Source organism: Falsiroseomonas sp., assembly GCF_051860665.1.
Taxonomy (GTDB): domain Bacteria; phylum Pseudomonadota; class Alphaproteobacteria; order Acetobacterales; family Acetobacteraceae; genus Falsiroseomonas.
In genome coordinates, this window is record NZ_JBHYDM010000027.1 from 1 (window position 1) to 55,991 (window position 55,991).

Genomic DNA, 55,991 nt, shown 5'->3' on the forward strand with positions numbered 1-55,991 from the left:
AGTGCCGAGGTCGAGGCGCACTTCCACCGCCTGATCGAGGTCGGAGAAGTCGGCCGTGTCATAGCCGCTGCCGCCGATCAGCAGGTCGCTGCCCGCCCCGCCCACCAGCGTGTCGTCGCCGCGGCCGCCATCCAGAATGTCGTCGCCAGACAGGCCGACGAAGTCGTTGTCGATCGCGTCATCACTGCCGGTGACGTCCCCGGCGATCCAGTCATCGCCCGTGCTGCCGATGATCTCCTCGATCGAGATCAGCACCTGGTCGGAACTGGCCGGATCGAACGAGACCACGACCCCGTCGCTGAATTCCTCGCTGCTATAGTCGATGCGGTCCACCCCCTCGCCACCATCCAGCGTATCGGCGCCTTGGGTCACGTAGAACTGGTCATTGCCATCGCCGCCGAGCAGCAGGTTGTCTTCGACGTCGCCTTCCAGCTGGTCGTCATAGATCGTGCCGATCACGGCCTCGATCCCGTAGAGCGCGTCCGTCTGCTCGCCGTCATGCTCTGCGAGGCCGAGCCGCAGGCTGACCTGAACGGCGGTCGCGGAGCTGCTGTAGTCGACGATGTCGAAGCCATCGACACCCATCAGGATGTTTTCGCCCTCGCCGCCGAGCAGGGTATCGTCGCCCACGCCGCCGACCAGGATGTCGTCGCCGTCGGCCCCGAACAGAACGTCGTTGCCCGCGCCACCATCCAGCGCGTCGTCGAAGCTGCCGGAGATGATGGTGTTGTTCTGCGCATTGCCCGTGAGGGTCTGGCCTGCAACGGTCGAATTGCCGAGCAGCTTCTCGAAATTCGCGCTCAGTGTGTAGCTGGCCAGTTCGGTGAAGACGCTGTCGACGCCTTCGTTCTCATCCTCCACCACCACGGCGGCCGCATTGTTCACGGTGTAGCTGTCTTCGCCCTCGCCGCCGATCAGCGTATCGGCGCCGTCCCCCGTCTGCAGCACGTCGTTGCCGTCGTCGCCGATCAGCAGAGCGGCGTCCGCGCCAGCCAGCAGCGTATCGTCATGGATGGATCCGATCACAGCCTCGATGGAGGAGAACTGATCCGACCCGATGGACAAGCCGCTTGCGGTACCGATCGCCAGGGCGACGGTGACCGCCGAGCTGGCGTCCGAATAGTCCAGCGTATCGAGGCCGCTGCCGCCGTCGATGACGTCATTGCCCAGGCCGCCGACGATGGTATCCGCACCGTCCCCGCCCTTCAGGTTGTCGTTGTTGCCGCCGCCGGACAGCAGGTCGTTGCCCAGCCCGCCGTCGAGGATGTTGTAGAAATCGTCGCCGGTCAGCGTGTCGTCGTGATCGGAGCCGGTGACCCATTCGATGCTGGTCAGCGTATCGCCTTGCGCATCGCCGCCGGAGGCGGCGCCGGTGGCCAGGTTGACGCTGACCCCGGCCGTGGAGCCGGCATAGGAGGCCGTGTCCTGGCCCGACTCGCCGTCGATCCGGTCGGCCCCGGCGCCGCCGATCAGGATATCATTGCCATTGCCGCCGGACAGCATGTCGTTGCCCGCGGCGCCTTCCAGGGTTTCCCGCCCGGTGCCGCCCTCCAGCGTGTCGTCGTGCTCGCTGCCGACAAGGACCTCGATCGAGGTCAGGCTATCGCCTTCGGCATCGCCACCGCTGCCGGTGCCGCTCAGCAGCGAAACGCTCACGCTGGCAGAGGAGCCCGCATAGCTGGCCGTGTCGTTGCCGTCACCGCCCTGCAGCGTATCCGCGCCTTCGAGACCGATGAGGATATCGGCCCCCTCGCCGCCGGACAGGATATTGTCCCCATCCGTGCCGCCCAGCGTGTCGCCCTGGGCGGAGCCAATCAGGTTCTCGACATTCCGCCAGGTATCGCCCTCCGCATCGCCGCCGATGCCGGCGCTGTTCGAGAGCTGGGCATTCACCGCCGCGACGGATCCCGAATAGTCGGCGGTGTCGATGCCGGCCGCGCCACCCAGCGTGTCCGCGCCCGCGCCACCGACCAGCACGTCGTCGAGATGGCCGGCGTAGAGGGCATCATCGCCCTCGCCACCGATCAGCAGGTCCTGGCCCCCATTGCCGTTCAGCGTGTCGGCGCCGTCGCCGCCCCTCAGCGTATCCGCGCCCTCGCCGCCGGCGATGTTGTTGTCGAGCGCATTGCCGGTCAGCGCCTGACCGCCCAGCGTGGAGGTGCCGGTCAGGTTCTCGAGGTTGTCGCCCAGCGTATAGCTGGACAGCGAGGTGCGCACCTCGTCCGTGCCGTTATCGGCTGTCTCGGTGATCGTCACATTCTCATGGTCGACCACATAGATTTCGTTGCCGTTGTCGCCGATCAACTCGTCGATGCCGCCGGAGGAGATCAGCGTGTCGCTGCCCGAGGCGCCGATCATCGTGTCGTTGCCGGCACCGCCCTGCAGCGTATCCCCCCATTCGCTGCCGTTGAGGATCTCGATGGAGTCGAAGCTGTCGCCCTCCGCATCCCCGCCGCTGGCCGTGCCGGCCAGCAGGGAGATGGAGACCGCGGTGCTCAGCTGGTAATCTGCGGTGTCGTCGCCATCGCCGCCGACCAGGCTATCCGCCCCGGCGTGGCCGACCAGGCTGTCATTGCCTGCGCCGCCGATCAGCGTGTCATTGCCGTCGCCGCCTTCCAGCGTGTCGTTGCCGGCCGAGCCGATCACGGCCTCGATGCTGACGAGGGTATCGCCCGCGGCATCGCCGAAGACGCCGCTGCCGGTGCTCAGATAGACAGCCACGGCCGCGCTGCTGCCGCTGTAGTCGGCGGTGTCGAGGCCCTCGCCGCCTTGGAGGCTGTCGCGACCCGCGCCGCCTTCCAGCGTATCCGCGCCATCCAGGCCATTGAGGGTGTCATTCCCGCCGCCGCCCAGCAGGCGGTTCGCGGAGGCCGCGCCGGTGATGCTATCGCCCTCGCTGCTGCCGCGGACATGCTCGAAGCCCTGCAGCGTATCGCCGAGGAAGGCTCCCGCACTGGCCGTGCCGCTGGTCAGGGAGGCGGTGACGCTGCGATCGACCGCGCTGTAGTCCACCCAGTCGTCATTGCCGTCGCCACCATCCAGGCGGTTCTGGCCAAGGCCGCCAGCGATGGTATCGGCCCCCTCGCCGCCGATCAGGGTATCGGCCGCCCCGGTGCCGGTCAGCTGGTCATCGTGGTCCGAACCCAGCACCGCCTCGATGAAGAGGAAGCTGTCCCCCTCGGCATCGCCGCCGGTGCCGGTTCCGGTCCTCAGGTTCACCGTGACGCCTTCGCCGGAGGCGCTGTAGTCGACCAGGTCAGCGAAGGTCTGGGTGCCGCCGATCAGGCTGTCGGAGCCGGCGCCGCCGACCAGGGTGTCGTCGCCCGCGCCGCCGATGAGGGTATCGGCCCCGTCTCCGCCGACCAGCAGGTTGGATTCGGTATCGCCGCTGATCATGTCGGCGCCGCCGGAACCGATCACCGTCTCGATCCCGGACAGGGAATCGCCCTCGGCGTCGCCGCCCGTATTCGTGTTGGTGCCGAGATCGACGGAGATCGCATCGGCGGAGTCGCTGTAGTCGGCTGTGTCGCTCCCATCGCCACCGATGAGGGTATCGTTACCGGCCCCGCCGATGAGGGTATCGGCACCAATGCCGCCGGACAGGGAATCCGCCTCCTCACCGCCTTTGAGCAGGTCGTTGCCGTCTGCGCCGGAGAGCACATCGGCCAGATTTCCGCCGATCAAGGAGTTGTCGCTGGCGTTGCCAAGCAGGGTGTTGGTGTTGTCAAGGGCGCCCAGCACATGCTCGATGCCGCTGACGGTGGAGTATTCGGTGATGCCGAGGGACTGATTGACCAGATCAAGAGAAACGGTGCCGCCCGCATCCCTGATATCCAGCCAGTCGTCATTGCCGTCGCCGCCATCCAGCGTATCGCGACCGATGGAGCCCACCAGCGTATCCGCACCGGCGCCGCCCCTCAGCTGATCGTTCCCCGACGCGCCGGTCAGCAGGTCGTTCTCGCCCGAGCCGATGACGATCCCGATGCCGTCGAGGGTATCGCCCTCTGCGTCGCCGCCCGTACCTTGCCCGGTCGCCAGGTTCACCGTGACGCCGACGGCAGAACCGCTGTAATCCGCAGTGTCGATGCCACCCTGGCCATAAAGCAGATCCGCACCCGCCCCGCCGATCAGGGTGTCGTTGCCAAGCGAAGCGTAGATCTCATCGTCGCCGTCCCCGCCTGTCAGTCGTTCGGCGGCAACACTGCCGAAGATGCTGTCACCATAGGCGGAACCGATCACGGCCTCGATCCCGGAGATCGAATCGCCCTCCGCGTCGCCGTACAGGGCGTCGCCGGTGGAGAGATCGACGGCGATGGACGTGCCGGAGGCGCTATAGTCGGCCGTGTCGGTCCCATCGCCGCCCACGAGCGTATCGGCGCCCGTCCCGCCGATCAGAATGTCGTTGCCATCGCCACCGACGAGGCTATCCGCGCCATCCCCGCCATCCAGCGTATCGGCCCCTGCCTCGCCACGGAGGACGTCGTTGCCCTCGACACCTTCGAGTGAGTCGTTGTCGGCACCGGCGTCAATTCGATCGTCGCCCGCGCCGCCGTCCAGCACGTCATTGCCGGAGCTGGCGCTCAGGGTGTCGGCACCTTCCCCGCCAGTCAGCGTATCGGCCCCGCCCATGGCGAAAAGCATGTCATTGCCCGCGCCGCCCTCCAGCGAGTTGTCGCCAAAGAAGCCCGAGAGCGTGTCGTCGCCATCATTGCCGGACAGAACGTCATCGCCAAAGCCGCCGTCGAGGGAGTCCACGTCATCCCCGCCAATCAGCGTATCGTTGCCATCCTCGCCATAGAGATCGTCATTACCCGCCCCGCCTGTCAGCAGGTCATTGCCGATCCCGCCGTACAGGGTATCGCGGCCGGCCTCGCCATAGACCGTGTCATTGCCATCGCCGCCGGACAGGATGTCGTTGTCCGCCCCGCCCTCGATCGTATCGTGACCCGCCTCGGCCAAAATCGAATCGGCGCCGTCGAGACCCTGCAGCCAGTCATTGCCGCCCCCGCCGACCACGGTGTCGGCGCCTCCGCCACCCATCAGCGTATCGGCCAGCGAGTCGCTGCCGGTCAGGGTATCGGCATAGGCGCCACCGAGCACCGCCTCGATCCCGCTCAGCGTATCCGCGCCCTGCCCGGTGGCCGTTCCGGTTTGCAGGCTGACCGTCAGCGCCCCGGTCGCAAGGCTGAAGTCGGCGGTATCGAGACCGCCGCCCCCCACCAGGGTGTCATTGCCGTCACCGCCGATCAGCACGTCATCGCCCTCGAGGCCGATCAGCCTGTCATTGCCCGTCCCGCCGTCCAGGGTATCCGCCAGCGCGCCGCCGGTGAGCGTATCGTGGCCGCCCAGGCCGGAGATCAGGTTCGCCGCATACTCGTTGCCGGTCAGGATCTCCGGATCCTCGGTGCCGGTGACAGTGTTGATGCCGCTCATGATCGTCTTCTCCGGGTGACCGCCGATGGGCTTGGCGTCTGGCTGTTGTCGTGGGCGCCCCCTGCGGGGCCGGCTTCGTCTGGATCGGGTGGGGTCTTGGCCGGCGCGTCAGCGGCCGGTCAGGCTGCGGCGGGTCGCGGTCCTGCCGCGCGCCCAGCGCGGCGTCGGGGGCCCGGTGACTCGGCGCAAAGGACCAGCGGGAACCGGCAGCGGCAAAGGCGAATTCCTGGACGCAAGGGTCCCTTCCCTTTAGCCGAGCCCCCTGCGCGCCGAGGCCGAAGGAAATGTAGACTTCTGTAAGATTGGGTCGGACGCCTTGCTGGCCTGGGCGGGGCCAGGCTGCGCCAGCAGGACCCCTTGCCCCGCCCCTCCGCCCCTCCTATCCCCTATGCCGTTCCGGCAATGTCCGGACCTGGAGGAGACGAACCGTGCTTCAACGCCGCGCACTGGGCGCAGCAGCCCTTGGCCTGCTTGCCGCCCCGAAACTCGCCCAAGCCCAGTCCTTCCCCGATCGGCCGGTCACCCTGGTGGTGCCCTGGGCCGCAGGCGGCTCCACCGATGCGGTGGCGCGCATCGTCGCCGCCCGGCTGCAGCAGGATACCGGGCGCGGCTTCGTGGTGGACAACCGCACCGGCGCCAATGGCACCATCGGCTTCGGCTCCGTCGCCCGTGCCCGGCCGGATGGCTATACGGTGCTGGTCGGCACCGTCAGCACCTATGCCATGGCGCCGCATCTCTACCAGCTGCCCTATGACAATGACCGCGCCTTCACCGGCGTCGGCCTCATCGCCTCCCAGCCGATGATCCTCTGCGTGCCGCGCAATTCGCCCTATCGGACGCTGGCCGAATTCGTCACGGCGGCGCGCGCGCCGAATGCGCGGCTGGTCTATGCCAATTCCGGCACCGGCTCCTCCACCCATCTGGCGACCGAGCTGTTCCTGAACGCCGCCGGCATCACCATGCAGGATGTCGGCTATCGCGGCGGCGCGCCGGCGGTGCAGGGCACCCTGACCGGAGAGGCGCAGATGATCGTGCAGGCCGCCTCCGGCGTGCTGCCGCTGATCCAGTCCGGCGACCTGCGGGCGCTGGCCATTTCCTCCGCCCAGCGGTCCCCGGTGGCGCCCGACGTGCCCACCTTCAAGGAGCAGGGTTTTGACGTGGAGGTGGCGGAGCATATCGCCGTGCTGGTCCCGGCCGAGACGCCGGCGCCCATCGTGCAGCGCCTGAACGAGCTGTTCCGCGCCGCCGTCACCGCGCCCGAGACGCGCGAGAGGCTGGCCGCGCTGGCCACGGTGCCGGAGACGATGCGGCCGGAGGAATGGGCCGCCTATAACGCCGCCGAGAATGCCAAGTGGCGCGAGGTGATCCGCGCCCGCAATATCCGGGTGCAGTAGTGGCGTGGGGGAGCGGTTGACTTCACGGGCGCTCCCCCTTCACTTCACGCCCATGCCCAAGCTCCAGGCCGCCCAGATCCCCGTCACCCCCTTCCAGCAGAACTGCGCCCTGATCTGGGATGCGGAGACGCAGCGCGGCACGGTCATCGACCCCGGCGGCGACGTGCCGCGCATCCTGGCGGCCATCGCCAAGGCGGGGGTCACGGTGGACAATATCCTGCTCACCCATGGCCATCTGGACCATGCCGGCGGCGCCGATGCGCTGCGCGCCGCGCTGGCCGCGCAGCAGGGCGCGCCGGTGCCGGTCGAGGGGCCGCATGAGGCGGATGCCTTCCTGCTGGCGGGCATCGCAGCGCAGGGCCGGCAATACGGCATCGAGGGGCTGGAGAATGCGACGCCCGACCGCTTCCTGGCGGAAGGCGAGAGCGTCACCATCGCCGGCCAGTCCTTCGGCGTGCTGCATTGCCCAGGCCATGCGCCGGGGCATGTGGTCTTCGTCAACCAGGCGCTGGGCTTCGCGGTGGTGGGGGATGTGCTGTTCCGCGGCTCCATCGGCCGCACGGACTTCCCCTATGGCGACCATGACGCGCTGATCTCCGCCATCGTCACCAAGCTGCTGCCGCTGGGCGATGAGATGCGCTTCCTCTGCGGCCATGGCCCGGGCTCCACCTTCGGCGAGGAACGGCGGACCAATCCCTTCCTGCCGCGCTGAGCTGTCATCGAATTGAGGGGGTTTCCGCGACCGTTCCGCGCTTCAATGGCGGCATGACCAAGCCCCTCCGCCTCGCGCTCGCCGCCCTCACCCTCGCCGCCGCGCCGGTCGCGGCGCAGGAGATCCCGGACCGTTTGCGGGCGCTGACCCGTGGCGCGGAATGGCGCCAGGTGGCGGTGATCCCGCTGGCCTTCCCGACGCATCACCCGCAGGGCATGGCCCGCATCGGCGACCGCTTCTACATCTCCTCCGTCGAGATCATCGAACGCACCCAGCGCTACGACGCGCCGCGCGAAGGCCTGGACCGCAGCCCCGGACGCGGCCGCGGCCTGCTCTTCGAGGTGGATGCGGAGGGCAAGCTGCTGCGCAGCCTGACGCTCGGCGAGGGCGATATCTACCACCCCGGCGGCATCGATTTCGACGGCACCCACCTCTGGGTGCCGGTCGCGGAGTATCGGCCGAACAGCCGCTCCATCATCTACCGCGTCGATCCCGCGACCATGGAGGCGGAGGCGGTCTTCCGCTTCGACGACCATGTCGGCGGGCTGGTGCGCGATGCGGCCTCCAATACCCTGCACGGCGTCTCCTGGGGGTCCCGGCGCTTCTATGCCTGGCCGCTGGATGCGGCGGGGCGACCGACCAATGCGGCGCAGCGCGCGGCCGATCTGCGGCGGCCGAATCCGGCGCTCTATATCGACTACCAGGACTGCCATTCGGTGGGGCCCGGCCTCGCCCTCTGCTCCGGGCTGAACGCCTATCGGCCGCAGGGGCCAGGCGGGCCGGTCTTCGCCCTGGGCGGACTGGAACTGGTGGACCTGGCGCAGGGAAGGCCGGTCTTCCAGCTGCCGGTGGAACGCTGGACCGAATCCGGCCTGCCGATGACCCAGAACCCCTTCGCCGTGGCGGCGCAGGGCGCGAATGGCCTGCGCCTGTGGTTCGCGCCGGAGGATGACACCACGCGGATCTTCGTCTTCGACGTGGCGCCCAGGTAACTCGGCTACTTCCGCGCCGCCGCCCGCTCGCTCATCACGCAGGCGAAGACCACCACGGCGGCGCCGGCCAGCATGGCGAGCGCCGGGATGCGGCCCCAGAAGGCGAAGTCCCAGGTCAGGCTCCAGACCAGCCCCGAATAGCCGAAGGGCGCCAGGCGGCTGGCCGAGGCATGCCGGAAGGCCTCCGCCAGGCAGACAGTGGCCAGCCCGACCAGCAGGCCATTGCCCATCATCTGCGCCAGGGCCAGGGGACTCGGCGACGACCAGTGGCTGAGCCCCAGCGGCAGCATCACCACGAAGCCGAGCAGGGAGGGCCAGACCAGCACGCGGCCGATTCCCGGCTCCGCGCGCAGCTGCCGGTTCAGGGTGAAGACGGCCGAATAGCAGAAGGTGCCGCCGAGGGCGTAGAGATAGCCCAGCACCGGCGCGCCGGACGCCATGCCGACCAGCCCCGGCGCCAGGCCGATGGCCACGCCGGCGAAACCCACGCCGCACCAGGCCCAGGCCACCGCAGGCGGCCTTTCCTTCAGCGTCCAGGCGGCCAGCGCCAGCACGATGAAGGGGGAGGTGAAGAACACCAGGTAGCCCTCCGCCAGAGGCAACAGCCGAAAAGCCTGGAAGAAGCAGATGGCGCTGCCCAGCATCACCACCGCGCGGGCGGCATGCAGGCGCGGAAAGCGCGTGGCCAGCGGCCCGCCCCAGCCCGGCACCAGGGCGCGGGCGACACCCACCACCAGCAGCAGGGTGGCGAAGCGCACCAGCAGCACCTGCCAGACCTCATGCCCCGCCGAGAGCAGCTTGCTATTGGCGTCGAGCAGGCCGAAGAGGCCGATGCCCGCCAGCATCAGCGCGGGTCCGCGCACCGCAATCTCCCCCCTGGATGAGGCGCCGGATATGCCCGGATGGCGCGGTGCAAGTCCATCGGCCCCGGCGCGCATGGCAGGGCTGCGCCCCCCGGCCCCTGCATCCCACCTTCCCTCCGCCGCCGAGACAGGGCACAAGCCGCCGCGCCATGACCCCCCAACTCGCCTCCGTCCTGACGCCGCTGATGCGCGGCATGGATCCCGAACGCGCGCATGACCTGGCCCTTCGCGGGCTGCGATTCGGCCTCGCCGGGGCGGATCGCAGCGCGGATGACCCGGTTCTGGCGACCCATGCCCTGGGCCTCGATTTCCGCAACCCGATCGGCCTGGCCGCCGGCTTCGACAAATCCGCGGTGGCCATCGCGCCGCTGATGCGCCTGGGCTTCGGCTTCGTGGAGGCGGGATCGGTCACGCCGAAGCCGCAGATCGGAAATCCGAAGCCGCGGCTGTTCCGCCTGGTGGAGGACCGGGCGGTGATCAATCGCATGGGCATGAACAATGGCGGCCTGCCCGCCTTCCTGGCCCGCCTCGCGCATCTTCCAGCCAACCGGCCGGCCGTGCTCGGCGTGAATATCGCCATCAACAAGGACGGCGCCGCGCCGCTGCGGGACTATCCGGCGCTCTATGCCGCCGTCGCGCCGCATGCGGGCTATGTCGCCATCAATGTCTCCTCCCCCAATACGCCGGGCCTGCGTGACCTGCAGGGCGAGGCCATGCTGCGCGACATCCTGGCTGCCGTGGTCGCCACGCGGGACACGCTGGCGGGTCCGCGCCCGCCGATATTGGTAAAAATCGCCCCGGACCTCTCCCCCGCCGCGGTGGAGCCGATCGTCGAGACGGCGGTGGCGCAGGGCATTGCCGGCCTCATCGTCTCCAACACCACCATCGCCCGCCCGGCGCCGCTGCGCTCGGCCCAGAAATCCCAGGCGGGCGGCCTCTCCGGCCCGCCGCTGCGCGCCGCCGCCACGGAACTGCTGCGCCGCGTCGCGCGTCTGGCCGCCGGGCGCGACCTGACGCTGATCGGCTGCGGTGGCGTCTCCTCCGGCGCCGATGCGCTGGAGAAGATCCGGGCCGGGGCCGCGCTGGTGCAGCTCTACGCCGCCTTCGCCTATGACGGGCCGGCGCTGATCCCGCGCATCAAGCGGGAACTCGCCGCGGCCTTGCGGCGGGACGGATTCAAGAACGTGGCCGAGGCCATCGGGGTGGATGCGCGATGATCATGCTGGACGGGGTTGCGACCCTGGCGGACCGCTATGACGGCTTCATCCTGGACCTCTGGGGCGTGGTGCATGACGGCCGCAAGCCCTATCCGGGGGTGGCGGAGGCGCTGGGCAAGCTGAAGGCGCGCGGCAAGCGCATCGCCTTCCTCTCCAATGCGCCGCGCCGGGCCTTCGTCGTGGATGACCTTCTGACCGGCATGGGCCTGGACCGTGCGCTCTGGGACGGGACCATGACCTCCGGCGAGCTGGCCTGGCGCCACCTGAAGCACCGGGACCGGCCGGATTTCGCCGCCCTCGGCACCAGGGCGCTGCATATCGGGCCGGAGCGGGACCTCTCGGTGCCGGCCGAGACCGATGTGGTGCTGGTGGGCTCGGCGGCGGAAGCCGAATTCGTGCTGAACACCGGGCCGGAACCCGCCCGCGGCAATCACGACATCGAGCCCTATCGCGAAGCGCTGGCCGCCTGCGCCGCGCGCCGCCTGCCGATGGTCTGTGTCAATCCGGACCGGCATGTGATGGTGGGCGATGAGCGGGTGATCTGCGCCGGCGCGCTGGCCGACCTCTATGTCGAACTCGGCGGTCCGGCCGCGATCGAAATTGGAAAACCCGACCCGGCCTGCTACCCGCCGGTGCTGGAGCTGCTGGGCCTGACCGACCGCGCGCGCGTGGTGGCAATCGGCGACAGCCCGCATACCGACCTGGCCGGTGCCCAATCCGCCGGCATCGACGCGGTCTGGGCCCTGACCGGGCTGGCCGCCCATGCCCATGGCGCGACGCCGGACCCCGAGGTTCTGGCCCAGGTGGCGGCGAGCGAGGGCGTGCGCCCCGTCGCCGCCCTGATGGGGCTGCGCTGGTAGCTCAGCGCGCCCCCCAGTCCACCTTGCGGGAGACCGCCATCACCAGGGACAGCGCGGCAAACAGCGCCAGCGCGCCGGCCAGCAGGGCGAAGGCCTCCAGGCTGAGCACGATATAGAGAAAACCGAAGAGCGCGGCGCAGACCAGGGCCAGGATGCCGCCCAGCTTCCAGCGCGCCGTCGCGGCCGCGGTGAAGAGCGAGGCCTGCCCTGCCACCAGCGCCGCCGCCAGCCCATAGGCGGGCGCAAAGCCCAGCGGCTCCCCCAGCGCCAGCAGCAGCAGCGGGAAGAGCACGACGGAGGCGCCGAGCAGCCCGTATTGCAGCGGATGGATCCGCACCCGCGCCGTGATCTCGAAGATGCCGTAGGTGATGAAGGCCAGCGCCAGGAAGAACATCATGTATTTCGACGCGCGATTGACCATGCGGTAGGTCGGCACCGCCTCCAGCAGCGCCACCCCGATCCCCTCCGAGGCCATCAGCTCCGGCGCCCCGGCACAGAGGCTGCGGCGCGGCAGCGGCTGGCGGGTGGTGGTGGTCCAGCGGGCCGCAAAACCCTGCTCGGTCACGCTGCTGCTGAGGGGCAGTTCGCGGCCGGTGAAGCTCGGCGTGGCCCAGCTGCTGCGGATATCGAGCTGCAGGCGGCGCGCCAGGGGCAGCATGTGGAAGCTGCCGGTGCCGCGCAGCTCCAGCCGCAGCGCGAAGGGCGTGGCGGCGCCTGGCGCCGCCTGCAATCCGAGCGACCAGCGCAGCGAGTCACCCGCCAGGCAGGGGCCCTGGTCCTGCAGCGGGTCGATCTCGCCTTCGGCCAGCGGCAGCACCCGGTCGCCCCAGCGCAGCGGCACCTCGCCCCCGGCGAGCCGCAGGTCGTTGCTGCCGAGAATCAGCTGCGCCTCCCCCCAGAGGAATTCCGCCGCCGCCGGGTTGGAGATGCCGGGGCCAACCTCACCCGATGCGGGCGGGGTCAGGCCGGCCAGGTTGAAGCTGCCGGAAAGGTCGATAGTGGCGGTATAGACCGCGGCCTCGAACAAGCCGCGGCGGCGCGTCTCGGGGTCCAGCGCGACTTCCGCCCGCAGCTCCGCCGGCGGCACCAATACCGTGCCGCGCCGCCAGACCGGCGCCTCGCCGGGTTTTTCCGTCACCGGCACGCGATAGGGCAGCCGCAGCATGGGGCCGCTGAAGGCCTGGGGCTGGCCCCAGCCCTGGGCGATCTCCTGCACCACGCCGTTGCGGCGCTGCTCCCGCTCCTCGATCAGCCCGCCGATCATCACATGCGGCACCAGCAGCAGCAGCAGCATGGCGCCGACGCCGATCAGCTTGCGGGCATCGGGCCCGATCCGGGGGGGTCTTGGCGGGAAGGCGGGGAAAGCGTCGGACATGGCGGAGGCTCCGATGAGGGAAGCCCCAGCCTGGAGGGGCCGTGTGCAGCGGCTGCGGAGGCGGGATGCAGGCGGCATCGAATTTTCGTGCAGAGCCTGTGCAGCGGCGGCGCCGCGGCCGAAACTGCGCCGCCATGGCCAAGATCCTCGTCGTCGACGACGACCCGCATATCCGCAGCGTGCTCTGCTTCGCCCTGGCGCGGGACGGTTTTGTCACGGCCGAGGCCGCGGATGGCGCCGCGGCGCTGGCCGCCGTGGCGCGGGAGGCGCCGGACCTGATCCTGCTCGACGTGCTGATGCCGGAGCTGGATGGGACCGAGGTGTGTCGCCGCCTGCGCCGCACCTCCGACGTGCCGGTGATCTTCCTCTCCTCCCGCGACGAGGAGGTGGACCGCATCCTCGGCCTGGAGCTCGGCGGCGACGACTACGTCACCAAACCGTTCAGCCCGCGGGAGGTGGTGGCGCGGGTGCGTGCCGTGCTGCGCCGCAGGCAGGCGCCGCCCGAGGCCCCCACCACCGCCACCCTGCGCCAGGGCGCGCTGGAGCTGCGGCCGGACCGGCTGGAGGCGCTGTGGCAGGGCAGGCCCGTGGTGCTGACCGTCACCGAATTCGCCCTGCTGCATGCCATGGCCGCCAGCCCCGGCCGCGTCTTCACGCGGGACCGGCTGATGGACCTGGCCTATCCCGACCGCCGCGTGGTCAGCGACCGCACGCTGGACAGCCATATCCGCCACATCCGCGCAAAGTTCGCGGCGCTCGGGGCGGAGCCGATCGGCACGGTGCATGGCATGGGCTACCGCTTCCTGGCCGGCGGCTGAGCATGCGCCGCAAGCCGCGCATCCTGACGGTGCTGCTGCTGTCCAACCTGGTGCTGCTGGGCCTGCCGCTGGGCGGGCTCTGGCTGCTGCGGCTGTATGAAAGCGCCCTGGTGCGGCAGACGGAGACGGAGCTGGTGGCCCAGGCCGCCGTGCTGGCCGCCGCCTATCGGCTGGAATGGCAGGGGCCGGAGGCCGCACCCACGCCGCGCGCGCCCCTGGCACCGCGCCCGGCGGGCCTCGACCTGGCACGGGACCCGGTGCGCCCCCTCGCCCCCACCGCCCTGCCCGGCCCGGCCCCCGAACCCCGCGCCGCCGCCGCGGGCGCCCGGCTCGGCCCGGTGCTGGTGGAGACGCAGCGCATCACCCTCGCCGGCATCCGCCTGCTGGACCGCCAGGGCGTGGTGGTGGCGACGAGCCGGGAGGAGCTGGGCCTCAGCCTGGCGGCGATGGAGGAGGTGCAGGCGGCGCTGGCCGGCCAGGCCATCTCCAGCCTGCGGGCGCGGCGGGTGGATGCCGACCAGCCGCGCGGCGCCGCCAGCCTCAGCCGCGGCGCGGCGCTGCGGGTGGTGGTGACCCAGCCGGTGGAACAGGCCGGGCAGGTGATCGGCGCCGTCCTGCTCTCCCGCACCCCGCCGGGCATCGACCAGACGATCTACAACAACCGCCACGCCTTCGGCGGGCTGGCGCTGGCGCTGCTGCTGGCGGCCGGACTGCTGGCGGCCTTCACCGCCTATGCCGTCAGCCGCCCGATCCAGGCGGTGACCGCCCGCGCCCGCGCGGTGGCCGCCGGCCAGCGCCCGCCGCCCGGCCGGGTGCGCCGCTCCGCGGTGCGGGAGGCGGATGAGCTTGCGGCCGCCATCCAGGCCATGGCCGCCACGCTGGAACAGCGCGCCGACTATATCCGCGGCTTCGCCACCGAGGTCAGCCACGAGTTCAAGACGCCACTCGCCGGCCTGCGCGGCGCGCTGGAGCTGTTGCAGGACCACGCCGCCAGCATGGCCCCCGCCGAGCGCGACCGCTTCCTGGCCCAGGCCGCCGGCGATGTGGACCGGTTGGACCGGCTGGTGCGGCGCCTGCTGGAACTCGCCCGCGCCGAGGCCCCCCTGCCCCAGACCCCGGCGCGCTGCGCGCTGGAGCCGGTCGTGCAGGCCGCCGCCGACGCCTTCCCCGGCCTGCGCTGGCAATCGGAGAATCCCGAGCCGGCCCCGCCACTCGCCGTGCCGGCGGAGGCGCTGCGCGCCGCACTCGCCTGCCTTTTCGAGAATACGCTGCAGCATGCCGGCCCTGGCGCCTCCTGCCGCCTGTCCTGGCAGGCGGAAGAGGGCTGGCTGCTGCTGGAGGTGGCGGATGACGGGCGCGGCATCTCGCCGGGCAATGCGTCGCGCATCTTCGACCGCTTCTTCACCACGGCGCGGGAGACGGGCGGCACGGGTCTCGGCCTGACCATCGCGCGCAGCCGGCTGGAGGCGGCGGGCGGGTCGCTGCAGCTGGTCCCCGGCGGCCCCGGCGCGCGCTTTCGGCTGCGCCTGCCCCTGGCGTGATGGGGGCGGGTGTGGGCGGGGCGGCGGGTGGGGCCTACACTCCCGCATCGTGAGACCTTCCCCGACTGCCCTCTCCGCCCGCCCGCCGATCTGGCTGCTGGTCGCCATCATCGGCATCGGCCCCTTCACCATGCAGGTGCTGGTGCCGTCGCTGCCCGCCATGGGCCGCGACCTCGGCGCCAGCACCTCCACCGTGCAGCTGACCGTCACGCTGTATCTGCTGGGGGTGGGCGCCGGGCAGCTGATCTATGGGCCGCTGTCGGACCGGTTCGGGCGGCGGCCGCTGCTGATGGGCGGGCTCGCGCTCTATGCCGTGGCGAGCCTGGCGGCGGCGCTGGCGCCAGGGATCGGCGCGCTGGTGGTGGCGCGTGTGGCCCAGGCGGTGGGCGCCTGCGCCGGGGTGGTGCTGGTGCGGGCGGTGATCCGCGACGTCTGGGCGCGGGACGAGGCGGCGAGCGTGCTCGGCTATGTCACCATGGGCATGACCATCGCGCCGATGGTGGCGCCCATCCTGGGCAGCCTGCTGGAGGCCAGCCTCGGCTGGCGGGCGAGCATGGTGGCCTGCCTCGGTTTTGGGCTGCCGCTGGCGCTGGTGGCCTGGCTGCGCCTGCCCGAGACCCTGCCGGCGCCGCAACCCCTGCCCGGTCTGGGGGCGATCCTGCGGGCCTATCGCAGCCTTTGGGCGATTGCGGCCTTCCGGGCCTATGCGGCGCTGACGGCCTGCGCCACCGGCATCTTCTTCGCCTTCCTGGGCGGCGCGCCCTACGTCGTGGTGCAGGGCATGGGCTATACGCCCGTGCAATTCGCCCTCGCCTTCGCCGCCATCTCCGTGTTTTTCGCCAGCGGCAATTGGCTGGCGGGGCGGCTTTCGAAGAGGCTCGGCATCTTGCGGATGCTCGGCGTGGGGACCGTGATCAGCACGCTGGGCGCGATCGGCGCGGCCATCGCCATGGTGGTGTTTCCGCCGCACATCCTGGTGTTCTTCGTGCCGATGGCGGCCGTCGCGGTGGGCAACGGGATGACCCAGCCGAACGCGATCGCCGGCGCGCTGAGCGCCCGGCCGCAACTCGCCGGAACGGCCAGCGCGCTGGTGGGGGCGCTGCAGATGGGGTTCGGGGCGCTGATGACCTTTGTCGTCGGGCTGGTGGAATTCGGTACGGGGATCGGCACCTCGGTCACCATGGCGGCGACGGGGGTGGCCTGCCTGATGGCGCTGCGCGGGGCGCGGCGGGCGAGCGGGGGGTAGGATGCTTGCGGGGAGACCCTCGCGCGCCCATCTTACCTGCGTCTTACAGGCATCCCGCCATGGCCGAAGCTCCGACTACCACGCTGTCCACCAAGGGCCAGGTCATCCTGCCCAAGACCATCCGCGACCAGCTGGACTGGCACCCCGGCACACGGCTGCTGGTGGAGACGACGGCGGAGGGGGTGCTGCTGAAGCCGGCCACGGAGCTGTTTCCACCAACCGACCCGGCTGCCGTCTTCGCCAGCCTCGCCACCGGCACCCCGCCGCGCTCGCTGGAGGAGATGGAGGCCGGCCTGTTGGCGGAGGCCCGGCGGCGCCATGCGCGCGGTTGATACGAACATCCTCGTCCGCTTCCTGACAGGGGACGACCCGATGCAGGCGGAGGCAGCACGGCGCATCATCGGCCAGTCGCCGGTCTTCGTGCCGCGCACCGTGCTGCTGGAGGTGGAATGGGTGCTGCGCGGCGTCTATGGCCTGCCTGCGGTGCGTGTGCTGCGGGCGCTGCGGGATATTGCCGGCATTCCCGGCGTGACGTTGGAGGATGCCGCGCTGGTCGCGCGGGCGATCGGTTGGGCCGAGGCGGGCATGGATCTTGCCGATGCGCTGCACCTGGCTGCGGCCGGAAGCTGCACCGAATTCGTGACCTTTGACCGGCGTTTCGTGAAGACGGGCGCGAAGGTCGGTGGCGTGAAGGTGGTTGAGGCGTAGCGCCACAGATGAATAAGGGAGAGCCGGCGATGGGCGACAGCTACATGCAGGAACAGGCCGAGGCGCTGGCGCAGCACCTGCGGCTGAATGACGGAAAATCCGGCTATGTCGAGGCGACGGCGGACGGATTTCGGGTGTTCGTGCGGAAGAAGTGGCCGGGGAAGCCGGTGCTGACGTGGGACGGGTTGCCGGTGGAGTGGAATGAGAATGTGGGGACGCATAAGGCGAGTGGGCGGTAGGTGATACTTCGACATCCAGGGTTGGCCTGGAAAAATTAGGCGCTAATGGTGCTGCTTTAAAACCAGCGAGCGCTATTTGGTTTTGGCCAAGTCGCCCACGCCCCTTAACAAAATTTCCAAGGGGAGTGCTGGACCTTGGTCATCGACAAGAGCAGTTGCTGCTGGCCTATACAAGGCGGTCATAATACTTGTTAGGTCGCCAGAGTCGAGACCTCCCCCCTTGAGAGCGGAGTAAGTTTCGATCATTGTCACTCGCTCTGCCGCATCTTCGGAAAGATGCTCATGTAGTCGCGCGTCGCGGAGTTGCTGACGCAGCCACCAGACAGCAAATGCACCAACCGTCCCAAGCAGCGCAAGGCGAATAAACGCAGCTACGATCCCAACATATTCTGACTGAGGCAATCTCAGGAAGGGATCCGCATATTCGGAAAATAATAAAAGAAGCAGCACAACGAATCCGACAGGAACAAATACAGTTCCCTTTTGCCATAGCCGCTTTGATTTAGCGGCCTTTTCAGCATGATCCTGATGCCGCTTATCCCAGTAGATCCTTGGCGCTTGCAATGCAGCTCTGGCTTCATAACCATCCAGGCGCTTGCTCCAATCATCCTGCGCGCGAGTCACGAACTCCCCGAAATTGTCCAGCGCGCTTCTGCCTTCAAGTCGCACCTGAGCTAAATCCTGTCGCTCGCTCTCAAGAGCCTCCCACGCCTGAAGAGGATCCCCAACAAATTCTAACAAGCATCTGATGGCCTGCGCGGCAGCATATTTCGGATGACTTACGTTGAAATTCAATCCCTGCTGAACATAAAATAGCGTAAAAGCCAGACCCGCAAGCTCGTGATCTTTTTCCTTGATTCTTTTGAGAATTCCCCCAGGGCCGCGCGAAACAGGAAAGAACCGACTTACAAAGTCCGCCTGCGCATTCACATCATCCAATACTGCGACATTTCGAAAGACAGGCCTTAATGCCTCCTGATTTTGTCTGGCCCCGTATTTTACCAGGTGATCGCCGCCGCCCTCGGCAAGCGAATGCCAAAATTTATTCTCCTCCACAAGAAAAAATGTTAATTCTTCAAGGGTCTGAAATTCAAAAGAGGTTTCTGCCTTTGCGAATCTCCACTTCAAGGGAAAGGTCAGTTGCGGCCCGGATTTGTCCTCGAAATTTTCAGAATTAGACATCACGCCCCCTCAAACCGCGCCAACCGCACCGCCGTATGCCCCCGCATCACCCGCGGGCTCGGCATCACCAGCAAACAGTCATCATGCGGCGTCCGCACCTCCACCTCGCCGTCCAGCGCGATCAGCGTGTTCCGCCGCGCGATCACCTCCCCCCCACGAAAATCCCGCAAAAACGCAAACCCGCTCGTCCCCGCCGTCACCGTCCGCGTCACCCGCGCCAGCCGCCCCTCCGGCAGCGGCACCTCGCCCGGCAAGGCGGCCCCCTCCTCCGCCATCCCCAGCCTGCGCAGCAGCCGCGCCGCGGCGTCTTCCATCAGGGCCAGCGTTTCGGGCTGCCAATGCGGGCCGGCTTCCAGCAGCAGGGCGCTGGCGCCGTCCTTAAACCGCGCATGATCGATCAGGCGCATGCCCGCCGCGTGGCCGTCATCCGCCACCACCAGCGGCGGCGTGCCCATGGCGCAGCCGAGCGCGCGGGCCGCGGCGCCGGGGCCGGAGAGGTAGAGCGGGTCGCTCGGCCAGAGCATCGAGTGCAGGTCCAGCAGCACATCCGCCTGCGCCATCACCGGCAGCAGCGCCCTTGCCCGGTCCAGCTCCACGGACCGCCGCGCGCCGCCCAGCAGCGCCGGGGCCCAGATGCGGTTCATATCCTCCTCGACGAAGCGGCTCGCCGTGGGGTCGGCGGGGTCGAAGCGGTCGAGCGCCGGCAGATTGGCAAAAACCAGGGTCAGCGTGCCGCGCCGCGGCCGCACCCCCTCGCGCAGCCAGCGCGCCAGCAGCAGCGCGCCGGCAATCTCGTTGCCATGCACCACGGCGGAGACCACCAGGTGCGGCCCGGTCTCGGCGGCCGCGAAGCGCCAGACGCCGGGAATCCCGGTATTGCCCGCCCGCCATGGCCCGAGCTCCGGCACCGGCAGCCGCACCTCCAGCGGCGGCAGGCCGAGATCGGCGAGCGACCTCGCCTTCACGCCGCCATCCTGTCGCCGAGCCGGTCGAGGAAGGCCAGGCAGGCCGCCATCTGATCCTCCGCGATCCATTCCTCCGGCTGATGCGCCTGGGCCACGTCGCCGGGGCCGCAGACCAGGGTGGCGATGCCGGCGCGCTGGAAGACGCCGCCTTCCGTCGCGAAGGGCACCTGGGCTGGCGCGCCCACCGCGCCGCAATCCTGGGCCAGCGCCAGCAGCGGGTGGGTGGCGGGCAGGTCCAGCGGCGGGGCGTAGCAGCGCGGGCGGATGCGGAACTGCGCATCCGGCGCGCGCGCGCGCAAATCCGGCAGCAGCGTGGCCTCGGCAAAGGCCTGCAGCGAATCCCGCACCGCCTCCGCCGAATCACCGGGGACCGACCGCACCTCGAAGACGAATTCGGCAAGATCGGGGACGATGTTCAGGATGCTGCCGGCGTGAAACGTCCCGGTATGGACGGTGGTCCAGGGCGGTTCGAAGCCCGCCGCGCGGCGCCCCTCGGCGGCGAAGCGGCGCGCGGCCTGCTTGAGAAAAACCACCGCCTCCGCCGCCGCCTCCAGCGCATTGGAGGTGCGATGGGTCTGCGAGGAATGGCCCGTCCGCCCCGTCACCTCGACCTCCCAGGAGGCATAGCCCTTATGGGCGATCACCGGCGCCATGCGGCTGGGTTCGCCGACAATGCACAGCGCCGGAGGCGGCGCGTGCAGGGCCAGGCTGTCCACCAGCAGGGGGGCGCCGGCAAAGGTGGTTTCCTCGTCGAAGGACAGGCAGAGGTGGATCGGCCGCGCCAGCTTTTTCGCCAGAAGCCCCGGCACCGCCGCCATGACGCAGGCCCAGAACCCCTTCATGTCCACGCTGCCGCGGCCGGTCAGCCGGCCATGTTCGCGGCGGAGAGCGAAGGGGTCGGCGGCCCAGGCCTGCCCTTCCACCGGCACGCAATCGGCATGGGCGGACAGCGCTATCCCGCCGGGCACGGCCGGGCCCAGCACCGCATGCAGCGCCGCCTTGTCGCCCTCCGCATTGGGCACGCGCCGGCTTTCCACGCCATGGCGGGCGAGTTCTTCCTGCACGAACTGCACCAGGTCCAGGTTGCTACGCGCGCTGGTGGTGTCGAAGCCCACCAGCCTTGCAAGCAACGCGACCGCGTCGTTTTCCGCCGCCATCCGCAAGTCTCCCCTGTCGCAGTCTATACGCTGGCCGAACGGGGGCAACTCGCGCCGGGCGAGCCGCCTATTGTGCCAGGCCGAGCTCCTTCAACACGGTGCGGTTCATCTCGCTTTCGGCAGCGAAACGGTCCCGGAAGGCGGCGCCCGGCAGGTAGCGCGGCACGGCGTTCAGCCGCTCCGCCGCCTGGCGGAAGCCGGGGCTGGCGACCGCGGTGGCGCAGGCGCGCTCGATGGCGGCGGCGGCGGCATCCGGCATCCCCGCGGGTCCCACCAGCCCGCCGGCGGAGCTGCCCTCGATCGGGTGGCCGAGTTCCGCAACGGTCGGCACCTGCGGCAGCGCCTCCATCCGCTCCCGCCCGAAGACCGCCAGCATGGGCAGGCCGGTATTGGTGGGGATGGAGGGGCTTTCGACGAAGACCTGGATCTGCCCGCCGAGCGCGGCGGTGGCCATCGGCCCGGCGCCGGTGAATGGCACGTGCAGCCCATCGACGCCCGCCGCCTTCAGCAGCGCCGCCATCAGGATATGCTGCGTGCTGCCCTGGCCGGGGGAGCCATAGACCAGCGCCTCCCGCCCCGTGCGGGCATGCGCGATCATGCCGGCCAGATCCCGGAATGGCGCGCCGCGCCCGGCGACCAGCACCTGCGGATTGTCATAGACCAGGCAGAGGAAGCGGAAGCTGTCCATCGAATAGGACAGGTTCTGCAGATGCGGCTGGGCGGTCAGCGGGTTGTTGGGGGACATGCCGATGGTGCTGCCATCCGGCGTGGCGCGGGCGATGGCCGCATCGCCGATGGTCCCCGCCGCGCCGCCGCGATTCACCACCACCACGGTCTGGCCCAGCGCCTGGGTCAGCTCCGCCTGCAGCGCCCGGGCCATCAGGTCCGTGTTCCCGCCGGGGGGATAGGGCACGATCATCTGGATCGGGCGAGTATCCTGTGCCCAGGCTCCGGTGGCGGCCAGCATCAGGCCCAGGGCCAGGGCGATCGGTGTCTTCATTGGTGCATCCCCCGCAATCTTATCGGGGGACGCTTGCCCGGGGTGCCGGGTGGGTCAAGGCCGGCGGCGGGTGGCGGGGTTTCGCCGCGTTTCAGCGCGCCGCGCGGGCCTCTGCCACCAGCCGCTCCAGCGTCGGCAGGTCCACCGCGCCGGGCACCAGGGTGCGGCCGATCACCAAGGCGGGCGTGCCCTCGATGCCCAGCGCCTGGGCCAGGCCGAGATTGGCTTCGATCCGCGCGGTCACCTCCGGGTGGTCCATCTCCCGCCGCAGCCGCGCCCAGTCGAGGCCGGCGCGTTCCGCCTGCTGGCGCAGCACGGCCTCCGTCGGCTCCACGCGCAGCCCCATCAGCGCGTCATAGAGCCGGCCATAGCCGCCCTGCCGCTGCGCGGCGAGCAGGGCGCGGGAGGCGAGGACACTATTGGGCCCAAGGATGGGCAGGTCCTTCATCACCACGCGCAGGTTCGGGTCGCGGCGGATCAGCGCCTCCATGGTCGGGTGCAGCTGCTTGCAATAGCCGCAGCGGGCATCGAAGAATTCCACCAGGGTCACGTCGCCCTGGGGGTTGCCCTTCACCGGGTCGGCGGCGGTGCGGAACAGCGCGGCCTCCTGCGCCACCAGGGCGGCGCGCTGGGCGCTGGCGCGGGCCTCCTGCTCGGCCGCCTCCAGCCCCGTGAGGGCCTCGCGCAGGATGCCGGGGTCCTCGCGCAGCGCCTGGCGCAGGATTTCGACGATCTCGGCCCGCTGGGCGGGGGTGAAGCCCTGGGTCCAGCCGGTGATCGGCAGGGCCAGCGCCAGCAGCAGGGTGGCGGCGCGGATGAATCGGCGCATGGGAATCCTCACCTGCCGCGGAGCGGCGTTGGGTTATCTGCCGCGGAGCGGCCTTGGGTTATCCGCCGCGGAGCGGCCTTGGGTCATCTGCCGCCACGCGGCTGGTTCTCGGGCTCGGCGGCATTGCGCAGATCCTGCGCCCGCAGCCGCTGCGGGCCGGCCGGCAGCGCGGCCTCGGCCCGGGTGGCGAGCGTCCGCGCGCTGCGCGGATCGCCCAATAGCAGCGCCTCCTCCGCCAAGGCGAGGTCGGCCTGCGGCATATTGCCCAGCCGCCCCTGCGCCACCGCCACCTGCCGCCAGACGAAGGGGCTGTCCCGCTCGGTCCGCAGGGTGGCATCCAGCTCCGCCAGCGCCTGGCGCAGCTGCGCCGGCTGGCCCAGCTCGATCAGCACCCGGGCGTGGCTGAGGCGGATCATCGGCTCGTCCGGGGCCAGCCGGCTGGCCAGCGCATAGGGGGCCAGGGCCTCCGCCGGGCGATGGCCCTCGAACAGGATCTGGCCCTTCAATTCGTGCAGCCAGGGGGAATTCGGCGCCTCCGCGATCAGCGCATCGACCAGCGCCACCGCCTCCGCGATGCGGCCGGAGCGGAATTGCGCGATGGTGCGGGCATAGCGCGCGGGGGCCGAGAGGTCGCTGGGCGGGTAGCGGCGCCAGGTCATGGCGGGGGCATCGATGAAGCCGTCCAGCTTCGCCCGCACCATGGCGAAGCTCTCCTCGAATCCGGGCGGCGTCGGCGCATCCGCGAAGCGGGACCGCGAAATATGCTCGCGGGCGAATTCCAGCCGGTCGCGGGACAGGGGATGGGTGCGGAAATAGGGGTCCTGCCGGCCGACGGCCAGCAGCTCCTGCTCCAGAAGCTTCTCCAGCAGCGATTCCATGCCGCGGGAGGACCAGCCGAGACGGTCCAGATAGGTGACCGCCGCCTGGTCGGCCGATTGTTCCTGGGTGCGGGTGAAGGCGTAGAATTCGCCCATGGCGCTGGCCTGCCCGCCCAGCATGCCCGCCGCCAGCGCGCCGGATTGGCCGGAGGCCGCGGCGGCGGCCCCGCCCAGCAGCATGGCCCCCACCGCCCGCAGCATGGCCGCGCGCATCTCATCCGGCATCCGCGCCAGGTGGCCGCCGGCGATATGGCCGGTCTCATGCGCCAGCACGCCGATCAGCTCCCGCACCGATCCCGCCTGCTGGATCAGGCCGGTGTGGATGAACAGCCGGTTGCCGGTGCTGACGAAGGCGTTTATGGCCCGGTTCTGGATCAGCGTGATCCGAACCAGTCCGGGATCCACCCCCGCCGTGCGGAACAGCGGGTGCGCCAGGCGACGGACCAGGTTTTCGGTCTCTGCATCCCGGATGGTGACGATGCGCGGCGCGGCCGATTGCGCCGTGGCCGGTCCGGCGGCGACCAGCGCGGCGAGAAGGGCGAGGACGACCAGGATGACGACCAGCTTGGTGCCGGCGATCGAAGTGGCCAGGGGGCGCGACATGCCCGCCAGCCTAGCGCGATCGGCGCCCTCCTCCCACCCTTCTGCGCGGCGGCGGGCCGCGGCCCTGGCCCTGCTGCCCCTGCTGGCGGCCTGTGGCGGCATGGACGCCATGACCGGAGGCGCCACGCCCCAGGCCGGCGAGGAAGGTTTTGTGCGCGGCTTCCTGGGCGGCGTGGCGGCGGAGGAGCCCCGCGCGGCGCTGATCGCGCGCAATGTCCTCTCGGCCGGCGGGTCCGCCGCCGATGCGGCGGTGGCGGCGGGCTTCGCGCTCTCGGTCACCCTGCCCTCCCGCGCCGGCCTCGGCGGCGGCGGCGCCTGCCTGCTCTATGTGCCCAGCCGGAACGAGGTGGAGGCCATCGTCTTCCCGGCCGGCCGGCGCGCCGCGGTGCCCGCCGGCGCCGACCGCCCCGCTGCCGTGCCGCTGATGGCGCGCGGCCTGTTCGCCCTGCATGCCCGCGCCGGGCGCCGGCCTTTCGAGGAATTGATCGTCCCGGCCGAGCAGGCCGCGCGCTTCGGCACCGAGGTCAGCCGCGCCTTCGCCGCCGATCTCGCCGCCGTCTCCGGCCCGCTCTTCGCCGATCCCGGCGCCGCGGCGGCCTTCGCCGGTCCGGGCGGCCAGCCGCTGGCCAGCGGCGCGCGGATGACGCAGGTGGATCTGGGCGGCACCCTGGCCAGCCTGCGCACCGCAGGTGTCGGTGACCTGCACCAGGGCGCCCTGGCGCGGCGGCTGGAGGAAACCTCCCGCGCCGCCGGCGGCATGCTGACGGTGGCCGAACTGCGGGAGGCGGTGCCGGAGGTGCTGCCACCGCTGCAGCTGCGCGCCGGCAATGAGCTGGTCTCCTTCCTGCCGCCGCCGGCCGATGGCGGCCTGGCCGCCGCGGCCGCCTTCGCGGCGCTGCAGGCCGGCGCCGCGCCGGATGCGGCAGCGGCGCGCGGGGATGCCGTGGCCGCGGCCTGGCGCAGCCGTGGCGGGGCGCCGATGACCCTGCTGGCGGCCACCGACCTGCCGGCGGCCAGCCCCGGCCTGCTGCCGGCCTCCACCGGGCTGACCGTGGTGGACCGGGACGGCATGGCGGTGACCTGCGCCTTCAGCATGAACAACCTGTTCGGCACCGGCCGCATGGCGCCCGGCACCGGCATCATCCTGGCCGCGGCGCCGGGGCTGGGCCAGGTGCGGCCGGCGCTGCTCTCGGCCGGGCTGGTGCATGCGCCGAACCTGCGCGGCTTCCGGGCGGCGGCGGCCGGCAGCGGCCAGCAGGCCGCGCCGATGGCGGTGGCGCTGCCGCTGGCCCGCCTGCTGGGCGGAAGCCCGGCCGCCGGCGCGGTGGGTTCGGCAGCGGAGCCGGGCCGCACCCAGCTGATGTCCTGCCCGCGCTACCTGCCGGGCGGCGAGGCCAGCTGCGTGGCGCTGACCGATCCGCGCGGCGCGGGCCTGGCCGTGGGGGCCGTGGACCGCTGACGCCATGCCCCTGAAGACCGGCCGGGGGGCGGAAGCGCCGCCCTTCCTGGTGATGGACGTGATCGCGGCCGCCAATGCGCGCGCCGCCAGCCTGCCCGCCGGCGCCCCCGGCGTGCTGCGGATGGAGGTGGGCCAGCCCGGCAATGGCGCGCCGCGCGGGGCGGAGGAAGCGGCCATCCGTGCCCTGCAGGCGCGCCGCCCGATGGGCTATACGGAGGCCTTCGGCCTGGCCTCGCTGCGCGCCCGCATCGCGCGGCACTACCAGGACCACTACGGCGTGGCGGTGTCTCCGGCGCGGATCGCGGTGACGGTGGGCGCCTCGGGCGCCTTTCCGCTGGCCTTCCTGGCGGCCTTCGATGCCGGCGACCGCATCGCCATGGCCGCGCCCTTCTACCCGCCCTATGCCAATATCCTGGCCGCCCTGGGCATGGTTCCGCAGATGCTGCCCTGCGACGCCTCGACCCGCTTCCAGCCGACCCTGGAGATGCTGGAACGGCTGGACCCGCTGCCCGCCGGGCTGATCGTCGCCAGCCCCTGCAACCCGGCCGGCACCATGCTCGCCCCGGAGGAACTGGCGGCCATTGCCCGCTGGTGCCACGCCAAGGGCGTGCGGCTGGTCTCGGACGAGATCTATCACGGCCTGTCCTGGGGCACCGTCGCGGAAAGCACCGCGGCCGCCTTTTCCGACAGCGCCATCGTGGTGAACAGCTTCTCCAAGTATTTCTGCATGACGGGGTGGCGGATCGGCTGGCTGCTGCTGCCGGAGGATCTGTGCCGGCCGGTGGAATGCCTGGCCCAGAACCTGTTCATCAGCGCGCCGCATGTGGCGCAGATCGCCGCCGAGGCCGCCTTCGACTGCACCGAGGAGCTGGAGGCCAACAAGGACGGCTATCGCCGCGCCCGCGCCGCCTTGCTGGAAGGACTGCCCGCTGCCGGCTTCGACCGCATCGCGGCGGCGGATGGCGCCTTCTACCTGTGGTGCGACATCGGCCATCTCAGCAATGACAGCCTGGATTTCTGCGCCCGGATGCTGGAGGGGGCCGATATCGCCGCCTCCGCCGGCGTGGATTTCGACCGCGAGCGGGGGCACCGCTTCCTGCGGTTCAGCTATTGCGGGGCAGAGGCGGAGGTGGTGCAGGCGCCGGCGCGGCTGAAGGCCTGGCTGCGGCGCTGAAGGGGGGGCCAGTGTCCCTCACCCCAACACTGCCCCACCCCATCGCCACCACCCCCCCGGCAGCCCCGCAGCCGCGGCCCCGGCCTGCGCCGGCGTGCCAAAGATCCCGAAGCAGGTCGCACCCGATCCGCTCATGCGGGCCAGCAGGCAGCCCGGCTGCGCTTCGATCGCCGCCAGCACCTCTGCCACCGGCGGACACAGGCCGATCGCCGCCGCCTGCAGGTCATTTCCCAGCGGCCGCAACCAATCGGCCAGCGCCGCCGCATCCGCCCAGGACCCGGGCAGCACGGCCTCCGGCGAAAAGCCGCCCTGCCGGGCCCGGAAGACGGCGGGCGTCGCCAGGGGCAGCCGGGGATTGGCCAGAAGCAGGCCGCAAGGCGGCAGGGCCGGCACGGCGGACAGCACCTCCCCCACCCCCTGCATCCGCGCCGGCCGCCCGGTGACGCAGACCGGGACATCCGCGCCCAGCCCCGCCGCCAGCCCCGGCAGATCGGCGGAGACGCCCCAGAGCCCCGCCAGCACCCGCAGCGCCGCCGCCGCATCGGCCGAGCCGCCACCGATGCCCGAGGCCACCGGCAGATGCTTTTCGAGATGCAGCGCCGCACCCCGGCCCGGCCCGAGGGCGCGCGCCGCGCGCAGCACCAGGTTGTCCGGCTCCGCCGTCAGCGCCGCCGCCTCCGGCCCGCCCAGCGTCAGGCGCAGCGCCTCCGCCGGCACGGCCGAGACCCGGTCCCCCACGCCAGCGAAGACGGCCAGGCTGTCCAATAGATGAAAACCGTCCGCGCGCCGGCCTGTGACGCGCAGGAACAGGTTCACCTTGGCCGGGGCGAAGCCCGGATCGAGACGGCTCAATCCCGGCGCTGCGCCGTTGCGGCGGGCGGCTCGGGCAGGCCGTCGCGCAGCTTGGTGGTGATCTTCGCCAGCTCCTCCGGCTCCGGCTCCAGCCCCAGGGCGCGGCGCCACTGGAAGCGCGCCTCCTGCTGCCGGCCGGCGGCCCAGTAGACGTCGCCCAGGTGGTCGTTGATGACGGAATTGCGCGGCTCCAGCTCCACCGCGCGTTCCAGCGCCGCAAGGGCGCCGGGGATATCGCCCATGCGGAACAGCGCCCAGCCGAGGCTGTCGACGATATTGCCGTCATTCGGGCGCAGCTCCACCGCGCGTTCCAGCATGCGCCGCGCCTCGGGCAGCCGCTCGCCCCGCTCCACCCAGGTATAGGCCAGGTAGTTCAGGACATAGGGCTGCTCCGGCGCCAACTCCAGCGCGCGCTGGAAATCCGCCTCCGCCCGCGGCCAGTTGCCGGCCCGCTCATGGGAGATGCCGCGGGCATAGAAGAGCGGCCAATCGCCGCCGCCGGGCGTCGCGATGCGGGCCAGGGCGCCGTCATAGGCGGTGACCGCATCGGGAAAGCGGGTTCTGGCGCGCAGCATGTCGCCGAGGCGCAGCAAGGGCTGCGGCGCATTCGGCAGGTCCGCCGCCAGGCGCTGCAGCGCGGCCTCCGCCAGCTCCACCTGGTCCATGCGGTCGTAGAGCGCGGCACGGCGCAGCGCGGCGACCGGGGCCAAGGGGTCGCCGCCCGGCACGCCCTCCAGCGCCTGCAGCGCGGTCTCCGGGTGGCGATCCTCGGCATAGCTTTCCGCGATCAGCAGCAGGGTGGGCGCGAAGTTCGGGCGCAGCCGCAGCGACAGCCGGGCCAGGATCAGCGTCGCCTCGCCCCCGCCCTGCTGGCGCAGCGCCGCGGCCAGCGCCAGGTGGGATTCGGCGATCCCCTCCACCGCCGAGGAAACCGGCCGGGTCTCCAGCAGCGCGCGGCGGCCGGCCGGCGTGCCGGCGGCCAGGGCATAGTCGCCGAGCCCCCGCGCCAGCCCATCGACCAGCGCCATCGCCTCCGCCTCCCGCCCCGCCCGGGCCAGGATGGCGGCGGCCACCTGCAGCAGGCGCAGGGAGGGGTCGGGCGTTTCCGCCATGGCGATGCGGATGGCGCGCTCGGCCTCCCGCGGCCGCCCGGCGAGGTCGGCGATCAGCGCCATGTGCAGCGCATGGATGCCGCGCAGCCGGCCACCCTCGGCCAGCGGGCGCAGGGTGGCGAGCGCCGCATCGGTCTGCCCCCGCCCCTGCTGCACCCAGGCCAGCAGCAGCGGCTGCAGCACCTGCGAGGGGCCCTGGCGCGGCAGGGCGCGGACCCGCTGCTCCGCCCGCTCCCAGCGCCCGGCGAGGGATTCGGAGCCCACCAGCAGCAGCGCCGCCGCCTGGTTCTGCGGCAGGCGGCGGGCCAGGCGCAGCGCCTCCGGCCGCCCGTCCAGCAGGGCGGCGGCGAAGGCCCGGCTCAGCACCTCCGGCTGGTCCGGGTCGCGCCGCAGCGCATCCAGCAGGCGGTCCGCGGCGGCGCGCGTATCGGTCTCGGATTGCGCGAAGCGGCCGGAGAGGTAGCTGCCGAAGACGCCCTCCGGCTCCGCCGCCTCGGCCGCGACCGGCGCGGTGGCGGGGCTGGGCGTGCCGGCGGCGGCACAGCCCGAGAGCAGCGCGGCGGCGAGCAGAAGGGCACGACGGGGCGGAACGGACCAGATCATGGTGGCGAGCCTAGCAGGGCTTTCGGGCGCTTCGCCAGGATGGCGTCGATGCAATGCAGCATGGGCCGGGCAGCAGGGGCCGGGCAGCAGGGGCCGGGCAGCATGGGCCGGCGTCGTCGCGCGCTGGTGAAACGCCGCGACACAAAGTGAAGGCGCTTTCACCTGGCCGCAAGCCGCGCGCTGTTACATTCCGGCGCGTCTTCCATGCCGAGGAGTTCCGCCCGATGCGTCGCCACGTCCTTGCCTGTCTCGCCCTGCTCGCCGGCCTCCTCGCCGCCGGCACGGCCCAGGCGCAGAACCGGTTCTGGCTGATCAACGACACCGGCCGGACCATCGAAAGGGCCTTCGTTTCCGCCTCCCGCATCTCCGACTGGGGGCCGGATATCCTGGGCGCCTCGGTGCTGCCGGCGGGCGAGCGGGTCTGGGTGACGCCCTCCTTCGGCGATTGCATCCTGGATGTGCGCGTGACCTTCCAGGGCGGCGGCGAATCCACGCGGATGCAGGTGAATGCCTGCAATATCAGCCAGATCGTCTTCGGCGGCGGCGGCCGTGGCGGCGCGGGGGCGGGGGCGCAGATCTCGCCCGCCCGCCCGGCCTCGATGAATCCCTCCTTCAACTTCGTCAATGGCACCGGCATCACGATCCGGGAGCTCTATGTCTCGCTCTCCACGGATGGTGGCTGGGGGCCGGACCGACTGGGCACGCAGGTGATGGCGCCCGGGCAGCGCGTTGCCATCTCGCTGCCCGCCGGCGTGACCTGCGCGGTGGATATGCGCGTGGTCTACGCGGATGGCCGCGCCTTCGAGCGGCGGCGGCAGGAGACCTGCAGCCTGAACAGCTACGTCTGGCGCTGAGGTTCAGCCGAGGCCGAGCAGCAGCAGCAGCCCGGCCCCGGCCGCCCAGGCCAGCATGGCCTGGGGCAGGGCAAGGCCCAGCCGCTCCAGCAGCGCGGCGGGCAGCGCCGAGAGCAGCAGCGTGCCGGTGGAGACCATCAGGCTGGCGCCGTAGAAGACGATCTCATTGGTCGGCGGCAGCATCTCCGGCAGCCAGACCGGATGCAGCGCCATCATCACCGGCAGGGCCGGGCTGACCAGGCCATTCATCAGGCAGAGGCCGACCACGGCCACGAAGAGGTTTTGCGGGGTCATCGCGCTCAGGGTCTGCGAAAAGTTGGGACCGGGATGCGGTCGGCGAGGGATTTTTCGCGACGGGCAGCAAGGCCGCGGCGCCGATGGCGTCCCATCGGCGGGCATGGCTGGCGCAGCCGGCGCGGAAAGGCACCGAAGGCGCCCGCAGCCCAGATGTCCACCGCCCTAGCCCGCCCCGGGCGGCGTGATGCGCGGGCCGAGCCCGGCCGAGAGCATCAGCACGCCGGTCACCAGGCGGATGCCGAAGAGCCAGCAGGCCGCGACCAGCGGCAGGAAGCGCGGATGGACATAGGAGGGCACGGCGCGGCGGGCGAGCCAGACGGCCCAGCCGGTCAGCAGGCGGAAGCCGCGCCAGATGTAGTTCGGACTGTCTTCCGGCACGATCGCCTGCATCATGAACCGGCCGAGGCAGGCCCAGGCGGTCAGCGCCAGAATATAGAGCGGGATCCAGAAGCCGAGGTGGTCGGCGATGAAGGGCTGCATCGGCGGCGGAAGGTCCTGACGGGACGTGCATCAGACATGGAAAGGGCGGCCACGTCACCGCGGCCGCCCCTCAGGCACGCAGGCCGGCGGGCCTGCTACTCGACGGCCTCGCGCCGGTCCACCAGGCGGACGCCGCCCTTCGGGATGCGGATGTCGTCGATGAAGTCCTGCATCGCCTGGCTGGGCGCCGTGGTGAACTTGGACACCAGCCAGATGGTGAGGAAGGAGAGCGGCACGCCGACGATGCCGCCCGAGATATTGTTCAGCGTCCAGAGCCGCGCCACCGTCCGGCCGCGCAGCACCACGCTGTCCGTCGTCAGGATCAGCTGGCCGAACCAGGACATGGCGCCATCCGTGATCTGCCCGGCATTGGCGACCAGCGCCGCGGCATAGGCCTTCAGCTCCGCATCCGCCGCGGGCAGCGCCGCGGTCTGCCGCGCCGCGGCCAGGATCGCCTCCTTCGTGCCGAAGAGCTCGACGAAGGACAGGCCGTAGAACTCCGTCCAGATCAGGTAGCCGAAGGTGAAGACGTAGCCCACCGCCATGCCCCAGCAGGCGGCGGCATTCGTCGTGCCCTTGTACCAGACGCCCATCACCAGCGCGGCGAAGAGCCCCGCCGCGGCGATGGAGAAGGCCCAGGCGACCAGGAAGAGGATGTCCGCCCCCGCATTGCCCGCGGTCCAGGCCGCCAGGATCGCCACCACGATGAGCAGGGCGCGGGAGATGATGAGCCGCTTCGCGGTCGGCGCGTTGCGGTCGATCATCTTGTAGTAGACGTCATGCGAGAGCGCATTGGCGAGCGCCAGCAGCAGCCCATCCGCGGTGGAGAGCGCGGCCGCCAGGCCGCCCGCGGCGACGAGGCCCGCGATCACATAGGGCAGGCCCGCGATCTCCGGCGTCGCCAGCACGACCACGTCCGGATGGATGCGGAATTCGCCCCATTGCACGATGCCGTCGCGGTTCACGTCGACGATGTTCACCCACGGCACGCCATAGGGCGAGACGATCTGCCAGTTCTTGATCCATTCCGGCAGGGCCGCGATCGGCTGGCCGATGACGGTCTGGTAGATCTCCAGCTTGCCGAAGGCCGCATAGGCCGGGGCGGTGAAATACAGCAGGAAGATGAAGAACAGCGACCAGGCCACGCTCTGCCGCGCCTCACGCACCGAAGGCGTGGTGAAGTAGCGCATCAGGATATGCGGCAGGGCGGCGGTGCCGACCATCAGGCAGAAGACGAGGGCAAAGAAGTTGAAGGCGGCGGACCAGGAGAAGGCGCCGTTCGCCCCGATGAAGGGCGCCGTGTGCCAGCCGGTCACCCCGGGCGGCGGCGTCATCCCCGCGGCACGGAAGCCCTGCTCCAGCCCCTCGATCCGCTCCAGCGCGAAGCCGTACATGATCTGCGGCACCGGCACGCCGGTGACCTTCACGGACATCAGGATGGCCGGCAACAGATAGGCGATGATCAGGATGATGTACTGCGCCACCTGGGTCCAGGTGACCGCGCGCATGCCGCCCAGCATGGAGCAGACCAGGATGCCGGCCAGGCCCAGGAAGACGGCGGTGAGGAAGGAGACTTCCAGGAAGCGCTGGGTGATGATGCCCACGCCCACGATCTGCGCCACGACATAGACGAAGGAGGCCGTGATCAGCACCACGACGCCGAGCGACCGGGCGATATTGCCGCCGAAGCGCGCGCCCAGGAAGTCAGGCACCGTGTACTGGCCGAACTTGCGCAGATAGGGCGCCAGCAGGATGGCCACCAGCATATAGCCGCCGGTCCAGCCCAGGATGAAGGCGAGCCCGCCATAGCCCAGCGCATAGAGGCTGCCGGCCATGCCGATGAAGCTGGCGGCGGACATCCAGTCCGAGCCCGTGGCCATGCCGTTGTAGATGGCGGGCACCCGCCGCCCCGCCACATAGTATTCGGCGACCGCCGCGGTGCGGCTGATGATGCCGATATAGGCATAGACGCCGATGGTGAGAACGACGAAGAGATAGCCGATGATCTTGTCCGGCACCCCCATCTGCTCGAGGATCGCGAGCAGGATGACGAAGACGGCGAAGCCGCCGGTATAGCCGGCGTAGATCTTGCCGAGGCTGGCAATGAAGGGGTCCTTCCCCCCCGTGCTGGTGGACATGGATCAGTCCTCCTGCACGCCGAATTCCTCGTCGATCTCGTTCTGGCGCTTGGCGAACCAGAAGAGTCCGACGACGAAGACGATCAGGCTGCCCTGGGCGGCAAAGTAGAAGCCCATGGGAAAGCCCAGGATGTGGATGGGATTCAGGGCGGTCGCGAAGAAATGGATGCCGAAACCGGCAATGAACCAGATGCCCAGGACCGTCCACATCAGCCCCGAGGTCTTCTTCCAATAGGCCTCGCCATTCAGTCGGTCGGTGGCAGCCACCCGGGCGCCTGTCCGAACCTCGACATCCTCCACCAAAGGCATCCGCTCTCTCCCCGCCAGGCCGCCGGGCCATCCCGGCAGCGACCTCGCTTCATCGCCGGCGCAGGGCGCACGACGTGAATTATTCGTTGTCCAAGCGGCTATCACGTATACGCCGTGTCATGCAACATCGTTGCGGGGAGGCAAGAGGAAATGGTGCTGGCTTGGCTTCGGCAGCGTCTCGCGACCGCGCCGTCAGATGATCCGCAGGCCCTGGCGGTGTTCCTGGAACGCCAGGCCGCCTTCGTCGCGCAGAAGACGGTGATCGACTATTGCCGCGTCAAGACGGGGCGCTCGGAACGGCAGACCTTCGCCGATCCCGACTTCCGGGCGGCCTTGAACCATTGCCGCTGGCAGACCTTCACCGCGGCGGTGGAGGATGTGGCCGCGCTGGCGGAGGCCTGGCTGCGCCCCCATGCCGGCGGCGCGGAACCGCGGCTGGCCGAGGCCCTGGCGCGGATCGCGGCCGATATCCTGGCGCAGGCGGAGGCGCCGGAGGCGGAGCGCGCGGCGATCGCGGCGGAGGCCGCCATGCTGCCCCGCCGCCTGGCCGCGCGGCAGGACCGGCCGCCCGCCACCGCCGACCGGCTGCCCCTGACGGCGGAGGCGCCGCTGCTGGCCACCCTGCCGATCCACCCCGACCAGCGGGTGGGCGAGACGCCCTCGATCCGCGGCGCGCTGCGCTTCCACATCGTCTCCACCCAGCAGGAGATGGAGCGCCACTTCGACCCGCCGGGGCTGACCCGAAAGCTTCTCGGAATGTAATCCCCGATGTTCCAAAGTAAACGCATGACAACCGCTTCATTCATGGGTCGGATGTCATGACGTTTTTCATGATGGATTCATTGTAATCAAATTCGCTCTTCCCAGCACCGTCTGAGCCTCGGACGTTTTGTATTCGCGCGAATCGGCGGTTCCGCGAAAGCACAACAAGCCAAAAACAGGCCACAACACGGCGGGGCACGACGCGGTTGCGCGTGGCGTCATCGCGACTGGGGGAATCGGATGTCTGCAAGCCATGCGGCCGAAAGGCCGATGTCGCCCGAGGAGCGGAAGGTCATCGTCGCCTCCTCCCTCGGCACCGTCTTCGAATGGTACGACTTCTACCTCTACGGATCCCTGGCCGCCGTCATCGGCGCCAACTTCTTCAGCCAGTTCCCGGAATCCACCCGCAACATCTTCGCCCTGCTGGCCTTCGCCGCGGGCTTCCTGGTGCGGCCCTTCGGCGCGCTGGTCTTCGGCCGGCTGGGTGACCTGGTCGGGCGCAAATACACCTTCCTGATCACCATCGTGATCATGGGCGCCTCCACCTTCATCGTCGGCATCCTGCCCACCTCGGACCAGATCGGCATCATCGCGCCGATCATCCTGATCATCCTGCGCATGCTGCAGGGCCTGGCGCTGGGCGGCGAATATGGCGGCGCAGCCACCTACGTGGCCGAGCACGCCCCGCACGGCAAGCGCGGTTTCTACACCAGCTTCATCCAGGTCACCGCGACGGCCGGCCTGTTCCTGTCGCTGCTGGTCATCCTCGCCGCGCAGTCGGCCGTGGGGGATGAGGCCTTCCGCGCCTGGGGCTGGCGCATTCCCTTCCTGGTCTCGATCCTGCTGCTGGGCGTTTCCGTCTGGATCCGGCTGCAGATGGAGGAAAGCCCGGCCTTCAAGAAGATGAAGGAGGAAGGCTCGGGCTCCAAGGCACCGATCAGCGAGGCCTTCGGCCAGTGGCGGAACGCCAAGGTGGCGCTGCTCGCGCTGCTCGGCCTGGTCATGGGCCAGGCGGTGGTCTGGTACACGGGCCAGTTCTACGCGCTGTTCTTCATGGGCCAGGTGCTGAAGGTGGATCCCTTCACCACGAACATGCTGATCGCCTGGTCGCTGCTGCTGGGCTCCGGCGGCTTCATCTTCTTCGGCTGGCTCTCGGACAAGATCGGCCGCAAGCCCATCATCCTCGGCGGCTGCCTGATCGCGGCGCTGACCTACTTCCCGCTGTTCAAGCTGATGAGCGCGGAGGCCAATCCCGACCTCGCCCGCGCGCACCAGACGATCTCGGTCCAGGTGGTGGTGGACAAGGCCAGCTGCTCCTTCCAGTTCAACCCGACCGGCACCGCGCGCTTCACCCAGCCCTGCGACGTGGCCAAGGCGGCGCTGGCCCGCGCCTCGGTGAACTATACGGTGGAGGAAGCGGCCCCCGGGACGGTGGCCGGCGTGCGCATCCAGGGTGCCGCGCCGATCATGGCCGATAGCCCGACCTTCGCGCGGGACCTCGGCGCGGCGCTGACGGCGGCCGGCTATCCGGCGGCCTCCAACCCCTCCGTCGTCCGGATGTCGAGCGCGGTCGATATCTTCCGCGAACAGCCGGCGGTGCTGATCGGCATCCTGACCCTGCTGGTGATCTACGTGACCATGGTCTACGGCCCGATCGCCGCCGCGCTGGTGGAGCTGTTCCCGACGCGGATCCGCTACACCTCCATGTCGCTGCCCTACCATATCGGCAATGGCTGGTTCGGCGGCCTGCTGCCGGCGACCAGCTTCGCCATGATCGCGCAGACCGGCGACGTGTATTACGGCCTCTGGTACCCGGTCGTCATCGCGCTCATCACCGTGGTGATCGGCACCTTCTTCGTGCCGGAGACCAAGGACCGCGACATCTTCGCCACCGAGAACGACGCCCGCGCGGTGCGGGAGGCCGCGGCCCGCCAGTAGCGGTTGCGCCCCGTCGCGGCCTGGCCGGCGCCGGCGGGGCAACCCGCCGGCGTTGCGCTGTCCGGACCCCGCCGGTTGCGGCAGTTGCGCGACAGCCCGCCCCCGGCGCAGTCTGCCGCACCAGAACACCGGAGCCGGGAGCCCGACCATGCCGAAACACGGCCCTGCCTGCGCGGACCACCACCCCCCGGCGGGCGCCTGACGGATGCCCGAGGGCACCACCCCCCTGCTGCTGCGCCAGGACAGCGAGGCCGGCGTCACCCGCCTCACCCTGAACCGCCCGGACAGCCGCAACAGCCTGTCCTTCGCCATGCTCGGCGCCCTGCTGCATGGGCTGGAGGAGATCGCCCAGGACGCCAGGGTGCGCGTGGTGGTGCTGGCCGCCGCCGGCCCGGTCTTCTGCGCCGGCCACGACCTGCGGGAGATCACGGCGCATCGCAACGACGAGGATGCCGGCCGCGGCTTCTTCGAGGCCGCGATGCAGCGCTGCGCCACGGTGATGCAGGCCATCGTCGCTTTGCCACAGCCGGTGATCGCGGAGGTGCAGGGCATCGCCACCGCGGCCGGCTGCCAGCTGGTCGCCAGCTGCGACCTGGCGGTGGCCAGCGAGACCGCGCGATTCTGCACGCCGGGCGTCGATATCGGCCTCTTCTGCTCCACCCCCGCCGTCGCCCTGTCCCGCGCCATCGCGGCCAAGCCGGCGCTGGAGATGCTGCTGACCGGCGCCATGGTCCCGGCGGCCGAAGCCCAACGCCTGGGCCTGGTGAACCGCGTGGTGCCGGCGGCGGAACTGACGGCGGCAACCCTCGCGCTGGCCAGCCAGATCGCAGCCCGCTCCGCCCATACCGTACGATTGGGAAAAGCCGCCTTCCACCGCCAGCGCGGCCTGCCGCTCGCCGAGGCCTATGCGCATTGCGCCGCGGTGATGACCGAGAACCTGCTGGCCGAGGATGCGGCGGAAGGCATCGGCGCCTTCCTGGCGAAGCGCCGCCCGGTCTGGCAGGACCGCTGACGGCCCGCGGCTTGTCGTAGATCATTGCCAAGCCAGCGCGGGGCGGGATTGATCCCGCCCGCGCACAAGAGAATGACCAAGGGACTCCGAGAATGGCTGCCTCCGATTACGACGCCCTGCCCCGCACCCCGGCCAATCACCAGCCGCTGACGCCGCTGCTGTTCCTGGAACGCGCCGCCACCACCTTCCCCGACCACACGGCCGTGGTGCATGGCGCCGTCCGCCGCAGCTATCGCGCGCTGCGGGCGCGCTGCGTGGCGCTGGCCGATGCGCTGGTCCGGCGCGGCATCCGGCGCGGCGATACGGTGGCGGTGCTGCTGCCCAATATCCCGGAAATGCTGGAATGCCACTACGGCGTGCCGATGGCGGGCGCCGTGCTGAACACGCTGAACACGCGCCTCGATGCCGGGACCATCGCCTATTGCCTGGACCATGGGGAGGCGAAGGTTCTGGTGGTCGATCGCGAGTTTGCGCCACTGGCCCGCATGGCGCTGACGCAATGCGCGGTGAAGCCGTTGCTGGTCGAGGTGGACGACCCCGAGGCCAGCGAGGCCGCACGCGCCAACCGGCTGGAGGGCGCGCTGGATTACGAGGCGCTGCTGGCGGAGGGTTCGGAAAACTACGCCTGGCAGCTGCCGGGCGATGAGTGGGACGCGATCTCGCTGAACTATACCTCCGGCACCACCGGGCGGCCGAAGGGCGTGGTCTATCACCATCGCGGCGCGCAGCTGCTGGCCATCGGCAACATGCTCTCGGCCGGCATCGGCAAGCATCCGGTCTATCTCTGGACGCTGCCGATGTTCCATTGCAACGGCTGGTGCTTCCCCTGGTCCATCACGGCGCAGGCCGGCACGCATGTCTGCCTGCGCGCGGTGCGCGGCAATGCCATGTGGGCGCTGATGGCGGCCGAGGGCGTGACGCATATGTGCGGCGCGCCGATCGTCATGGCGACGCTGCTGGCCACCGCGGAGGGCGAGAAGAAGCCGCTGCGCCACCAGGTGCAGTTCGTCACCGCCGGCGCGCCGCCGCCGGAGGCGGTGCTGGGCGCGATGAAGCAGGCGGGCTTCGCGGTCTGCCATGTCTATGGCCTGACGGAATGCTACGGCCCCTCCGTGGTCAACGAATGGAACCACGCCTGGGACACCAGGTCCGATGCCGAGCAGGCGGCGCTGATGGCGCGGCAGGGCGTGCGCTACATCGCCCTCGAAGGCCTGGTGGTGATGGACCCCGACACGATGCAGCCGGTCCCCGCCGATGGCACGACCATGGGCGAGGTGATGATGCGCGGCAATGTCGTGATGAAGGGCTATCTGAAGGACGAGGAGGCGACTCGCAAAGCCTTCGCCGGCGGCTGGTTCCATACCGGCGACCTCGCCGTGACCTATCCCGATGGCTATATCCAGCTGAAGGACCGCTCCAAGGACATCATCATCTCGGGCGGCGAAAACATCTCCTCCATCGAGGTCGAGGACGCGCTCTACAAGCACCCGGCCGTGGCGGTGGCCGCCGTCGTCGCGCGGCCCGATGAAAAGTGGGGCGAGACGCCCTGCGCCTTCATCGAGCTGAAGCCGGGCGCGGAGGCGACGGCGGAGGATCTGATCGCCTGGTGCAAGGGCCGGCTGGCCAGCTTCAAGGTGCCGCGCCACGTGGTCTTCGCCGAATTGCCGAAGACCAGCACGGGCAAGATCCAGAAGCACGTGCTGCGCGCCCAGGCGCGGGAGGGGGCGGGCTGAGTGCGAATCTTATCTTGCACTCGCCGCCGCGCCTCCCCATCATCTCCCCAGTCGTCAACAACCGAAAGGAGGTGATCCAGTGTCTCATGGTATCAATGCGGGCGTCCGTTCCGCGGCCTGGATCATCGCCACCGCCAGCGCGGCAGCGAGTCACCGGGCCTAAGGCGGCAACGCCACAGGATCCATGCAAAGAGCCCCGGCGGAGCGATCCGCCGGGGTTTTTTCTTGTTCATCATCGCAACCCATGCGGTTCTGACGCGATGGGGACTGGCCTCGCCAGGACCTTCGTCGAACCATGTCCTCCCTCGCCGCGCTGAATGCGCTGAACTTCTTCATGGCCGATGTCCGGGATGGGCTCGGCCCCTTCCTCGGCGTCTTCCTGCAGCAGCAGGGCTGGCAGCCGGGCGCGATCGGCCTGGTGATGACGCTGGGCGGCATCGCCGGCATGGCCGCCACCACGCCGCTCGGCCTGCTGGTGGACCACACCACCCATAAGCGCGCGCTGCTGGTCGTCGCGGCGCTGGCCATCATCGCGGCCTGCTCCATCAACTACTTCGCACCGGTCTTCGCCGTGACGGCGGTGGCGCAGGCGGTGGCCGGCATCGGCGGCGCGCTGGTCGCGCCCTGCATCGCCGCCATCACCCTCGGCCTGGTGCGGCAGCAGGGTTATGCGCATCAGCTCGGCCGCAACGAGGCCTATAACCATGCGGGCAATGCCGGCGCCGCGGCGCTGGCCGGGCTCTTCGGCTGGTGGTTCGGGCTGGTCGCGGTCTTCGTGCTGATGGCCGGCATGGCGATCTGCGCCATCATCGCCGTGCTGCTGATCCGCCCCGGCGAGATCGACCACCAAGCCGCGCGCGGCCTGCACGGCGCGGCGCCGGAGCCGCTGCTGCCGGCGCTCCTCGGATCCCGCCCCCTGCTGGTGCTGGCGGTGACGCTGATGCTGTTTCATCTCGCCAATGCCGCCATGCTGCCGCTGCTGGGCCAGGCGATGGTGGCGCGCGACCCGAATGTGGACCCGGCCGGCTATACGGCGGCCACCGTGATCCTGGCGCAGGTGACCATGATCCCGATGGCATTGCTGGCGGCGCGGCTGGCGGTGCGGCGCGGCTATTTCGTGGTGTTCCTCATCGCCCTCGCCGCGCTGCCGCTGCGCGGCCTGCTGGCCGGCTTCGTGACGCATCCGGCGGCGCTGATCCCGGTGCAGATGCTGGATGGCGTCGGCGCCGGCATGCTGGGCGTGGCCGTGCCCGGCCTCGTCTCCCGCATCCTCGATGGCAGCGGCCATGTCACGGCGGGGCTGGCCGCGGTGATGACGCTGCAGGGCATCGGCGCGGCGCTCAGCGCCACGCTTGGCGGCTTCGTGGCGCAGTATTACGGCTATGGCGCCGCCTTCCTGGTGCTGGCGGGCGTCGCCGCCGCGGCGCTGCTGCTGTGGCTGGCCGCCAGTGCCATCCTGCGTCCCGCCGGCGCCGCGCAAGCTGCCTGATTGACAGCCCCCGCCGCCGGTCCGACCATTCGGCCCAGGCAATCAATCAGGGGGCTTCAAAAATGTCTTGGGCACGGGGCCTCGCGGCCGCGTTCGTCGCCGCTTGCGCGACCTTCCTTCCACCCGCGCCGGCCGCGGCGGGACCGACGCTGGATGCGATCCGCGCGCGCGGCCTGCTGGTCTGCGGCATCCACAACGGCGTCGCCGGCTTCGCGCTGCCGGACAGCCGCGGCGAATGGCAGGGCATGGATGTGGATCTCTGCCGCGGCGTCGCGGTGGCGATCTTCAACGATCCCACCAAGGTGCGCTTCGTCGCACTGTCCTCCTCCACCCGCTTCACCGCGCTGGGCTCGGGCGAGGTGGATGTGCTGTTCCGCACCTCGACGCAAACCATGCTGCGCGACACCACGCTCGGCCTGCGCCATGCCGTCACCTATTTCTACGACGGCCACGGCTTCATGGTGCGCAACAACCTCGGCGTCTCCAAGGTCGCGGAGATGCGCGGCGCCACCATCTGCCTGATCCAGGGCACGACGAATGAGCAGGTGACGGCGGACTATTTCCGCTCGATCAACGTGCCCTTCACGCCGGTGCTGTACGAACGCACGGACCAGGCCAGCGCCGCGCTGCAGGCCGGGCGCTGCGACGCCTTCGGCACCGATGCCTCCCAGCTCGCCGGCGTACGTTCCTCCATGCCGCGGCCGGCCGACTGGACCATCCTGGAGGAGCGCTTCTCCAAGGAACCCTACGGCGCCTATCTGCGCCGCGGCGATGATGAGTGGTTCGACCTGATCCGCTGGTACACCTATGCGGTGATCGAGGCCGAGGAACAGGGCGTGACCCGCGCGAATGCGGAGGAGATGCGCCGCACCAGCGTGAACCCGAATACCCGCCGCCTGCTGGGCGTGACGCCGGAGCTCGGCCAGTCGCTGAAGCTGGACCCGGCCTGGGCCTATAACGTGGTGCGCCGCCTGGGCAATTACGGCGAGATCTACGACCGCCACTTCGGCCCGAGCACGCCGGTGAACCTGCCGCGCGGCCCGAACCGGCTCTGGACCCAGGGCGGGCTGATCTACGCGCTGCCGCTGCGCTGACCCTCGGCCGGGGCAGGCCGGCGCGCCTGCCCCGCCAGCACCGCCTGCGCCCCGGCCGCCGCCCAGCGCGGCTGGCCGGCATGCACCATCATCCCCTCCAGCCCGATGCCGAGTTCCGCGCGCAGCGCCGCCAGGTCGCGATCCAGCCAGGCCATGTAGTCCAGCCCCGGATCGGCGATATCGGCCTTGCAGGCGGCGCCGCGCGCCACCGCCAGGAAGAAGCTGTCCGGCCGCAGCGCGCCGCGCGTCACCACCTCCTTGGTGAATTCCTGCACCGGGGATCGCCTGCTGGAACTGCAGCACGCAGGTCAGCATCGCCTCCAGCCGCGTCGGCTGGCCGCAGCCGCCGACGAAGCCGGCCAGGCACAGCTCGCCTTCGGTGGAGGTGTCGTAGCCGGTCAGCACATGCACATAGTCGTGCCGGCCCACCAGCACGGGCGGCATGCCGCGCGGCTCGCCCGGCAGCTCGAAGGGATTGTCCTCGTAGTAGCGCCGCAGCTCCGCCCCCAGCGTGCCGGGTGCGCGCGGCTGCCGCAGCCGCCTGGCATGGCCGCGCTCGAGGCCGAGCCGGGTGCGGGCGACGGCGGCCAGCGCGCCGGCCACGCCGCAGCCGGCCAGCTGCCGCACCAGCGGATCCGCCACCTGCAGGCGCAGCCGGGCGAGCCTTCCCGCCGCCGCATGCCGCAGCAGGCCGATCTGCGGCAGGGGCTGGCCCAGCGCCACAATCGCCTCGGCCGCGCGCTCAACCTTCTGCGGATCGATCGCCTGGTCCATCAGGGGCATCAGCAGCGCGAGCTCGGCGATCGGCCGGGCGAGCGCGGGCGGCAGCGGCCCCTTGGCATCGCCGGGCTCGGCCTCGGGGTCGCGGAACAGATGCGTCGCGATGGCCCGCAGCACCGCAGGCTCCGGCGCGCTGGCGCCGCCGTGCAGGATCTCGCTCAGCCGCCCGAGTGCCGCGGCCTTCTGGTCCGCCGTGGCCTGAAGGAAGGGCTCGATCCTCATCCCTGGCTTCCCGCGCGTGCTGCAAGGCTCTCAGCCTAGCGCGGCGCAGCGCGGAGCCAAACGCCCATCCGCGGGCGGGCTCAGATTCCGCCGCCATCCACCACGAAATACTGCGCCGTCACCATGGCGCTGTCATCGGCGGCCAGCCACAGCACCATGCGGGCGATGTCGGGCGGCATCACCTTGCGCTTCAGGCATTGCTTCTGCATGTGCCGCTCCACCGCCTCCGGCGTCGCCCAGAGCGCTTCCTGGCGTTCCGTGAAGACCCAGCCGGGCACCACCTCGTTCACCCGGATCCCATCCACGCCGAGGTCGCGCGCCAGGCCGCGGGTCAGGCCGCGCACGGCGGATTTCGCCGCCGTATAGGCCGGCATGCCGCCCTGGCCGGACATCCAGCTGACGCTGCCCATATTGATGATGGACCCCGCCCCCGCCTTGCGCATGTCCGGCGCCACGGCCTGGGCGCAGAAGAACATGTGGCGCAGGTTTGTCGCCATCCGCTCGTCCCAGTAGTCGGGCTCCACCGTCTCGAGGCCATGGCGGTCGTCGCGCGCCGCATTGTTCACCAGCACCTGCACCGGGCCCAGCGTCAGCGCCACATGGGCGATGGCCGCCCGCAGCGCGGCGATGTCGCGCAGGTCGCAATGGACGAAAAGCGCGCCGGTCTGCCGCGCCATGTGCTGGCCGCCGGCATCGTCGAAATCGAGGAAGGCGACCCGCGCGCCCTGCTGCGCGAATTGCGCGACGATCTCCGCGCCGATGCCGGAGGCGCCACCGGTGACCAGCACCACCTTGCCGGCCAGCGACGGATAATGCGCGAAATTCATGCGGGTCACCCTTGTTCAGCCGGCAGCAGCGGCTGCGGATCGAGGAAGGTCTGGTACCAGGACAGCGAGAAATGCAGATGCGGCCCGGTGACGCGGCCCGTCGCGCCCATCAGCGCGATGCGGTCGCCTCGCGCCACCACATCGCCTTCCCGCGCGATGCGCTGCGACAGATGGGCATAGAGCGTGTTCACGCCATGGCCGTGGTCCAGCACCAGCAGCTGCCCGAAGAAGTAGAAATCGCCCGAAAGCGTGACGCGCCCCGGCAGGGCGGCGGAAATCGGCGTGCCGGTGGGCGCCGCGATGTCCAGCCCGTAATGCGGCTGGCGCGGCTGGCCGTTCAGGATGCGCTGGCTGCCATAGATGCCGCTGATGCGGCCGCGCGCCGGCCAGGCCATCGGCGCCATGAAGCCGGTGCCGGCCTGGTCCAGCCCCCGCGCGGCGGCAAGCTGCGCGCGTTCCGCAGTGATGCGGCGCAGCGCCGATTCGTCCGGCGTCACCATGGCGCCCGGCAGGCCGGTGATGCGCTGAACGTCCCACTCCCGCTTCGCCACCGGCAGGCGCATCTCCTCCCGCCGCCCATCGGGAGTGGTGATGGACAGGGTGGCGCTCGCATCGTGGTCGCGGCTGAAGCCGAGCGCGAAAAAACCCTCCGGCGAGACGCGCACCGCGCGGCCATCCAGCGCGAGGCGCGTGCCCGCCGGCGCCTGGCCGCGCAGCAGCCCGCCCTGCGCCGGCACGCCGTTCCAGGTGATGGGCTGGGCCGCGGCGCGGCGGCCCAGCAGCACGGCGGGGGCGGCGAGCAACAGGCGGCGGGCGATCATAGCAGACTCTCCTGTGCCGGCGGCGCCTTCGGGCTTCGGCTGCGCCTCGGCGCCTCGCCCTCGGCCGTGGCGCCCACCTCCCCATCGGCGAAGGCGATCGAAAGTTTCGCCCCGGGCGCCACCTGCGCCGCGCGGGTCAGCGCATGGCCCTGGGCGTCACGAACCAGCGAAAACCCGCGCGCCAGGACGGATTGGTAGGACCCGGCCTCCAGCCGCGCCGAAAGCCCGGCCAGCCGTGCCGCCTTCTCCCGCATCAGCGCGGCCAGCGGCGCGGCGGAAAAGGCCTGCAGGGCACGGGCACCCTGGGCGCGCTGCACCAGCCGGGCGAAGGCGGCGCCCTTGCGGCCCTCCAGCAGGGCCAGCGTGGCGCGGCGGGCGGCGATGCCGGCGCGGGGATGCGGGATGGGCAGGCGGGCCAGCGCCTCATGCCGCCGGCGGAGGAAATGCCCCAGGGCGGGCGCCAGCCCGTCCTCCGCCTCGTCCAGCCGGCGGCGCAGATCCGCGACGCGGGCCGGCACATCCGGCAGGCGGCGTTCCAGGCGCAGCAGCACCGTCTCCGCCGCCCGCATCTGCCGCACCATGGCGCCGCGCAGCCGCGCCTCCCGCTGCGCCAGGTCGGCCAGCAGGTCGGCGCGCGCCGGCACGGCCATCTCGGCCGCCGCGGTGGGCGTGGGCGCGCGGCGATCCGAGGCAAAGTCGATCAGCGTGGTGTCGGTCTCATGCCCCACGGCGGAGATCAGCGGGATGGCGGAGGCGGCGGCGGCGCGCACCACCACCTCCTCGTTGAAGGCCATCAGGTCTTCCAGGCTGCCACCGCCGCGCGCCACGATCAGCACATCGGGGCGCGGGATCAGCCCGCCCGCGGGCAGCGCATTGAAGCCGGCAATGGCGGCCGCGATTTTTTCGGCGGCTCCCTGGCCCTGAACCGCGACCGGCCAGAGCAGGACGCGCCGCGGAAACCGCCGCAAGATGGTGGTGCGGATGTCCTGGATCACCGCCCCGGCCTCGCTGCTGACCACGCCGATCACCGCCGGCAGGCGCGGCAGCGGGCGCTTTCGCGACTCCTCGAACAGGCCTTCCGCCAGCAGCTTCTTCCGCAGCATCTCGATGCGCGCCAGCAGCGCACCCTCGCCGGCGAATTCCAGGCGGTCGATCACCAGCTGATACTTGGAACGATCCGCATAGGTGGTGATGCGGCCGGTGGCGACGACCTCGACGCCATTCTCCGGCTGGATCGCCAGCCGCGGCACGGTGGTCTTCCAGATCACCGATTCCAGCTTGGCATTCTCGTCCTTCAGCGAGAGGTACCAATGGCCGGAGGGGTAGCGCTTCGCCTCACACACCTCGCCCCGCACCCGGACCCGGCCGAAGGCACCTTCCAGCGTGCGGCGCACGGCGCCGGCGATCTCGGAGACCGCGTATTCGGGAACATTGCTGGCGGCTGGCGGGGGCGTCGTGTCCATGGCCGGACCCTATGCTAAGGGGCCGCCAGCGCGAATAGGCTCGGGGATTTCGTGATGCGGGTGCTGGTGGTGGGTGGCGGCGGCCGGGAACACGCGCTGTGCTGGAAGATCGCGCAGTCCCCCCTGCTCGCGAAGCTGTGGTGCGCTCCGGGCAATCCGGGCATCGCCGCCGTGGCCGAATGCCTGCCGATCGGCGCCGAGGATATTCCCGCCCTCGCCGCCTTCGCCCGCGACAATGCGGTGGATCTGGTGGTGGCGGGGCCGGAGGCGCCGCTGACACTCGGCCTGGCGGATGCCTGCGCCGCCGCCGGCATCGCCTGCTTCGGCCCCTCCGCCGCCGCCGCCCGGCTCGAGGGCAGCAAGGCCTTCTGCAAGGAGGTGGCCGATGCCGCCGGCGTGCCCACCGCCGCCTGGGCCCGCTTCGAGGAGGCCGCCGCCGCCCGCGCCTGGCTGGCGGAAAAGGGCGCGCCCATCGTGGTGAAGGCGGATGGCCTGGCCGCCGGCAAGGGCGTGGTGGTGGCCATGACCCCGGCCGAGGCCGAGGCTGCGATCGCCGCCATCATGGAGGACCGCATCCATGGCAGCGCCGGCGCCGCCGTGGTCATCGAGGATTTTCTGCAGGGCGAGGAAGTTTCTTTCTTTGCCCTCTGCGATGGGACGGATGCCCTGGCCTTCGGTGCGGCCCAGGACCACAAGCGCGTGGGCGATGGCGATACCGGCCCCAATACCGGCGGCATGGGCGCCTATTCGCCCGCCCCGGCCTTCACCGACGCCCTGCGGGACGAGGTGATGGCCCGCTTCATCCGGCCGACATTGGCCGAGATGGCCCGGCGCGGGACGCCCTTCCGCGGCGTGCTCTTCGCCGGGCTGATGCTGACCGCCAGCGGCCCCAAACTCATCGAATACAACGTCCGCTTCGGCGATCCGGAATGCGAGACCCTGCTGCCCCTGCTGCAATCGGACCTGCTGCCGGTGCTCGCCGCCGCCGCCCGCGGAAGCCTGGCCGGGGTGGCGCTGGACTGGGCGGCGGCCCATAGCCTGGTGGTGATCCTGGCGGCCGAGGGCTATCCGGGCACGCCCCGCCGCGGCACCGAGATCCGGGGCCTGGAGGCCGCCGCCGCCATCCCCGGCGTGCAGCTCTTCCACGCCGGCACCAACCGGGATGAGACCGGGGCCATCCGGGCCAATGGCGGCCGCGTGCTGGCGGTGCAGGCCCGCGGCGCCACCCTGCGCGCGGCACGGGACGCCGCCTACCAGGCCGTGGCGACCATCGACTGGCCGGAAGGCTTCGCCCGCCGCGACATCGGCTGGCGCGCCCTGCGATGAACCTGCCCCTGCGCCGCATCAAGCTGCACGCGCCCGAGGATTTCGCCGGCATGCGCGCCGCCGGCCAGTTGGTAGCGGCCGCGCTCGACATGATCGGCGCCCATGTCCGGCCCGGCGTCACCACGGCCGAGCTCGACCGGCTCTGCCACGATTTCGTGCGGGACCATGGCGCGACTCCCGCCTCGCTGGGCTATCAGGGCTATGCGCATGCCACCTGCATCTCGCCCAACCACGTGGTCTGCCACGGCATCCCCGGCACCCGCCGGCTGGCGGAGGGGGATATCGTCAATATCGACCTGGCGGCGATCCTCGATGGCTGGCACGGCGACAGCAGCCGCATGTATGCCGTGGGCGCCGTCAGCACCCTGGCCCGCCGGCTGATGCAGGTGACGGAGGAAGCCACGCTGCGCGGCATCGCCGCCATCCGCCCCGGCGCGACACTCGGCGACATCGGCGCGGCGATGCAGCGCCATGTGGAGGCCGCCCGCTTCAGCGTGGTGCGGGACTTCTGCGGCCACGGCCTGGGCCGCGTCTATCACGACGCGCCGGACGTGCTGAACTACGGCCGCCCCGGCACCGGCCCCACCCTGCGTCCGGGCATGTTCCTGACCGTGGAGCCCATGGTGAATGCCGGGCGGCCGGAGGTGAAGGTGCTGGCCGATGGCTGGACCGCCGTGACCCGCGACCGCAGCCTCTCGGCGCAATACGAGCACAGCGTGGGCGTGACCGAGACCGGCTGCGAGATCTTCACCCTTTCGCCGGCCGCTGGCGTCGTTTCCGCCGAACCGGAGTCGGTGGAACGGCTCTAACAGGATGCGGAAAATCAGAGGAAAGCCCCTCCCCCACTTCTTATCGGGGAGAGGGCTTTTTCCGCAGCCTGCCAGCTTGTTGTTCTGACGCATTTTCCGAGTCGCCTTGCGAGGCCGCAAGGCTTGAAAATGCTCTAATCCGCCCTGAGCGCCGCCCTGATCTCCGCCTGGCCGGCCGGGTCCTGCAGCCCGGCCAGGCGGGCGGCGGCCACCATGGCGTAGCGGTGCAGCAGGGCCTTGCGGCGCGCCGGGGCCAGGGGGTGGCTGGGCGCCTCCCGCACCAGGCTGGCTTCCGGCCCCTCCGCCACCACCAGCCCGACATCCTCGGGCAGCAGCTCCTCCGGGAAATCCAGGTCGACCGCGAAATACAGCCGGTCGCAGAAGTCGCGGTATTCCGGCCACTTGCCGTCGCTCAGAAAATCCCGCGCGCAGGACTTCACCTCCACCACCACGAATCCGCCATCCGGCAGCAGGGCCAGGATATCGGCGCGGCGCCCATTGGGCAGCGGCATCTCTCGCACCGGGGCCCAGCCGCGCTGGGCGCAGAAGCGGGCCGCCGCACGGCAGACGGCAAGGGTGCGCTCGGCGGGGGCGACGGGGGGTGGCGGGGCGGAGACGGCGGACATGCCCCATGTTCGCTTTGTGTTCACTGATAGGTCAAGTGTATCGCACATGGTGGAACCAATGGCGCTGCCGCGCGTGTATCAAGGCATGGTCGCCACACGCTTCGCAGTCGCTGTGCATATCCTCCTCCTGCTGGCCACCGCGCCCGGCGGCCAGCTCACCAGTGGTCGCCTCGCCGAGAGCGTGGGCACCAATCCGGTGGTCATCCGGCGCCTGGCGGGGCAATTGGCCCGCGCCGGGCTGATCCGGATCCGCCGAGGGCCTGGTGGCGCCGAGCTGGCCAAGCCGCCCGGCGAGATCACCCTGGGCGATATCTGGCAGGCCATGCGCCGCAAGGGCCTGCCGCTGCTGCCGGTGCATCGCGGCCCGGCCCGCGCCGAGACCGGCGGCCCGGCGCCCGCCATCCCCGGCATCCTGCGCCGCGCCTTCGATTCGGCCGAGGCGGCGATGGAATCCGATCTCTCCGCCGTGACGCTGGAGGAGCTGTGCCAGCAGCTTCGCGCCCCGGCCGAGGCGGCTCACGCCACCTGATCGAGCCCGGCGCGCAGGGCCTCCGCCCCCGGCGCCGCCGCATCGAGCAGCCCGTGCCGCAGGAAGAAGTCGATCAGCACCAGGTTCACGTTGAACTTCACCTGGTCGCGGTCTCGCACCTCCGCCAGCAGGCGCTGCGCGGGCCAGAGCTCGAAGCGCTCCACCTCGTTGTCATTCGGGCGCGGCACCAACCCCTCCGGCAGCTCCAGGTCGTAGCAATGCAGCACGTCCCGCCGCAGCCCCTCCGGCACCGCCATGACATAGGAGACGCGGCCGGCAGGCTGCGCCCGGGCCGCGACCTCGGGCGGGATCGAGGCCTCCTCCGCCGCTTCCTTCACCAGCGTCTCCGCGGCGGACAGCCCGGCCGGGATGCCGCCGGCCACCACATTGTCCAGCTGCCCCGGCGCCACGGATTTGTGGCGGGACCGGAAGCCGACCCAGAGATGCAGCCCATCCGGCCGGCGCAGGAAGCCATTCACATGCACGCCCTGGGAGATGGCGCCGAAGGCCGGCATGGCGCCGCGGTCCAGCTGCGCCAGCACCGGCCCCTCCGGCACCGTGCGGATGTCGAAAAGCTCGCCCCGCAGGGTCAGGTGGCCGCGGCCGGCCAGGCTCTTCGCCACCTCCGCCAGGGCCTGGCTGCGGGCGCCGGGCGCGCGCAGCCGGCCGGCGAGCGCCACCCCCTGATGGTCGAAATGGAAGTCCCGCGGATGGAAGGCCAGCGCCCGGGCGAGGTCCGTCCCGACCCAGCCGACCTGCTGGTCGCCGATCCGGAAGCGGAGGAGATGGGCCGGGGAGGCGATGTTGTTGCAGGCGGCGATGTGCCGCTCGAAACGGGCCAGGTGGGGGTCGAGAAGTGCGTCGGGCACGGGCATGCGCCCCTGTAGCGCGCCCGGCGCATGGCACGGAAGCCTTGCCGCCTGTTTCAACGGGGCGTTACAGGCCCCACCTTGGCTGTAACGGCTTCCGGAGCTTCACGTGCCACCCAGTCAACCGCGCGAGCGCAGTCACATGCGAACGCTGCTCACACTCGCCCCCTATCTCTGGCCCAAGGGCGAAATCGGGCTGCGCTTCCGCGTGGTGGCCAGCCTGGTGCTGCTGGTCTTCGCCAAGGCCGCCAATGTGCTGGTGCCGCTGGCCTTCGCCCGCGCCGTGGATGCCCTGGCGCCGGAGGGCGGCGCGGCTGCCTCCATCGCCGTGGTGCCGATCGCGCTCGTCCTGGCCTATGGCCTGCTGCGCCTGACCAGTTCCGCCTTCAACGAGGCGCGGGACGCCATCTTCGTGAAGGTGCAGGCGCGCGCCACCCGGCGCATCGCGCTGCAGGTCTTCCAGCACCTGCACGCCCTGTCGCTGCGCTTCCACCTGGACCGGCAGACCGGCGGCCTGTCCCGCGTGCTGGAACGCGGCACGCGCGGCATGACCTTCGTGCTGGATTTCCTGCTGTTCAACATCGTGCCCACCATCTTCGAGATCCTGCTGGTGGCGGTGATCCTCTGGGGGATGTTCGACTTCACCTTCAGCTTCGTCATCCTGGTGACGGTGGGCATCTATATCGCCTTCACCCTTTTGTTCACCGAATGGCGCCTGCGCTTCCGCCGGGCGATGAACGACACCGACACGGAGGCGAATACCCGCGCCGTCGACAGCCTGCTGAACTTCGAGACGGTGAAGTACTTCGGCAACGAACGGCACGAGGCGCGGCGCTACGACGCCAGCCTGGAACGCTACGAGCGCGCCTATTCCCGCTCCGAGGTCAGCCTGAATGCGCTGAACTTCGGCCAGCAAGCGGTGATCGCCGTGGGCCTGACCGTGGTGATGATGATGGCCGCCGGCCGGGTTTCCGGCGGCGGCATGACGGTGGGCGACTTCGTGCTGGTCAATACCTATATGATCCAGCTGTTCCAGCCGCTGAATTTTCTCGGCTTTGCCTATCGCGAGATCAAGCAGGGGCTGGTGGACATGGAAGCCATGTTCACCCTGATGCGGGAGGACCGGGAGGTCGCCGATGCGCCCGGCGCGCCGGCCCTCATCGCCACCGGCGGCGAGGTGACCTTCGAGAATGTGCGCTTCGGCTATCGGCCGGACCGGGAGATCCTGAAGGGCGTCAGCTTCACCGTGCCGCCCGGCCGGACGCTGGCCATCGTCGGCCCGACCGGCGCGGGCAAGTCCACCATCAGCCGCCTGCTGTTCCGCTTCTACGACGCCACCGGCGGTCGCGTGCTGATCGATGGGCAGGATGTGCGGGACGTGCAGCAGGACAGCGTGCGGGCGGCCATCGGCGTGGTGCCGCAGGACACCGTCCTGTTCAACGACACCATCCGCTACAACATCGCCTATGGCCGCCCCGGCGCGACGCAGGAGGAGGTGGAGGCCGCCGCCCGCGCCGCCCAGGTGCACGACTTCGTGCTGCGCCTGCCGGATGGCTACGACACCAAGGTGGGCGAGCGCGGGTTGAAGCTCTCGGGCGGCGAGAAGCAGCGCGTGGCCATCGCCCGCACCCTGCTGAAGAACCCCCGCATCGTCATCCTGGACGAGGCGACCAGCGCGCTCGACACCCGCACGGAGCAGGATATCCAGGCCGCGCTGCGCGATGCCGCCCGCGGCCGCACCACGCTGGTGATCGCCCATCGCCTGTCCACCGTGGTGGATGCGGATGAGATCCTGGTGCTGCAGGAGGGCCAGGTGGCGGAGCGTGGGTCGCATGCCGCGCTGATCGCGGCGGATGGCCTCTATGCCGCCATGTGGCGCCGCCAGTCCGAGGCGGTGGCGGCGGCGGAGGCGGCGGCGGCGGCCCAGGCGGCGGAAGCCGCCGCTGGAATCTAGCCGGCGGCCGCGTCGTCCGCCTGAACCCCCCGGCAGGAGGCCCGGAAACCCCGCAAGGGGGTTCCCATGCCGCGCCCGCCTGCCTATGTCCCGTGTCATTGAGGAGGCCGCCTATGCAGTTCGACCCCCAGGGCGAGGCCCCGGAAGATCTCAGCCACGCCGGCTCGGTGGTGGACAAGGCCATCGAATACATGATCGAGCAGGGCATCGCGCCGATCTCCATCGCCTCGGCCCTGCTGGGCGGCTCGCTCGGCATGCTGGCGCGCAGCATGGACGACCGCTCCGTCGCCGGCGTGCTGCGCAGCGCGCTGGCCTCGGTGGAGGCGGGCGAATTGGCGGAAATGCGGCGCGCCGCCGAGGCCGAGCAGGCCGCGAATCCCTGATCGAGGCTTGACGAGCGGGGTGCGATCCGCGATACGCCCCGGCTCCGGACCACTTCCGCGCGCGGCTGCCTGGACCACTCGGCCCCGGACCCGCGCGTGTGCTTTTCTGGGATATGAGTCATGGCCCGCCGCTGCGGTATCACCGGCAAGGGCGTGCTGACGGGCAACAACGTCAGCCACGCCAACAACAAGACCCGGCGTCGCTTCCTGCCGAACATGCAGGAGACGTCGTTCTTCTCCGACATCCTGGGCACGCCCGTCCGGATGCGCCTGACGGTGAACGGCATCCGCACGGTGGAGCACAATGGGGGTCTCGACTCCTTCCTGCTCGGCACCCCGGACCGCCGCCTGCCCGCCGAGGCGCTGGTGCTGAAGCGCCGCCTCGAGCGCGCGCGGGACAAGAAGGCCGCGGCCTGACCCGGCGGCGCGGGCCGGCCGGTCCGCGCCACCTTTCCCCGTGAGGGGGCGACCAGCACAAAATGCTGTGGTCGCGCGGCCTTCCGCGCTGCGTTAACCACAAGGCAACCGGTTCCGCGCCAACCTTCCGGCGATGGCTACCGACTCGCACCTTGCCGCCGCCCTCCTGCTCGCCGCAGTGCTGATCGCCTGCGCCGTGTGGATCCGCGGCCGCCTGCTGCAATCTCGCGACCGCGTGGCCTCGGCCGAGCGCCTGGCCGCCGCCCGCGGGCGCTGCCTCTCCCTCGCCGCGCAGGAATTGCGCGGGCCCGGCCTGGCGCTGATGGCGCAATCCGCCGAGGCCGCCCCCACCCGCCGCCGCCAGGGCGAGGAAACCCGCCTGGAAGCGGTCGCCCAGCACCTGCTGCGCCTGGCGGACGATCTCGCCGATTTCGCCACCGAGCCTGCCCCCCGCGCGCTGCATGAGGCGCCGGCCCTGCTCGGCCCCGTGATCGATGCCGCGGTGGCCAATGTCAGCGCCCAGCTCCGCCCCAGCCAGCGCCATTGGCAGGTCGCGCCCGACCTGCGCGCGCTGCGCATGCAGGCCGATAGCCGTGCGCTGGAGGGAGCGCTGGCCGCGCTGCTGCGCCGCGCCGCCCGGCATTCCCGCGACGGCGACGTGGTGGCGCTGCGCCATGTGCTGGGCAGCGAGACGGTGGCGATCGTGGTGGAGGATGAGGGGGACGGCCTGTCGGCGCAGGACCTGGTGCCCGAATCCGCCAGCCCCGCCCAGGCCTCAGGCCTCGGCGCCGGCAATGGCTCCCGCGGGCTCGACCTCGGGCTGACGCTCGCCCGGTCCCTGGCCGCGGCGCATGGCGGGGATATCCGGCTGGAGAGCGCGCCCGGAATCGGCGCCCGCGCCTGGCTCACCCTGCCGCGCCACCGGCTGCTGGACGCCGCCTGAGCCCGGCTTCGGCCTCAGCGGCCGCCGTTCTCAAACGGTCTCTCAGCCGGGCCATTCGAAAAGCAGCAGCAGGCTGCGCTGCCAGGGGCTTTCATTGTCGTCCGAGACCAGCGCCACCAGCCGCCGCCCAGCCCGGTCCAGCACCGCGACCCCCTCGTAATTGTCGAACGGCAGCGGTGGGTCCAGGCGCAGCACGTCCTCCCCCTGGACCAGCGCCCCCTCCCCCGCCTCGCGCAGCGCGGCCGGGGGAAGGTGCACCAGGCGGCCGGAAAAGCCCGCCAGCAGGCCGAAGGCGCGCTCCAGCACCAGCGCGCCGCCATCCGGCAGGGCGGCCGCATCCACCGGCACATGGCCGGGCGCCGGGCGATAGCCGAAGGCGTGCCAGGCGGCCGGGCCCCCGATCCAGCCGCGACGGTCGCCCGCCGCGCCAGCCCCCCAGGGCAGCCCCTCCGACAGCGCCAGCCAGCGCCCATCCGCCAGCACCGCCAGCGATTCCAGCGCCGCATTGGCGGGGGAGGCTTCGAGCCCCGGCGGGGCGGGCATGGCGCGGGCGGGGCCGGTCCAGCTGGCATAGGCGGCGATGCGATGACGGCGCTCGAACCCCACCAGCCAGGTGCCGTCCGGCAGGCGTGCCAGCGCCTCGGCATCCGCAGCCCGGCCCGGCGGCATGGCGCGGCCCCGCTCGTCCCGCAGCCAGCCGCTGCGGATCAGCGTGAGGCCGGTAGGTCGCGAGTCCCCATCCAGCGCCAGCCGCATCTCGACGAAGCGGGCGCGGTCGCTGATGGCGGTGAGCAGGAGGTCCGGCGCCAGGTGCAGCCCCGAGAGCCCGCCGAAGCCGAGCACCCCGCGGTCGATCTCCAGCCCGCCGAGCAGGCGCAGCGCGCCATAAGGGCCCTCCGGCAGCTCCACCCGCCGGGCCAGCGGCCGCTCCGCCCCGCCGGCGCAGCCGGGCAGCGCCACCAGGGCGGCGGCGGCCGCCCCCAGGAAGCGGCGGCGGCTGGTCAGGCGACCAGGGGCGCGCGTTCGCTGGCGGCCCGCTGCCAGGCCATCGCGGCATCCTCGTCGAAGAGCTCGGCGAGCTTCTTCATCATGGTGCCGCCCAGCTCCTCGGCATCCACGATGGTGACGGCGCGGCGGTAGTAGCGGGTGACGTCGTGGCCGATGCCGATGGCGATCAGCTCCACCGCCTCCCGCCCCTCGATCTCGCCGATCACCTTGCGGAGATGGCGTTCCAGGTAGTTGCCGGGGTTCACCGAGAGCGTGGAATCGTCCACCGGCGCGCCGTCCGAGATCACCATCAGGATGCGGCGATGCTCGGTCCGGGTGAGCAGGCGCTTATAGGCCCATTCCAGCGCCTCGCCGTCGATGTTCTCCTTCAGCAGCCCCTCGCGCAGCATCAGGCCGAGGTTCTTGCGGGCGCGGCGCCAGGGGGCGTCGGCGGACTTGTAGATGACGTGGCGCAGGTCGTTCAGGCGCCCCGGATTGCGCGGCTTGCCCTCCTGCACCCAGCGCTCGCGGGACTGGCCGCCCTTCCAGGCGCGGGTGGTGAAGCCCAGGATCTCCACCTTGACGGAGCAGCGTTCCAGGGTGCGCGCCAGGATGTCGCAGCACATGGCGGCCACCGTGATCGGCCGGCCGCGCATGGAGCCGGAATTGTCGATCAGCAGGGTCACCACCGTGTCCCGGAAATCGGCCTCGCGTTCGCGCTTGTAGGACAGCGACTGGGTCGGGGTGACGACGACGCGGGCCAGCCGCGCCACGTCCAGGATCCCCTCCTCCAGGTCGAATTCCCAGGCGCGCTGCTGCTGCGCCATCAGCCGGCGCTGCAGGCGGTTGGCGAGTTTCGAAACCACGCCCTGCAGGTGGGACAGCTGCTGGTCGAGCTGCTGGCGCAGCCGGGCCAGTTCATCCGCGTCGCAGAGGTCATCGGCCTCGACCACCTCGTCGAAGGACTTGTTGTAGGCGCGGTAGAGGGAGGCATCGTCGGTGGCCGGCACCTCCTTGCGCTGCTGCGGGCCGCCGGGGCGGTCGTCGCCCTCCGCGGCCGCGCCTTCCTCCTCGCCCTCCTGGCCTTCCTCCTCGGCGGCGTCGCCCTGCATGGTCTCGGGCTGGGCGCCGAGCATGCTCTCGGTGTCCTGGGCCTGGGATTCGCCCTCGCCGGACTGGTCCTGCTGCGAGGTGGTCTCGCCGCCCTCGCCCTCCTCCTCATCCTGCTCGGCCTCGGTCTCCACCTCCGCCTCGGCCAGGTCCAGCGCGGCCAGCAGCTTTCGCGCGGCGCGGCCGAAGGCGTCCTGGTCTGTGCTGCGCTCGGCCATCTCGGCCAGGGCGGCTTCGGCGGATTCGCCGATGGTGTCGCGCCACATCTCCAGCACGCGCTGGGCGGCGGCCGGCGCCGGTTCGCCCGAAAGCCTTTCGCGGGCGAGCAGGCCGAGCGCGGCGGCCAGCGGCAGCTGGTCCTTCCGCGTCATGCGGTCGTAGCCTTCCGCCTCGCACTGGTCGGTCAGCCGGGCGCGGAGATTGGCGGCGACGCCGGACATGTGCTGGCTGCCCACCACCTCGACCCGCACATCCTCCAGCGCGTCGAAGACCTCCCGCGCCTCACGCCGGGCGGGGATGCGGTTGGCGTGCACATTTTCGTCGTGGTGGCGCAGCTTCAGCGCGATGGCATCCGCCGCGCCGCGCAGCTTGGCCATCTCGGCCGGCG

General features: G+C 70.9%; 50 protein-coding genes and 1 pseudogene (1 of these 51 running past the window's edge). 28 read left to right on the plus strand and 23 right to left on the minus strand.

The window, feature by feature from the left end:
* Nucleotides 1-5,433, minus strand: a pseudogene (locus ACTIF1_RS20740) (hypothetical protein); the annotation flags it as partial.
* Nucleotides 5,434-5,861: 428 nt separating this feature from the next.
* Between ACTIF1_RS20740 and ACTIF1_RS20745 the strand changes: the two are divergent.
* Genes ACTIF1_RS20745 through ACTIF1_RS20755 form a run of 3 tightly spaced genes read left to right on the plus strand, consistent with a single transcriptional unit; the run spans nt 5,862 to nt 8,531 of the window.
* Nucleotides 5,862-6,827, plus strand: coding sequence for a Bug family tripartite tricarboxylate transporter substrate binding protein (locus ACTIF1_RS20745; protein ID WP_439598368.1), 966 nt, complete (start codon nt 5,862-5,864; stop codon nt 6,825-6,827).
* Nucleotides 6,828-6,879: 52 nt separating this feature from the next.
* Nucleotides 6,880-7,539: an MBL fold metallo-hydrolase gene (locus tag ACTIF1_RS20750; RefSeq protein WP_439598369.1), complete on the plus strand. Its 660-nt coding sequence runs from the start codon at nt 6,880-6,882 to the stop codon at nt 7,537-7,539.
* A gap of 53 nt (nt 7,540-7,592) precedes the next feature.
* Complete coding sequence (locus tag ACTIF1_RS20755; RefSeq protein ID WP_439598370.1) at nt 7,593-8,531, plus strand: DUF6454 family protein; 939 nt, start codon at nt 7,593-7,595, stop codon at nt 8,529-8,531.
* Between the two features lie 5 nt (nt 8,532-8,536).
* Here the strand turns inward: ACTIF1_RS20755 and ACTIF1_RS20760 are convergent, their stop codons facing one another.
* Nucleotides 8,537-9,394, minus strand: a complete 858-nt coding sequence (locus tag ACTIF1_RS20760; protein WP_439598371.1) for a DMT family transporter — start codon at nt 9,392-9,394, stop codon at nt 8,537-8,539.
* 149 nt (nt 9,395-9,543) lie between these two features.
* Here ACTIF1_RS20760 and ACTIF1_RS20765 point away from each other — a divergent pair, with 149 nt between their 5' ends.
* Both ACTIF1_RS20765 and ACTIF1_RS20770 read left to right on the plus strand, forming a co-directional pair.
* Nucleotides 9,544-10,611, plus strand: a complete 1,068-nt coding sequence (locus ACTIF1_RS20765) for a quinone-dependent dihydroorotate dehydrogenase (RefSeq protein WP_439598372.1) — start codon at nt 9,544-9,546, stop codon at nt 10,609-10,611.
* The gene (locus tag ACTIF1_RS20770; RefSeq protein WP_439598373.1) at nt 10,608-11,471 is read left to right on the plus strand and encodes a TIGR01459 family HAD-type hydrolase; all 864 of its coding nucleotides are present in this window, start codon (nt 10,608-10,610) and stop codon (nt 11,469-11,471) included. Before ACTIF1_RS20765 ends, ACTIF1_RS20770 begins: the two co-directional genes overlap by 4 nt.
* A 1-nt stretch (nt 11,472) precedes the next feature.
* Here ACTIF1_RS20770 and creD read toward each other — a convergent pair whose 3' ends face one another.
* Entirely contained in the window at nt 11,473-12,846 is a 1,374-nt protein-coding gene (creD, locus tag ACTIF1_RS20775) for a cell envelope integrity protein CreD (RefSeq protein ID WP_439598374.1), read from the minus strand.
* 134 nt (nt 12,847-12,980) lie between these two features.
* On the opposite strand from creD, the gene ACTIF1_RS20780 reads away from it, so the two are divergent.
* The 6 genes from ACTIF1_RS20780 to ACTIF1_RS20805 are packed head-to-tail and all read left to right on the plus strand — an operon-like array spanning nt 12,981 to nt 17,398.
* Nucleotides 12,981-13,664 (plus strand): response regulator, encoded by a 684-nt coding sequence (locus tag ACTIF1_RS20780; RefSeq protein ID WP_439598375.1) that lies wholly within the window; start codon nt 12,981-12,983, stop codon nt 13,662-13,664.
* Between the two features lie 2 nt (nt 13,665-13,666).
* The gene (locus ACTIF1_RS20785) at nt 13,667-15,205 is read left to right on the plus strand and encodes a sensor histidine kinase (RefSeq protein ID WP_439598376.1); all 1,539 of its coding nucleotides are present in this window, start codon (nt 13,667-13,669) and stop codon (nt 15,203-15,205) included.
* Nucleotides 15,206-15,254: 49 nt separating this feature from the next.
* Complete coding sequence (locus tag ACTIF1_RS20790; RefSeq protein WP_439598377.1) at nt 15,255-16,451, plus strand: multidrug effflux MFS transporter; 1,197 nt, start codon at nt 15,255-15,257, stop codon at nt 16,449-16,451.
* A 59-nt stretch (nt 16,452-16,510) separates the two neighbouring features.
* Nucleotides 16,511-16,783: an AbrB/MazE/SpoVT family DNA-binding domain-containing protein gene (locus ACTIF1_RS20795; RefSeq protein WP_439598378.1), complete on the plus strand. Its 273-nt coding sequence runs from the start codon at nt 16,511-16,513 to the stop codon at nt 16,781-16,783.
* Nucleotides 16,770-17,159, plus strand: coding sequence for a type II toxin-antitoxin system VapC family toxin (locus tag ACTIF1_RS20800; protein WP_439598379.1), 390 nt, complete (start codon nt 16,770-16,772; stop codon nt 17,157-17,159). Before ACTIF1_RS20795 ends, ACTIF1_RS20800 begins: the two co-directional genes overlap by 14 nt.
* An 8-nt stretch (nt 17,160-17,167) precedes the next feature.
* Nucleotides 17,168-17,398 (plus strand): hypothetical protein, encoded by a 231-nt coding sequence (locus ACTIF1_RS20805; protein WP_439598380.1) that lies wholly within the window; start codon nt 17,168-17,170, stop codon nt 17,396-17,398.
* A 72-nt stretch (nt 17,399-17,470) separates the two neighbouring features.
* Here ACTIF1_RS20805 and ACTIF1_RS20810 read toward each other — a convergent pair whose 3' ends face one another.
* The 6 genes from ACTIF1_RS20810 to ACTIF1_RS20835 form a co-directional block, all read right to left on the minus strand.
* Nucleotides 17,471-18,580: a hypothetical protein gene (locus ACTIF1_RS20810; protein WP_439598381.1), complete on the minus strand. Its 1,110-nt coding sequence runs from the start codon at nt 18,578-18,580 to the stop codon at nt 17,471-17,473.
* Nucleotides 18,580-19,545 carry a peptidase M14 gene (locus ACTIF1_RS20815; protein ID WP_439598382.1) on the minus strand — a complete coding sequence of 322 codons (966 nt, stop codon included), beginning with the start codon at nt 19,543-19,545 and terminating at the stop codon, nt 18,580-18,582. Before ACTIF1_RS20815 ends, ACTIF1_RS20810 begins: the two co-directional genes overlap by 1 nt.
* A complete protein-coding gene (gene argE / locus ACTIF1_RS20820; protein WP_439598383.1) occupies nt 19,542-20,702 on the minus strand; it encodes an acetylornithine deacetylase in 1,161 nt (386 codons plus the stop codon). The genes ACTIF1_RS20815 and argE overlap by 4 nt, the downstream gene beginning before the upstream one ends.
* Nucleotides 20,703-20,769: 67 nt before the next feature.
* Entirely contained in the window at nt 20,770-21,702 is a 933-nt protein-coding gene (locus ACTIF1_RS20825) for a tripartite tricarboxylate transporter substrate binding protein (RefSeq protein ID WP_439598384.1), read from the minus strand.
* Between the two features lie 91 nt (nt 21,703-21,793).
* A complete protein-coding gene (locus ACTIF1_RS20830; protein WP_439598385.1) occupies nt 21,794-22,531 on the minus strand; it encodes a DsbA family protein in 738 nt (245 codons plus the stop codon).
* An 83-nt stretch (nt 22,532-22,614) separates the two neighbouring features.
* Nucleotides 22,615-24,012 (minus strand): M48 family metalloprotease, encoded by a 1,398-nt coding sequence (locus ACTIF1_RS20835; RefSeq protein WP_439598386.1) that lies wholly within the window; start codon nt 24,010-24,012, stop codon nt 22,615-22,617.
* On the opposite strand from ACTIF1_RS20835, the gene ACTIF1_RS20840 reads away from it, so the two are divergent.
* A complete protein-coding gene (locus tag ACTIF1_RS20840) occupies nt 23,963-25,471 on the plus strand; it encodes a gamma-glutamyltransferase (RefSeq protein WP_439598387.1) in 1,509 nt (502 codons plus the stop codon). The two genes, ACTIF1_RS20835 and ACTIF1_RS20840, sit on opposite strands and share 50 nt — an antisense overlap.
* Before the next feature lie 4 nt (nt 25,472-25,475).
* Complete coding sequence (locus tag ACTIF1_RS20845) at nt 25,476-26,645, plus strand: pyridoxal phosphate-dependent aminotransferase (RefSeq protein ID WP_439598388.1); 1,170 nt, start codon at nt 25,476-25,478, stop codon at nt 26,643-26,645.
* Nucleotides 26,646-26,663: 18 nt separating this feature from the next.
* On the opposite strand, the gene ACTIF1_RS20850 is transcribed toward ACTIF1_RS20845, so the two are convergent.
* Together ACTIF1_RS20850 and ACTIF1_RS20855 are read right to left on the minus strand one after the other, a co-directional pair.
* On the minus strand, nt 26,664-27,497 hold the full coding sequence (locus ACTIF1_RS20850; protein WP_439598389.1) for a 4-(cytidine 5'-diphospho)-2-C-methyl-D-erythritol kinase: 834 nt from the start codon (nt 27,495-27,497) through the stop codon (nt 26,664-26,666).
* A complete protein-coding gene (locus ACTIF1_RS20855) occupies nt 27,494-29,212 on the minus strand; it encodes a tetratricopeptide repeat protein (RefSeq protein ID WP_439598390.1) in 1,719 nt (572 codons plus the stop codon). Before ACTIF1_RS20855 ends, ACTIF1_RS20850 begins: the two co-directional genes overlap by 4 nt.
* A gap of 224 nt (nt 29,213-29,436) precedes the next feature.
* Between ACTIF1_RS20855 and ACTIF1_RS20860 the strand changes: the two genes are divergently transcribed.
* Complete coding sequence (locus ACTIF1_RS20860) at nt 29,437-30,066, plus strand: Tat pathway signal protein (RefSeq protein ID WP_439598391.1); 630 nt, start codon at nt 29,437-29,439, stop codon at nt 30,064-30,066.
* A gap of 3 nt (nt 30,067-30,069) precedes the next feature.
* Here the strand turns inward: ACTIF1_RS20860 and ACTIF1_RS20865 are convergent, their stop codons facing one another.
* The 4 genes from ACTIF1_RS20865 to ACTIF1_RS20880 all read right to left on the minus strand — a co-directional run bounded on the left by ACTIF1_RS20865 (nt 30,070) and on the right by ACTIF1_RS20880 (nt 33,248).
* Nucleotides 30,070-30,360 (minus strand): hypothetical protein, encoded by a 291-nt coding sequence (locus tag ACTIF1_RS20865; protein ID WP_439598392.1) that lies wholly within the window; start codon nt 30,358-30,360, stop codon nt 30,070-30,072.
* Nucleotides 30,361-30,525: 165 nt separating this feature from the next.
* On the minus strand, nt 30,526-30,843 hold the full coding sequence (locus tag ACTIF1_RS20870) for a hypothetical protein (protein WP_439598393.1): 318 nt from the start codon (nt 30,841-30,843) through the stop codon (nt 30,526-30,528).
* A gap of 95 nt (nt 30,844-30,938) precedes the next feature.
* A complete protein-coding gene (locus tag ACTIF1_RS20875; RefSeq protein WP_439598394.1) occupies nt 30,939-32,981 on the minus strand; it encodes a sodium:solute symporter family protein in 2,043 nt (680 codons plus the stop codon).
* Nucleotides 32,982-32,984: 3 nt separating this feature from the next.
* On the minus strand, nt 32,985-33,248 hold the full coding sequence (locus tag ACTIF1_RS20880) for a DUF4212 domain-containing protein (RefSeq protein WP_439598395.1): 264 nt from the start codon (nt 33,246-33,248) through the stop codon (nt 32,985-32,987).
* A 258-nt stretch (nt 33,249-33,506) separates the two neighbouring features.
* Here ACTIF1_RS20880 and ACTIF1_RS20885 point away from each other — a divergent pair, with 258 nt between their 5' ends.
* From ACTIF1_RS20885 to ACTIF1_RS20910, 6 genes are all read left to right on the plus strand, one after another.
* Nucleotides 33,507-34,052, plus strand: coding sequence for a hypothetical protein (locus ACTIF1_RS20885; protein ID WP_439598396.1), 546 nt, complete (start codon nt 33,507-33,509; stop codon nt 34,050-34,052).
* A 240-nt stretch (nt 34,053-34,292) separates the two neighbouring features.
* Nucleotides 34,293-35,990 (plus strand): MFS transporter, encoded by a 1,698-nt coding sequence (locus ACTIF1_RS20890; protein WP_439598397.1) that lies wholly within the window; start codon nt 34,293-34,295, stop codon nt 35,988-35,990.
* Between the two features lie 205 nt (nt 35,991-36,195).
* On the plus strand, nt 36,196-37,002 hold the full coding sequence (locus ACTIF1_RS20895) for an enoyl-CoA hydratase (protein WP_439598398.1): 807 nt from the start codon (nt 36,196-36,198) through the stop codon (nt 37,000-37,002).
* Between the two features lie 92 nt (nt 37,003-37,094).
* The gene (locus ACTIF1_RS20900; RefSeq protein ID WP_439598399.1) at nt 37,095-38,735 is read left to right on the plus strand and encodes an acyl-CoA synthetase; all 1,641 of its coding nucleotides are present in this window, start codon (nt 37,095-37,097) and stop codon (nt 38,733-38,735) included.
* 295 nt (nt 38,736-39,030) lie between these two features.
* Entirely contained in the window at nt 39,031-40,224 is a 1,194-nt protein-coding gene (locus ACTIF1_RS20905; RefSeq protein WP_439598400.1) for an MFS transporter, read from the plus strand.
* Between the two features lie 62 nt (nt 40,225-40,286).
* On the plus strand, nt 40,287-41,318 hold the full coding sequence (locus ACTIF1_RS20910) for an amino acid ABC transporter substrate-binding protein (RefSeq protein ID WP_439598401.1): 1,032 nt from the start codon (nt 40,287-40,289) through the stop codon (nt 41,316-41,318).
* Here ACTIF1_RS20910 and ACTIF1_RS20915 read toward each other — a convergent pair.
* Nucleotides 41,297-41,593, minus strand: coding sequence for a hypothetical protein (locus ACTIF1_RS20915; protein WP_439598402.1), 297 nt, complete (start codon nt 41,591-41,593; stop codon nt 41,297-41,299). The two genes, ACTIF1_RS20910 and ACTIF1_RS20915, sit on opposite strands and share 22 nt — an antisense overlap.
* Nucleotides 41,594-41,864: 271 nt before the next feature.
* Between ACTIF1_RS20915 and ACTIF1_RS20920 the strand changes: the two genes are divergently transcribed.
* A complete protein-coding gene (locus ACTIF1_RS20920) occupies nt 41,865-42,359 on the plus strand; it encodes a hypothetical protein (RefSeq protein ID WP_439598403.1) in 495 nt (164 codons plus the stop codon).
* 41 nt (nt 42,360-42,400) lie between these two features.
* On the opposite strand, the gene ACTIF1_RS20925 is transcribed toward ACTIF1_RS20920, so the two are convergent.
* Genes ACTIF1_RS20925 through xseA form a run of 3 tightly spaced genes read right to left on the minus strand, consistent with a single transcriptional unit; the run spans nt 42,401 to nt 45,431 of the window.
* Nucleotides 42,401-43,147: an SDR family NAD(P)-dependent oxidoreductase gene (locus tag ACTIF1_RS20925; RefSeq protein ID WP_439598404.1), complete on the minus strand. Its 747-nt coding sequence runs from the start codon at nt 43,145-43,147 to the stop codon at nt 42,401-42,403.
* Between the two features lie 5 nt (nt 43,148-43,152).
* Complete coding sequence (locus ACTIF1_RS20930; protein WP_439598405.1) at nt 43,153-43,968, minus strand: M23 family metallopeptidase; 816 nt, start codon at nt 43,966-43,968, stop codon at nt 43,153-43,155.
* The gene (xseA, locus tag ACTIF1_RS20935) at nt 43,965-45,431 is read right to left on the minus strand and encodes an exodeoxyribonuclease VII large subunit (RefSeq protein WP_439598406.1); all 1,467 of its coding nucleotides are present in this window, start codon (nt 45,429-45,431) and stop codon (nt 43,965-43,967) included. The genes ACTIF1_RS20930 and xseA overlap by 4 nt, the downstream gene beginning before the upstream one ends.
* Nucleotides 45,432-45,485: 54 nt before the next feature.
* Between xseA and purD the strand changes: the two genes are divergently transcribed.
* Nucleotides 45,486-46,757 (plus strand): phosphoribosylamine--glycine ligase, encoded by a 1,272-nt coding sequence (gene purD / locus ACTIF1_RS20940; RefSeq protein WP_439598407.1) that lies wholly within the window; start codon nt 45,486-45,488, stop codon nt 46,755-46,757.
* Complete coding sequence (gene map, locus ACTIF1_RS20945) at nt 46,754-47,566, plus strand: type I methionyl aminopeptidase (RefSeq protein ID WP_439598408.1); 813 nt, start codon at nt 46,754-46,756, stop codon at nt 47,564-47,566. The genes purD and map overlap by 4 nt, the downstream gene beginning before the upstream one ends.
* A 134-nt stretch (nt 47,567-47,700) precedes the next feature.
* Here the strand turns inward: map and ACTIF1_RS20950 are convergent, their stop codons facing one another.
* On the minus strand, nt 47,701-48,192 hold the full coding sequence (locus ACTIF1_RS20950) for an MmcB family DNA repair protein (RefSeq protein ID WP_439598409.1): 492 nt from the start codon (nt 48,190-48,192) through the stop codon (nt 47,701-47,703).
* A gap of 85 nt (nt 48,193-48,277) precedes the next feature.
* Here ACTIF1_RS20950 and ACTIF1_RS20955 point away from each other — a divergent pair, with 85 nt between their 5' ends.
* Nucleotides 48,278-48,721, plus strand: coding sequence for an Rrf2 family transcriptional regulator (locus ACTIF1_RS20955; protein WP_439598410.1), 444 nt, complete (start codon nt 48,278-48,280; stop codon nt 48,719-48,721).
* On the opposite strand, the gene ACTIF1_RS20960 is transcribed toward ACTIF1_RS20955, so the two are convergent.
* Nucleotides 48,709-49,590 (minus strand): DUF4743 domain-containing protein, encoded by an 882-nt coding sequence (locus ACTIF1_RS20960; RefSeq protein ID WP_439598411.1) that lies wholly within the window; start codon nt 49,588-49,590, stop codon nt 48,709-48,711. The two genes, ACTIF1_RS20955 and ACTIF1_RS20960, sit on opposite strands and share 13 nt — an antisense overlap.
* 142 nt (nt 49,591-49,732) lie before the next feature.
* On the opposite strand from ACTIF1_RS20960, the gene ACTIF1_RS20965 reads away from it, so the two are divergent.
* From ACTIF1_RS20965 to ACTIF1_RS20980, 4 genes are all read left to right on the plus strand, one after another.
* Complete coding sequence (locus tag ACTIF1_RS20965; RefSeq protein WP_439598412.1) at nt 49,733-51,544, plus strand: ABCB family ABC transporter ATP-binding protein/permease; 1,812 nt, start codon at nt 49,733-49,735, stop codon at nt 51,542-51,544.
* A gap of 113 nt (nt 51,545-51,657) precedes the next feature.
* On the plus strand, nt 51,658-51,927 hold the full coding sequence (locus ACTIF1_RS20970) for a hypothetical protein (protein ID WP_439598413.1): 270 nt from the start codon (nt 51,658-51,660) through the stop codon (nt 51,925-51,927).
* Nucleotides 51,928-52,047: 120 nt separating this feature from the next.
* Nucleotides 52,048-52,344 (plus strand): 50S ribosomal protein L28, encoded by a 297-nt coding sequence (gene rpmB / locus ACTIF1_RS20975; protein ID WP_439598414.1) that lies wholly within the window; start codon nt 52,048-52,050, stop codon nt 52,342-52,344.
* A gap of 133 nt (nt 52,345-52,477) precedes the next feature.
* A complete protein-coding gene (locus tag ACTIF1_RS20980; RefSeq protein WP_439598415.1) occupies nt 52,478-53,287 on the plus strand; it encodes a sensor histidine kinase in 810 nt (269 codons plus the stop codon).
* Between the two features lie 42 nt (nt 53,288-53,329).
* Here the strand turns inward: ACTIF1_RS20980 and ACTIF1_RS20985 are convergent, their stop codons facing one another.
* On the minus strand, nt 53,330-54,247 hold the full coding sequence (locus ACTIF1_RS20985; protein ID WP_439598416.1) for an esterase-like activity of phytase family protein: 918 nt from the start codon (nt 54,245-54,247) through the stop codon (nt 53,330-53,332).
* A gap of 41 nt (nt 54,248-54,288) precedes the next feature.
* A protein-coding gene (cobT, locus tag ACTIF1_RS20990; protein WP_439598417.1) for a cobaltochelatase subunit CobT crosses the window boundary here: on the minus strand, nt 54,289-55,991 show its 3' portion. Its footprint extends 166 nt past the window's final position; only the last 1,703 of its 1,869 coding nucleotides appear in the window; the start codon falls outside the window, past its right edge; it ends in the stop codon at nt 54,289-54,291.

Coding starts and splice junctions, on each gene's coding strand:
- ACTIF1_RS20750 (WP_439598369.1), top strand. CDS start 6,880: ATGCCCAAGCTCCAGGCCGCCCAGATCCCCGTCACCCCCTTCCAGCAG.
- ACTIF1_RS20755 (WP_439598370.1), top strand. CDS start 7,593: ATGACCAAGCCCCTCCGCCTCGCGCTCGCCGCCCTCACCCTCGCCGCC.
- ACTIF1_RS20765 (WP_439598372.1), top strand. CDS start 9,544: ATGACCCCCCAACTCGCCTCCGTCCTGACGCCGCTGATGCGCGGCATG.
- ACTIF1_RS20770 (WP_439598373.1), top strand. CDS start 10,608: ATGATCATGCTGGACGGGGTTGCGACCCTGGCGGACCGCTATGACGGC.
- creD (WP_439598374.1), bottom strand. CDS start 12,846: ATGTCCGACGCTTTCCCCGCCTTCCCGCCAAGACCCCCCCGGATCGGG.
- ACTIF1_RS20780 (WP_439598375.1), top strand. CDS start 12,981: ATGGCCAAGATCCTCGTCGTCGACGACGACCCGCATATCCGCAGCGTG.
- ACTIF1_RS20785 (WP_439598376.1), top strand. CDS start 13,667: ATGCGCCGCAAGCCGCGCATCCTGACGGTGCTGCTGCTGTCCAACCTG.
- ACTIF1_RS20795 (WP_439598378.1), top strand. CDS start 16,511: ATGGCCGAAGCTCCGACTACCACGCTGTCCACCAAGGGCCAGGTCATC.
- ACTIF1_RS20800 (WP_439598379.1), top strand. CDS start 16,770: ATGCGCGCGGTTGATACGAACATCCTCGTCCGCTTCCTGACAGGGGAC.
- ACTIF1_RS20805 (WP_439598380.1), top strand. CDS start 17,168: ATGAATAAGGGAGAGCCGGCGATGGGCGACAGCTACATGCAGGAACAG.
- ACTIF1_RS20810 (WP_439598381.1), bottom strand. CDS start 18,580: ATGTCTAATTCTGAAAATTTCGAGGACAAATCCGGGCCGCAACTGACC.
- argE (WP_439598383.1), bottom strand. CDS start 20,702: ATGGCGGCGGAAAACGACGCGGTCGCGTTGCTTGCAAGGCTGGTGGGC.
- ACTIF1_RS20825 (WP_439598384.1), bottom strand. CDS start 21,702: ATGAAGACACCGATCGCCCTGGCCCTGGGCCTGATGCTGGCCGCCACC.
- ACTIF1_RS20830 (WP_439598385.1), bottom strand. CDS start 22,531: ATGCGCCGATTCATCCGCGCCGCCACCCTGCTGCTGGCGCTGGCCCTG.
- ACTIF1_RS20840 (WP_439598387.1), top strand. CDS start 23,963: ATGACGACCAGCTTGGTGCCGGCGATCGAAGTGGCCAGGGGGCGCGAC.
- ACTIF1_RS20835 (WP_439598386.1), bottom strand. CDS start 24,012: ATGTCGCGCCCCCTGGCCACTTCGATCGCCGGCACCAAGCTGGTCGTC.
- ACTIF1_RS20845 (WP_439598388.1), top strand. CDS start 25,476: ATGCCCCTGAAGACCGGCCGGGGGGCGGAAGCGCCGCCCTTCCTGGTG.
- ACTIF1_RS20855 (WP_439598390.1), bottom strand. CDS start 29,212: ATGATCTGGTCCGTTCCGCCCCGTCGTGCCCTTCTGCTCGCCGCCGCG.
- ACTIF1_RS20860 (WP_439598391.1), top strand. CDS start 29,437: ATGCGTCGCCACGTCCTTGCCTGTCTCGCCCTGCTCGCCGGCCTCCTC.
- ACTIF1_RS20865 (WP_439598392.1), bottom strand. CDS start 30,360: ATGACCCCGCAAAACCTCTTCGTGGCCGTGGTCGGCCTCTGCCTGATG.
- ACTIF1_RS20870 (WP_439598393.1), bottom strand. CDS start 30,843: ATGCAGCCCTTCATCGCCGACCACCTCGGCTTCTGGATCCCGCTCTAT.
- ACTIF1_RS20875 (WP_439598394.1), bottom strand. CDS start 32,981: ATGTCCACCAGCACGGGGGGGAAGGACCCCTTCATTGCCAGCCTCGGC.
- ACTIF1_RS20890 (WP_439598397.1), top strand. CDS start 34,293: ATGTCTGCAAGCCATGCGGCCGAAAGGCCGATGTCGCCCGAGGAGCGG.
- ACTIF1_RS20895 (WP_439598398.1), top strand. CDS start 36,196: ATGCCCGAGGGCACCACCCCCCTGCTGCTGCGCCAGGACAGCGAGGCC.
- ACTIF1_RS20900 (WP_439598399.1), top strand. CDS start 37,095: ATGGCTGCCTCCGATTACGACGCCCTGCCCCGCACCCCGGCCAATCAC.
- ACTIF1_RS20905 (WP_439598400.1), top strand. CDS start 39,031: ATGTCCTCCCTCGCCGCGCTGAATGCGCTGAACTTCTTCATGGCCGAT.
- ACTIF1_RS20910 (WP_439598401.1), top strand. CDS start 40,287: ATGTCTTGGGCACGGGGCCTCGCGGCCGCGTTCGTCGCCGCTTGCGCG.
- ACTIF1_RS20920 (WP_439598403.1), top strand. CDS start 41,865: ATGGCCGCGCTCGAGGCCGAGCCGGGTGCGGGCGACGGCGGCCAGCGC.
- ACTIF1_RS20925 (WP_439598404.1), bottom strand. CDS start 43,147: ATGAATTTCGCGCATTATCCGTCGCTGGCCGGCAAGGTGGTGCTGGTC.
- ACTIF1_RS20930 (WP_439598405.1), bottom strand. CDS start 43,968: ATGATCGCCCGCCGCCTGTTGCTCGCCGCCCCCGCCGTGCTGCTGGGC.
- xseA (WP_439598406.1), bottom strand. CDS start 45,431: ATGGACACGACGCCCCCGCCAGCCGCCAGCAATGTTCCCGAATACGCG.
- purD (WP_439598407.1), top strand. CDS start 45,486: ATGCGGGTGCTGGTGGTGGGTGGCGGCGGCCGGGAACACGCGCTGTGC.
- map (WP_439598408.1), top strand. CDS start 46,754: ATGAACCTGCCCCTGCGCCGCATCAAGCTGCACGCGCCCGAGGATTTC.
- ACTIF1_RS20950 (WP_439598409.1), bottom strand. CDS start 48,192: ATGTCCGCCGTCTCCGCCCCGCCACCCCCCGTCGCCCCCGCCGAGCGC.
- ACTIF1_RS20955 (WP_439598410.1), top strand. CDS start 48,278: ATGGTCGCCACACGCTTCGCAGTCGCTGTGCATATCCTCCTCCTGCTG.
- ACTIF1_RS20965 (WP_439598412.1), top strand. CDS start 49,733: ATGCGAACGCTGCTCACACTCGCCCCCTATCTCTGGCCCAAGGGCGAA.
- ACTIF1_RS20970 (WP_439598413.1), top strand. CDS start 51,658: ATGCAGTTCGACCCCCAGGGCGAGGCCCCGGAAGATCTCAGCCACGCC.
- rpmB (WP_439598414.1), top strand. CDS start 52,048: ATGGCCCGCCGCTGCGGTATCACCGGCAAGGGCGTGCTGACGGGCAAC.
- ACTIF1_RS20980 (WP_439598415.1), top strand. CDS start 52,478: ATGGCTACCGACTCGCACCTTGCCGCCGCCCTCCTGCTCGCCGCAGTG.